The following is a 57671-nucleotide window of genomic DNA, read 5'->3' on the forward strand; positions in this document are numbered from 1 at the left end:
CTTTCAACCCCTGCGAAGCTGCATAAACCTTGACAGGCGAAGGTGTGAGCTTAAGGCCTCTTCCGGCCGGTTTGTCGGCCGCAGTAATTACCGCTACTACGTTCTTCCCCGCTTCAACAAGCGCTTTCAAACTGGCTACGGCGAAGTCAGGGGTGCCCATAAAAACAATCCTCGGAGAAGCTTCCATCTTATAAAATCAATATGAGACCAGGTGTTATTCTTCCCAAAATTAGAACATTCCGGCCAGAATCGGCAGGCTGAAGCCGGGAAACAGGCGGCAATAAGCTTGTTCTGGCGCACCTGAACGCGCAGCAAAACCGGCAGACACAGGTGATCGTTTGATTGTTAGCGTTTTGCGAAAGAATATATTTTCAAAACTGTCCAAACACTTGTTTGAATTGTTTAATCTTGCTATTTTTGAGTTTGTGCCGAAGAACAAATGAGAAACAGAGTTAAAATAGCATTTCCACAAAATATAAGTTAGACGCCCTACGAGAAGCTGGCTTACTTCTGTAGAACGGTTTGGATACCGTTCTTTTTTTTTCGCCCTGGGCGAAGTAAGCGAAAGGCGGAAACAGGACATTATAAAGACAGTTTTTAAAAATGGCAAAGGTATCGTATTACACAGAGGAGGGTCTTAACAAACTTAAGGCCGAGTTGAACGAGTTAAAGACCAAGGGACGTGCGGATATAGCCAGGCAGATAGCGGAAGCCCGTGATAAAGGTGATTTGAGCGAAAATGCGGAGTATGACGCTGCGAAAGATGCGCAGGGGCTCCATGAGCTTAAAATTGCCAAATTGGAAGAAACGCTTTCCAATGCCCGTATTCTGGATGAAAATTCGATTGATACCTCGATGGTAGCGGTATTGTCGAACGTGAAAATCAAAAACCGGAAAAACGGTATGGTTGTTACGTATACACTGGTATCGGAGGAGGAGGCCGATCTGAAGCAGAGTAAGATTTCGGTTGGCTCGCCTATCGGGAAAGGGCTGTTGGGAAAGAAAGTAGGCGAAGTGGCGCAGATCCAGATCCCGGCGGGGTTGGTGGAATTTGAAGTGCTGGATATTTCGAGATAATTATTCGCAAAGTGCGTTATATCGTCGGTTGTGATATTGGTACGACGAGCGTAAAGGCGGTGTCATTCAGCCTGGAGGGTGCTATTCTGGGTAGTGAAAGCATTGCTTACCCGATGTTGCACCCGGCTCCGGCTTACGCCGAGCAGGACCCGGATGAAATCTTCCGGCACACTGTGACGGTTTTGAAAAAACTGATCGCCGGACATGATAAAAGCCCGGTGGCGGTGGTTTTCAGCTCGGCAATGCACAGTCTGATGGCGTTGGATGAGCACGGGGTACCGGGCTCATCGCTGATTATCTGGGCAGACAACCGAAGCGGTGACCTGGCTGATCGCCTGCGAAACTCCGCAGGCGGAAAGGCGCAATATCTGCGTACCGGTATTCCTGTTCACGCAATGACGCCCGCGTGCAAGCTGTTGTGGGTCAATTTGCATAAGCCGGATGGGTTATATAGGGCTTCCAGGTACCTGGGGATAAAGGACTATGTAATTTTGAGGTTGACCGGCCGGCTGGTGACCGACTATTCCATGGCAGCCGCAATGGGTTTGCTTAACATCCGCACTCTGGAGTGGGATGAGGAAACGCTCACCGGCCTGGAAATAACCCCGGGGCAATTGCCTGAAATTGTTTCACCTTATTTTTCCGCCCCTGTGACAAGGGAATGGGAAATCCTGAAAGATATTCCGGTTATCGCGGGCGGGAGCGACGGCTGCCTGGCGAATCTTGGCAGCGGCGCCGGCGGACCGGGTACTTTGGCCCTCACCATAGGTACCAGCGGCGCAGTCCGAAAAACTTTTAAGGAAGTGCACCTCGACCTGCAAATGCGTACCTTCTGCTACCCGCTTGACCGCGATATCATGATCGTGGGCGGACCGACCAATAACGGCGGGGTGGTTTTCCAATGGTTGAAAGATACTTTTTTTGCGGATCTGACTTTTGAACAGATGCTCGAAGGAGCCGCGGCTATAGCGCCCGGTTCGGAGGGCCTTACCTTTTTCCCTTATTTGATGGGAGAGCGTGCCCCGTTATGGGATTCGGCGGTACGCGGCAATTTTCACGGCATTGATATCGGGCATACGCGTTTCCATTTTGCCCGCGCCGTGATGGAGGGAATACTCATGAACCTGTACACCATTGCCGGTGTGCTGCTTGAAAAGGAGGAAGCGCATATTCTGTATGCCAACGGCGGATTTGCCCAAAGCCGCGTGTTTGTCCAAATGCTGGCAGATATCTTCGGGATGGATGTGGCTTTGAACGCAACCAACGATGCGGGCTGCATTGGCGCGGCCCTTGTAGGGTTGAGGGCCCTGGGAGAAATACCCGACTTCTCCAATGTGGAGAATTTTGTGAAGGTAGCGGAAATAGTTAAGTTCAATGCAGACGTGCACGCAGCCTACCGGGAAGTGTTTGACCGGTTTGGTAAACTGCTGAAAACGATACCGTTGTAAGGGGTTTGTTCTCTTATGTTAAAAAGACTGCTTACTTTTTCATAAAAATTTGGGTGTTCTGTTGCGATCAATTGGTTGAAACATTACTTTTGCAATCCCTTTATGAATGAGGAGTGACGGCCAGGTGGTGGAATTGGTAGACACGCTACTTTGAGGGGGTAGTGCCCTTACGGGTGTAGGAGTTCGACTCTCCTTCTGGTCACTGATAAAAAGGCGTTTGCGAGGAGCAAACGCCTTTTTTGATGGATTATTTTTCTTGCCTTTCCCGCTTGTACAGGATGATAAAGGATCAATCCGTTAATTCAGCTATATACTTAATCTAAGTTGCTCCACAAGAATTATTCTTGATCTCAACCTCCTCCACAACTTTTGTATTTGATCCCGAAAAAGCCAATCCAGAACCGAATGAAAAGGAAAAAAGGCCGACATCTCGCGACATCGGCCTTTTGTGGAGGAAGCGGGACCATCTCCGCGTGTTTAACTCGCTGATTTCCAGTGTATTTTTTCAGTGTATATCCGAATTATTAGCCTTTTCTTTTTTCAGGTAGAGTGCTTAGTTTCTGTAATGTATTGATAATCAGATATTTTGCTATATGTCCTTTTTCATTAGGGTATATCCTGAACTTTGCCCCAAAACCATGTTCCGGAATCACCGGTGATTCTGCCTTTATGTGATTCTCCGGGGTGTCACCTTTCCAGGATCTTTCACAGTTGGAAATGTCTATGCTGGCCGTCGTTTCTGTGAGCAGCCGGCTGTTAATCAAGATCGATCTTTCACAGATGCAGCATAGACGGGAATATCTATGGGATATCGTACCGTGACTGCGCCGGGACGGGTTTCCCCTGGACAATCACGGTTGTTCATTTTGTGCGTTAGCTTTCAGGCCTGTAGGGTTTTCGTCAGGATCGTTAAACCGTATCCCTTCCGGTATTGGCGGAATTGTATATTTGATTTTCGCGGCTTCTTTTGCATTCCTGATTCTAAGCATTTCTATGACCTCTTCCAGCGGATAAGTTTTTTCATCCCTTCTCGAATGGATTAACGCGCTATCCATCAGGTCTTCAATATATTCATCATACGGCTCATAACGGAGCGTTAGGCGCTTGATCTGGCCTTTGCGCGTGCATTCGATTTCTGCGCATCCTTCAGGTAACGGCGGATCGGTTTGCGCTGCTCTCTCCAAAGCAAGACGGATCAGGTGCAATACCTGCTTGTCTTTTGAATTAGCATCGAGCGTTACGCTCTCAACGGATCGGGGACGGTATGCTATTTTGATATCCGTTGCCATGTCATAAATGTGATTGACTTGGTATTACTGCGCTGAGCTCTATCACGCTATTCTTTTTCCTTGTCGTCTTCGTCTACTTCTGAAATATAATCCAGTACCCCGTTAACCCAATTAATAACTTCAGCCGTATTCGTTTTGTGTCCCACTTGTCGAGCACTTCTTTTGTAGGCGTCCAAAAACCACTTTTCAGAGATAAAACCAGAACTCGCCATGAAGAGTGACCAAAATAAATATCGGTCTTCGTAGCTGAAAAGTACTTTTCCTAATTTCTTTAAAGTTTCGTCGTTTGGCGGTTCTGCTTCAGTTACATCATCTAAGAGGTTTTTTTTCATTGCTGAAAACTCGTCTCTAAATAGCATAGTAACCCAATTCGTAAAGTTTCTCAAAAGCCCGTTCTCGGTTTTTAACTCCCTGAGTTTTCGGTTGACTTCTTTTAACTCCTGATTCTTTCCGGTGCGACTTGCTTGGTTATTACTTTCGTCAATAACATCAAGTACAGAAACATCCAAAGCACGGCAAATTGCTTTTAGCTGGGCTATCGTGAGTAGCTCGCCCCTATTTTCAAGCCTTGCGTAATTGCTTCTTTCCATATCCAGTTTGGAGGCGAGTTCCGCTTGAGTTAACCCGCTTTCTTCCCGTATCTGTTTTAACTTTTCTGTTATCATTTGACATTGATTTTTAGAACCTTACAAAGGTATTCAAAAGTTTTTATGCGAAAAAGTATCAAATATTTGGAATATAATTCATTAAATATTTAGATTTGTATCAAAAATCAAGAACATTAAGCATAATATTTACGGTTATGGATACAGTACTAAGAAAGGCGTTGAATCGCGCAAGTGGCAAAACGGGACTTCCTGTTAAGCCCGACCGGGCTTTCTATAATAAAGTCGGGATCAATCAAAAGCGCTTTGGTCAGTTGCTACGTGGTGAAAAGCCAATATACGGCTTTGAGGCCGTCAACCTGTCGGAGTTCTTCGGTGTGCCTTTAGAGGAACTATGTAAAAACGAAAGCCCGGCCGCTGCTGGTAACAGTGCCGGGCAAAGTGTCAATGTTTAATATCTCACAATCAAACCATTACGACAATGGCAAAGTTAATCAATTCTGGTCAAAAGACCATGCAACCAAAGAGCCGGGCAAATGTCCGGTTCATTCTGCATCAACCCGGCGTTAGGTCAACACATGGCGTTTTATATGTCCGTGTGACTGTAGACGGTCTGCGCGCTCCTGAAAGGTCAACCGGTATACGCGTCCTTCCCGGTGAATGGGATAGCAAAAAGCAGGCAGTTAAAGGGAAGTCAACCGAGGCCGGTTTGATCAACAGCCGGATAGCACAATTGAGAACCCGCTTTTTAGAGGCGCAAGATCATCTCACGCTATCAAGGGAAACGATCACATCCCGAAAGCTGGCCGCCCTGGCTATGGGGGAAGGAGCGGCGGACAAATATACGTTTCAGGAAATATATGAGCGATTTGTAAGGGAAAAGGAACTCACGTCCGACAATAGCAAGCGTACGTTCCAGGTCTACGCCAAATACTTCACCAATATATCCCGGTACCTGGAAGAATCCGGGCAAAAAGGTTTACTGATAACCGACATTGACGACCGGGTTTTCCTGGGGTTAATCGAATACATGAAAGCCCGGTTCAAAGAGGATTACGCGGCCAAAATCTCCGGCTTTTTCCGGTCGGTATATACCTATGCTTTTAACAAAGGGCTGGTGAGCAAAAACCCGCTGGCGTCTATCCGGCTGGGGAAGTCCGGTCTATACGACCTTACGCACCTGTCACAGGATGAGGTCAAGCAGTTGGCCGCTTACGATTTCAGCACGTTGCCGCTTCCGGATGATACCATACGGGTATTGGATGAGGAACGGGACGCCCTGGTGTTTTCCTGCTTTACTGGCCTGCACCATTCCGACTACGTAGAAAAGCGGTACAGGATCACGGAGTATAACGGTAGCAAATGGATTGAGGGGCACCGGGTCAAGTCAAAGGGCGGTCGTCAAGACAAGCCCTACCAAATGAAGCTGCACCCCCTGGCCCTGGCGATCATAGACAAATACCAGGGCATAGACAAGCTACCCAAACGGAATAACTATAAGCGCAATTTGATCCTGAAGCAGATTGCGGCCTATGTTGGTATTAATAAGCACTTGACAACCAAAATAGGGCGAAAGACGCTTACCAACTACTGTATAAATGTTTTAGGGATTTCTCACGAAGCTACGGCGGAAATACTGGGGCATAGGTCTACCAATTTCATAAAGCATTACGGGAAGCTGGACAAAAGTCGGTTGGATAAGGACATACAGTTTGACCAGGAAGACCTATGACCATCACCCGGCTGACCTACATCAAATATTCCGGCATCTGGTCAATGCACGTAAAGGAGTATTCCGGGAAGCGTCACCAAATGTTTGTTGACGAAGAAACGGCAAAGGGGCTTTTAGAGGCCGATTTTATCCGTACTGATGGCATGCATTTCGAGGACTATCGGTTTGTTAAAAGTCGTTCGATAAGCGAATCAGAAAAGGCAGAATGTGAGAAAGTAAGGCTCATAATTAACCGTAGGAAGTTATGATAATCAGGATCACCAAAATAGAGCACGAATATCATAAAGGCGTTTGGCTTTGCTACTGGGATAGCGGCTTTATGAAAGGCCGTTATTCTATCACTGTTGCAGCGGCTTACTCGTTACTTCAGAATCCATATACCAGGGAACGGCACGCCGGAAAAGATGTATACATATTTCAACTACTAACCCCTAATCAAAATGAAAGTAAACATTACATCACACCCGATAATTGAAGTGATCGGGCATGTACATTCAATTTTGGACGATATGAAAGGAGGTGAGCGTAAAGAGGATAGCCCAATCATTGATTCAATCCGGGTAAAGCTGTTTGAAATAGCTTCATGGGTAAGGGTTTCGGAATTGGAGAAACACAATTTACGCGTCGAATTAGTGGATTTATTTCTCAATCATCTTGATCTGCCCGAATAAAGAAAAAGCCCGGCTATCATCCGGGCTTTTATCTGGTTCTTTGAGCATATTAAAACCTGTGTTCAATAGTCACAACTCAATCAAACACAAAGCCTTAAGACGATATAAAGATATGGAAATTAACGTGAAAAGACAATCATCCTCTAGAGAAAAAAACGCCGAAATTAAGCATATATCAGACTTCCTAAAAAGCCGTTACGATTTCAGGTATAACGAGGTTTTAGACCGGGACGAAATACGGGTAAAGGGCGAAAGTGTTTATATGCCTTTGACTGATCAGCGGTTAGCTGTTTTGGAACTGGAAGCGATAAACGCGGGGATGTTTCAAAAGCAGCGCATCATATCGCTGCTTGTAAAGAGCCGGACGCTAGCAGAAACATACAACCCTTTCAAGGCTTATTTTGATACCATACGCGGAAAATGGAAAGAGGGGGATACAGATCATATAGAAAATCTTTTGGGGTATATTACTTTCAAATGTTACCGGAACGATGCCGAGCGCCGGTTTGCTCACGAAATGTTTAAAAAGCACCTGGTTCGTTGTGTCGCCTGCGTGCTCCGGAAGATACCATTCAACAAACAATGCTTTGTATTCCAGGGCGGACAAAGCGCCGGTAAGAGCTACTTTTTCCGCTGGTTATGCCCGGATGAACTGGCAGGAGAGTACTACAAAGAAAACCCAGACTTATCACACAAAGATTCTACGATCGCGCTGTCTGAAAACTTCATGATGAATCTGGATGAATTGGACGGAATGCACAAGACCGAAGCGAGCCGGATCAAAACCCTGATCTCTCAAGACAATTTCAAAGTACGGCGTAACTATGGTATTCGGGATGAAAAAATGATCCGGTATGCCAGCTTCTTCGGTTCCATCAATGATATGGAGTTTCTGAATGACCTGACGGGGAATGTACGCTGGTTGGTGTTCGAGCTGCTGACGATCCAGCACGACAACGGAGGGGGAAAGGGGTATGCCGCCAGGATCGACAAAAATATGGTTTGGGCGCAGGCCCTGGCATTAGCAGAGAGCGATGATTACAAATGCCAGTTGACCAAAGAGGAGGAAATGCAGGTAAGCCAGAACAATGGCAAGTTTATCAAACTACCGGCTGAAGTCGAAATAATAGAACGGTACTTTCAGCCTTGCCAGCCTGGAACGGACGGCGAGGTTCTTTTGACCTCTACAACCGTACGTGATGCAATCAGGGATATAAGCAAGGGGGCAAACAACTTCAGTACGGATAGGATCGGTAAGGCTATGGCTTATCTGAATTTCGAGAAGCGCAGCCGGAAAGTTAATGGGAATAGTCCAAGATACTATTATTCAGCCGTTTCGGTCAAAGATGAAATTTTGCAGTTTTTGCCCGAAACTGGTTACTACCTTACTACCATTTGAAGAAAATGCGCTTTACGGCCTGCTATCCTATATTATTGGTAGTAACCTTTTCTCTTTTCAGGTTACTACCAGGTTACTACAGGTTACTACAAATAAGAGATTGAGCCGGTGTAGTAAGGTGATCCGCTAAAAGAAAAGGAAAAGGTTACTACCGGATTCTAAAAAATGATTTTGATAATCAGTTAGTTAGGTCGCCGGTAGTAAGGTAGTAAGGCTAGTAACCTACTTTTTAAAACTTTAGAAACTTTCGTTTTTAATTTTTGCCAAAAATCTAAATAAAATACAATGATGCTATCAAACGAAGACATACAGAAAGCAAAGGGGATCCCCGTAGCGGATTACCTCTTTAGCAAAGGCTTTGAACCCGCCAAAGAGGTCGGCGGCCAGCTGGTTTATTTCTCACCGCTACACGGTGAGAATACCCCGTCCTTTTTTGTTGATCCGGGAAAGAACGTCTTTAACGACTTCGGGGCCGGTGAGAAAGGCGACGTGATCCGGCTGGTTCGCCTGCTGGATAAATGTGACTTCGTGCATGCCGTCAAACTGCTAACCGGGCTGCAGCCGTCAAGCCGTTCCTTTTTCTTTAGCGGCCAATATCCCGACAATGCCGCCAAATCTGCCGGTGTAGAGGTTTTATCTGATTTTATGATCAGTTCCCCGGCGTTACTCAAATACGTTGAATACAGGGGTATTTCTGAAATACTGGCCGGGAAGTATTTGCGGGAAGTCCACTACCGGAATAAAGGCCGGGTATATTACGCCCTGGGGTTTAAGAATGATGCCGGGGGCTATGAACTGCGTAGCCAGGGGTTTAAAGGTAAAACCGGCAACGGGATCACCACCATAACAGGGAAGCCCGGCGCGGTCAACCTGTTTGAAGGCTTTTTTGATTTCCTTTCTGCCTGTATGTACTACGGGTATTACACCCCTATACATACCACTATAGTACTGAATAGCACGGTGAACCTAAACGCTGTGTTACCGATACTCAAAAAAGGCAACGTAGTACGCTGCTTTTTTGATAACGATGATACGGGTAGAAAAAGCCTATCAAAGCTAAATGAGGCCGGTTTTGACGTAGTGGATATGTCAAAAGAACTGTATCCAAGCAGTAACGATTTCAACGAATTTTTAATGAATAGCCGTAACAATCCGGTCACGTTTCATGCGTGTCCGGTAAGAGTGGTTTTTAACGTGATTTCAAGATGAAAGCAAAGTGTACAGTATGCGCCCAACCGTTTGAGCAAACGCGCGCCGATCAGCGGTTTTGTTCCCGGGCCTGCAAGCAAAAAAGCTACCGGGAAAAGAAGGCCGAACCAGTTGACCGGGGGGCGGTAAAGAAAATGATGTTTCGAATGTCAGAATATCGGGGTTTTATGGAAGAATACGGATGGGATCGTGAATCTTTTCCGTTTGTGCTATTTTGCTTTTACAGGAGATTAGTACCTGCTGGACTTGTTGGTAACGATCTATACGAAGCGGTAAATGATATCGTGCCTAATTTAGATAGTAGAAATATGAAAGAGAAACCATTTATTGATTTTAAGGCAAAATTTCTTTCCAATGACTTTGAAATATTGGCTTAAATATGCTTTCAATTTAATTGTTGGTGCATAGATGGGACGATTCGAGAATAAATCCCAGATTTAACTAAAGGAATTAATTTTTTTAATTCTATTCCTTTTTCTGTTAAATGATAATTGTTTGAATAATTACTATGTCTTAAGTACCCCATTTCTAATAATTTATTGAATATAGGTTTTCTGAATTTATCGATATTTAACTGATTATTATCGATATTTTTTTCTATCCGGTTTATAGAATTTGACTCATAGTCATTTAACTCTAATATCAGACTAATAAATTCTTTTTTTATTATATTTGAATTGTTTATTTCGAAATTTAAAATATACACTTCGTTAGCCAGTTCGGTATAGATATATGTGCCTGAATGTGTTTGGTATGCCAGGTCAAAATTTTCGTAGAAATAGTAAAGGCTTTCATCTGAAACTAATCCTTTAGAATTGAAGTCTGAATAAAATGTTTTATGATTTTCAGAATTTATTAAGTCACTATAAGTATCAATCGATTTGCTTGAAAATGAAATTTTGTTTAATGTTTCCTTGTTTTTGTCTATTTCATTTTGCAGTATATCTGTTTGTTTCTGTAGATCTTCTGCGAATTTTTGCCTTTCAGTTGTAAGCAATGATTCGAAAGAATTTTTTTCTGCCTCTAACGATTTTATAGTTTCCCTAAGTGACTCTATTGTTTTAGTACCTGATTTTGTATTTTCAATTTCAAATTCTTTTTTTGCGATTTCAATTCTATCGTCCAGATTTGAAACTTTATCGTTGTGTTTGATTCTTTTTCTCTCAAATTGAGGTTTTATTAATATTAACTCTATCCCAAGCGTTAGAAATGGGAGGAGAACTACTATTGTAGCAGTAATCAGTAAGGGCCATAAAATTGCGCCGTAAGAGCCGTAGTGAGTGTTAATAAAGTCTATTTTTCTTTCAATACTAGAGCTAGAAAAAAGAATATAAAGTATCGGCCGCCAGTTATATATAATAAACGCTAAGCTATATGTGCCAAGGACGGGGCTTTTTAATCTGTCGCGTGTCGCTTCGAGGATACTTTTTATTAAATCAATCATAAAGCAGATATGGAGGCTGTTTTAATAGTATTATTTTGGGGGTTTCTAAGAGTGATCGTAGTACTTCTAACGCTATATATACGCCACATCGTTTTTAAATCAAAGTGTATATCCGAATTTTTCTACCGAAAAGGCCAATAATTCGGCCGAGCTGCAAGAAAAAAGGCCGATATCTCGCGATAATCGGCCTTTCTGTGGAGGAAGCGGGATTCGAACCCGCGGTACACTTGCGCGTACGGCAGTTTAGCAAACTGCTGGTTTCAGCCACTCACCCATCCCTCCCGAACAGGTGCGCAAAGATAGGGCAACCACCTCGTCTTTTACAAACATTTCCATAAAAATCTTCGTATAATAGCCTCAATGCCTAACTTTGGGGCTGATAGACAAGCGGTTTGAAGAAGTAAATATGAACTGGATTAACTTGCCCGGTACGGCGGAGTATCTCCTGATTGCGGCATTTTTAGTGGCCTACGTGTTGTTCATCCTCCGTACTTTCCGCATAGCCAGGAAGTTCGGTACCAAACCGCGCTCGCTTTTTATCAAGTTTCTTTTCCGCGCCTTTATTCTCGGGCTGATGATTGTCTCTCTCGCCGGCCCTTATTTCGGCGAGGTCGAGCGGAAGCTGCTGGTTATGGGCCGGGACATTTACCTGGTGGTGGACGTTTCCAAGTCAATGGACGCTACAGACCTGGCGCCCAGCCGGCTGGAAAAGGTAAAATACGAGCTGGGTATCCTCACCGAACAACTGGCGAACAACCGCATCGGCCTGATCGCCTTTTCGAACCAGGCCTTTATCCAGTCACCCCTTACTTATGACAGCGAATCGCTGCGTTTCCTGATCCAGTCTTTCGATACGCAATTGCTGCCGGGCCAGGGGACCAACCCGTGCGCGGCCCTTCAGCTTGCCTACGAAAAGATGCAGCGCGCCGAAGACGCCAATAATTCGAAGATTATTGTGCTCGTTACCGACGGCGAGGGAGGCGCAGCTTGCTCCAACGAGCTTTTTATGCGCCTGAAGCGTGAAGACTTCCTGGTGTTCTATGTGGGTGTCGGTACTGCCAACGGAAGTACGATCCCTACTGTGCACGGACCGCTGAAAACGGAAAAGGGAGATATTGTGGTCAGCCGGTTGGACGAGCCCGCGCTTATCAAGATGGCGAATGAGACCGGGTCCGAATATTTCAGGATCGGTGACGATGTGATCGAAACCGAGCAGCTTATCCAGGCCATTAATACCACCCAGACCCACCGGGTTGATGCACGCAGCGTAGAAGTTGCAAACAATAAATACTATTACTTTTTGGGGATAGCCATACTTTTGTTGGCTTTGGACCTGCTTATTACGTTTCGTACTTTCCGAGTTTAGAGAGCAATATCGTACATTTGTACGTAAAGCAACGGCGTGTGCTCAACCATAGCCGCCGTGGTGCGATTTTCGTATGGCGTATGCGTATTTGTGGGTAGTGCTCTGGATTTGGGACCTGATGTCCCATCCGTCGGCGAAGCTGGTCTATCAGGCCAAGGTTGCCGCAGAGGAGTCTTTCGCCCGAGAGGACTACCAAAAAGCAGCCGCCCATTACCGGACGGTGGTAGACGCTTCTATGTTTTCTGACCCGGCCGGTAGACTGAACATGGCCCATGCCTATTTCCTGGCCGGCGAAGTTCGCGAAGCGCGCCGGAATTACCGGATTCTGGCCAGGGTGGAAAATCCGAAGATTGCAGCAGTAGCCAAATGGCAGCTGGGAAAAATCGCGCTGGCAGAGAAGGATACCGCCGAAGCCCTGAGCAGGCTGAAGGATGCAATCCTGCTGGACCGGGTCAACCGGACGATTATTGCGGACTTCGAAATACTCCGGTCGCGTTATTCGGGAAGTGCAATCGGGAGCGAGCCGGCAAAAACCGAGCAGCCCGATTCGCTTACCAGCCCGGTCGAGACCGCCAGTGCGCCGGACCAGGTAGACAATGCGGTTGTAGAAGTTTCGGACAAACGCGAGCAGCTTCTGCAAAACCTGGATAAAATTAATATGAGCGAGGAGCAGGCGAAGTCCATCCTCGATGCCATGAAAGTAAACGAAAGACAGTATATTTATCAACTTAGACGACTTGGTGCGCGGGCAGGAAATAAACCCGGAAAGAAGGTGGAGTGGTAATGGTACTTCCATCCTCGCCTTTACACCAAGATAAAAAGCTCATGGCTGCATTAAAAGAAACCAATTTTCAATTTCCCAATCAAACCGGTTTTTACCGGGGAAAAGTAAGAGACGTCTATTCTTTCGAAGATAAGCTCGTGATGGTCGCTTCCGACCGGATCTCCGCTTTCGACGTCGTTCTGCCACGGGCAATCCCGTTTAAAGGGCAGGTCCTGAACCAGATTGCAGCTCACTTCCTCGGGGCAACCAGGGACATCGTACCTAACTGGCTGGTTTCCGTGCCGGATCCCAATGCCAGCATCGGTCGGAGATGTGAAACTTTCCCGGTAGAAATGGTGGTGAGAGGGTACCTTTCCGGGCATGCATGGCGCGAATACAAAGCCGGCAGAAGGACAGTCTGCGGCGTATCCCTGCCCGAAGGACTGAAGGAAAGCGACAAGCTTCCGTCGCCCATTCTGACTCCCACTACGAAAGCGCACGAGGGCCACGATGAGGATATTTCCCGGGAGGAGATTATCGCCAGGGGCCTGGTTTCCGAATCCGATTACATTCAGCTCGAAAATTATGCTTTGGCCCTCTTTCACAAAGGGACTGAGATGGCGGCCGAACAAGGCCTGATTCTGGTAGATACCAAGTATGAATTCGGCAAGTCGGATGGCGTGATTTACCTGATTGACGAAATTCATACGCCGGATTCATCCCGCTATTTCCACCTTGATACCTACAAGGCCAACCAGGCGGCGGGCATTGCCCAACGCCAGTTGTCGAAAGAATTTGTTCGGGAGTGGTTGATTGCCAATGGTTTTCAAGGTAAGGAAGGCCAGGTCGTGCCGGAGATGGACGACGAACGCGTACAGCTTATTTCCGAACGTTATATAGAACTGTACGAAAAAGTAACCGGGAAAACCTTTGAAAAGGCGGATCAGGAAAACGTTGAAAAACGCATTTTTGAGAATGTTAAGAACGCATTATAAGGAGAAAAACAATTAGCCTTGGACATAAATTAATAGCTGATGAATCATACCCTGGAGAAAAAAGAGCAATATTCATTAATTGATTTGCAGGAAACTTTTTTGGGAAATGAGGTGCCGCCGGCCCTGGAGGAAGTGGCGCGGAAAGCGCTCAAAGCCAGCCATAACCTCATTCTTAATATACCACAGTGCCAGGATCTGGATAATTCCGGTGCGATGGTGCTGAGGAAGATTAACCGCCTTTGTGCCAACAGCCTGGGTATTTTTATTGTGGTCACTAAAAATGACGACCTGATCGACAAACTGGAAAATGCCAAGATCCAGGACCTGGAAATTTTTTATACCGTGGAAGAAGCAATCGATGCCGTATTCATGCACGATCTCGAGAATGAATTCGGTGCGGGTGAAGACGGGTATGACCCGGAAGATTACGATAACGGAGAGGATTGAGGGCCGGGCCGGCTGAGCATACTGAATTCTGAAGATTTGTCGTTAAGTGTCACGATATTAGGTTCCGGATCTGCGCTTCCGTTGCCCGGGTTCCATCCTTCGTCGCAACTGGTAGCTGCGGAGGCAGCAAATTACCTGTTGGATTGTGGGGAGGGGACTCAGTTCAGGTTGCGGAATTTGAAACTGGGTTTCTCCAGGATCAGGGCCATTTGTATTTCGCATCTCCACGGCGATCACTATTACGGTCTTTTCGGCCTGCTTGACTCAATGGCCATGACGGGCAGAACGGAACCGCTTCACCTGGTAGCGCCGGATGAACTGCAATCTATCCTCGTAGAGTTCGGACGGGCGACGCAATCGCCGCCGGCGTTTCCCATTTATTTTTCGGGTACCCGTGAAGCGCCTGCGATTGTATATTCCGACGAACTGGTCACGATTGAGGCTTTTCCTGTGGAACATCGTATCCATTGTACCGGTTTCCTAGTCCGGGAGCAGACGCGACAGCGTAATATGATCAAGGAAAAACTGTCAGGGAAACTGTCGTTTGATTCAATCCGGCAACTAAAAGACGGGAAGGACGTACTGGACCCCGACGGAAATGTGATTTTTTCGGTAGAGGAATATACGACTCAACCCGCGCCGCCCAAAAAATACGCGTATTGCGCGGATACCATTTACCAGCCTTCCTTATCAGCTTATCTAAGCGGTGTGGACCTGATGTACCACGAAGCGACATTTGCCAATGAAATGGCGGTTAAGGCGCATGAAAGGGGCCACTCAACCGCCTCGCAGGCAGCCTGGCTCGCCAGGGATGCCGCAGCCGGAAAGCTTTTGATCGGGCATGCCTCCTCCCGCTACGACGATGTCCGGCAACTGGTCGCAGAAGCCGCTGCCATTTTCCCAAACGTAGAATATGCGGAAGAGGGGAGGACGTTTGTGGTGTAATAGACGAGAGGAGTGAGGGATGAGGTGTGAGGGGAAATCGGCGAACCTATATCCCTGATTTTCTCATAGCTCAAGGCTCATAGCTCATAGCTAAAACCTAAAAACAGTGAAACAATCTATTCTAATCGTAAGCGGCACCAATCGCCCGGGGGCAATGACGAGGAAAATTGCGGCCTACTACCAGCAGGTTTTAGCGTCTTTGGGGCAGGAGAGCGAGGTGCTCGATCTGGCCAACCTGGAATCAGGTTTCCTGGATAAGGCGCTGTACCATAATTCCGGTAAGGACGAGGACTTCAATACCTTTGTGAAGCTCATCGCTGAGCACGATAAATTTGTTTTTGTATTACCGGAATACAACGGGTCTTACCCCGGCATTCTCAAAACTTTTATTGACGGGCTGCCTTATCCCAATGCGCTGACCAATAAAAAAGCAGCATTAGTGGGTATCTCCGCCAACATGCAGGGCGCAGGAATTGCGCTCAGCCACCTGAATGACGTATTTAGCTACCTGGGTATGCATACGATTGCCATGAGGGTGAAACTGGGGCAGATAAAAACGCATTTTCTGAACGGACGTTTTACCAATGACCTCTATACTGAACTTATAGAAATGCAGGCGCGGCAATTGATCGCGTTCTAAACAAAAAGCCGGATCGTTGCGCTAATGGCAGCAGATCCGGCTTTTTAAGGATACTCTTGCGATTACTTCACCACCCTGAATACACGGTTCCATCTGATTTTACCCAATGCGCTGCTCGGGTTAGGGTCAATACTCATCCACACGAACACAGCCTTCCCGACGATATGATCTTTGGGAACGAATCCCCAGTACCTGGAGTCAGCTGAATTATGCCGGTTATCGCCCATCATGAAATAATAGTCCTGTTTGAAAGTGTATTGGGTCAATGCTTTTCCATCCATCGTGATGGAGCTGTCTCCTGTTGTTTCCACTTTGTCGTTACCCTCATAGAAGCGGATCACTTCTCCGTAAAGGGCGATATTTTGTTTGTTCAGCTCAATGGTTTCACCTTTTTTAGGTAGTACAACCGGCCCGTAGTTGTCTTTGTTCCAGCCGGTTTCGCTATTCGGGTAGATGCCGTAGTCACGACTGCCCGCGGGCATGTGAAGCGCCTGCACCGATTTTACGAAGTCATACGTCTTCAGCTTTTCGGCTATTGCTTCAGTAGTGAACACCACATAGCCGCTCTGATCGTTACCCGGTATGGTATCGTTGAAGGTCTCAACATGGCGACGGGCCGGTTCAGTGACACCGTTTTCTTTGAAAATCTTCTCCTCGTTCACCGTGGTGGTAGTGGACACAAAATACTCGCTCTCCATTCGCGGCGGGTTTTCCTGGGGCTGGCCATTGATATACACCTGGCCGTTTTTGATTTCCAGCTTATCGCCGGCAATAGCCACACAACGCTTGATGTAATTGACACGCAGGTCGATCGGATGGCCATGCAGGTCAGGAAGGGAATTGCCGTATTTCGCCACTTGTCCAGGATGCTCTACCGGGAGGTTAAACACAACGGCATCGCCTCGTTTTACATCGGAGAAGCCGGGCAGGCGGAACTGTGGAAGCTGAATCCAGTCGAGGTACGACGGGATTTTGGTCATCCAGATGTGTTGGTGGGTAAGCGGTACCTGAAGCGGCGTAACCGGCGTACGGGTACCGTAATGCATCTTGCTCACAAAAAGATAGTCGCCTACCAGCAAACTATTTTCCATAGAAGGAGTTGGAATCACAAACGCTTCAAAGAACAGCCAGCGGATCAGCGTGGCAGCAACAACCGCAAATACGATTGAATCAACCCATTCCCGTACGGCAGACTTCGGTTTTTGATTTGTCTTTTTAGAGGAAGACGACATATTGTTTGGTTTATCGGCTTTAAATACCTGCTTTAAATTTTGCCCCAAACTTAAACGAAGAAGCGTTGTAATGCAAGTACTTTGGGCCGTGTGGTAAAATACGATGTTCAGCCTGGATTTTCTGCGGTTACTGGTCGTTCAGTTTCAGCAGATCGTCCATTCCGAAGATCCCGGTTTTCCCGGCGAGCCATTCCCCGGCCACAACTGCCCCCTGCGCAAAGCCCTGGCGGCTATGGGCGGTGTGTGAAATTTCGATGGTGTCGACTGCTGAGGAGTACCGGATCACATGTGTTCCGGGAACCTCGCCGGTTCTTTCGGAAAGAATAGGGATATAACCTTCTTTCTTTTCAGGAACGAGGGTCCAGCCCTTCATATAATCGATTTCTTCCAGCAGGCCTTCCGCGAGGGTAATAGCGGTGCCGCTGGGTGCGTCTTTTTTGTGGATATGGTGAATTTCGGTCATATCAACGCGATAGTCATGTCCGCGCATCAGTTTGGCCAGCTGTTGATTCAGCTTAAAAAACAAATTGACACCTATGCTGTAGTTGGAAGCATAGAAGAATGCGCCCTTTTGATTTTCGCAAAGTGCCTCGATTTCCTTTTTATGCTCAAGCCATCCGGTTGTGCCGCAAACAACGGGCCATCCTTTTTCGAGACACGTTTTGATATTGCCTACTGCCGAAGCGGGCGTGCTGAATTCAATCCCCACGTCAACACTGTCCTTTTGCAGGTTTTCAAGTTCGTGCTGGTTGTTGACATCGATCCGGCCCACAATTTCATGACCGCGTTCCAGGGCAATGCGTTCGATTTCCTTGCCCATTTTTCCGTAGCCTAACAAAAGTATTTTCACTGTAGATGCGTTTGATTGTTTCTGTTTAGATAATTTTTCGCTATTTCAAAAGAAGCACGAGCCGGATACCCGGCGCGGGGGTGGCAAGCTGCGGTTGTACGAACGACGGTTGCACCCGCATGGAGAGATCATCCGAAAGGTCGAATGTTTTCAGGTGTGCCGCTACGTTGGCTTCTATGGCAGCGAGCGAGTAGGTGGCCGCCAACGCAAAAAAAGACCAGTCGCGCCAACGTCGGTAGGTGTCTTTAAATCGCTTTACCTGGTTGATGTCCAGGTCTGCGTACCGGTTCTGGCTTTTGATGTACACCTGTACCGTTTTAACATCCGGATTGAGTTTACCGTAGGTATTCTTGTCGCTCGGATCCGACAGGAAATAGAACGATTTGTAGTGGTCCACCATCGTCCCGTAGCGGTCTATGTTCAGGAAAATAAAGTAAACAGATGCCCCGTAAGCCGCGTAGACGAAGGGCAGTTTCCAATAGTCGCGGTTATAGATCTGTCCGCCGCCCAGGCCGGGAGTGAGTAGCGACCAGCGCAAAGCCCGCTTCGGATTCGGGTAAAACTTGGGTTTACCGCTGCTTTTCCTGATCAGCGAATCGACCTGTACAGCCAGTGTTGTATCTGTCTTTACCGCTTCGAGACCATCGGCGGCTTTTCTGGCAATACTGTCGGCCGCCGGCACCTGACCGTACAAACGTAGTCCGCACAGCAGCATGCAAATCCACAACCATACCCCGCTACGAATCACTAATGTTCTATTTTCAGGTTTTCCAAAATACGATCCAGTTCGGCTTTCGAACCGAATGGAATTTTGATCTCGCCTTTCCGGTTTTCATCACTCTTGATGGAAACCTTTGAGCCTACAATGGAAGAAAGGCGAAACTGCAGTGCTTTTATTTCCTGCCGGAGCGCCGGTTTAGCTTTAGCCGTGCCATCTTCTGTTCTTGGAAGCAACGAGAGTTTGCGCACTTCCTCCTCCACTTTTCTGACTGACCAGCCTTCTTCAATGATTTTTCGGAAGAGCTTCAATTGCACGTCATGACCTTCAATGGTAATAAGCGCCCGGGCGTGGCCCATCGAGACTTTATTGTCGCGTACTGCGGCCTGGATGACCGGCGGCAGCCTGAGCAGGCGCATATAGTTGTTGACCGTTGTGCGGTTTTTGCCTACCCGGTCGCCCAATTCTTCCTGCTTGAGGTTGCACTCATGCATCAGCCGCTGATAGCTTAACGCAATTTCAATGGCGTTCAGGTTTTCACGCTGAATGTTTTCAATGAGGGCCATTTCCAGCATCTGCTGGTCGTTGGCGGTCCGTACATAGGCCGGGATCCGAACCAGGCCGATGCTTTTTGAAGCCTGGAAGCGACGTTCTCCCGAGATCAGCTGGTAAGTGTTGTGCTCGGTCCGGCGAACGGTAATGGGCTGAATAATACCTTGTGTCCGGATGGATTCCCCCAACTCGCGAAGCGCCTCTTCGTCAAAATGTGTTCGGGGCTGATAAGGGTTCACCTCAATCAAAGCCAGCTCAATCTCGCTGATGCCGCCTGGTGAGGAGGAAGAAGACGGGCGGGCTATAGCAGACGGCTGCGGGCGTTGCGGAACATGCTCATTTTCCTGGAGCAGCGCTCCCAAACCTCTTCCGAGGCCGGTCATTTTATTCTTCTTGTGATTTGGTTCCATATCCGGATGTCAGGTTATGCGCCCACCAGGCCATTTTTCTCCACTATTTCTTTTGCCAGTTTCAGGTAGCTGAGCGCCCCTTTGCTATCCGCATCCTGGGCCAGTACCGGTACGCCGAAGCTGGGTGATTCGCTGAGCCTGACGTTACGCGGAATGATGGTGTCGAATACCAGCTGCTGAAAGTGACTGGTCACTTCGTTTACTACCTGGTTAGACAGTCGTAACCGGAGATCATACATGGTCAGGAGTATACCTTCTATAGCGAGGTCGGTGTTAAGCCTGGACTGAATGATATTAATGGTATTCAGGAGTTTCCCCAACCCTTCGAGGGCAAAATATTCGCATTGAACCGGAATGATAACCGAGTTTGCCGCCGTAAGGCTGTTAATGGTAATCAGCCCGAGAGAGGGGGAACAGTCGATAATGATGAAATCGTAATAGTCTTTGACCTCTCCCAGCGATTCGCGCATTTTGTATTCGCGGTTTTCGAGGTTGATCATCTCAATTTCTGCCCCGACGAGGTTAATATGAGAAGCCAGCAGATCCAGGTTCGGTAGCTCGGTTTGCACAATCGCTTCCGCCGGACTGATGTTGTCGACCATACATTCGTAAATACTTAGTTCAATCTCTTTGGGGTTGAAGCCCAGTCCTGACGTTGAGTTAGCCTGAGGGTCGGCGTCAACCAGAAGGGTTTTGAACTCGAGCGCCGCCAAACTGGCTGCCAGGTTAATCGCCGTGGTGGTTTTACCTACTCCGCCTTTCTGGTTGGCTATTGCAATAATCTTGCCCATTGTTGATATCCGGTTTGAACGTCAAATTTCAATTATTCAACGCAATTCCCCAAGGATGTTCCACGAAAAGTTTCACGAAGGAATGTTAAATTTTGGTAATGAGGGGGGTGAGGGGAAATCGGATGGCGGAAATCGGAAATCAGAAATCGGAAATTGAATTGAGATTGGCGGGCCGAGTTTCGAGATCCGATTTCCGACTTCCCACTTCCTCCTTCATTCCACCCGCTTGAAATACTCGATCACGTGCATCTTGAGAAGCTGCTCTTGCCCTAGCAGATCAGTAAACGGTAATTTCCCGCTTTGCTCGTAGTGGGGCCACCCGTCTTCGTCGCGCCTGGTGAGGATATAATAGCCGGAAATGCTCATTACCTCGCAGACGCCGATATGCATCAGGTCCTGCTTCTGCTCTTTGGTGAAATTGAGTGCCCCTTTGCCAAGTTCCTGCACGCCAATCAGGAAGAGGACGCCATTGAGGTCGGCCGGTCGTTTCCCTACTATTTTTTCGATTTTCTGGAGGAGGCCCTCCCATTGGTCTTCGAGTGAAATATTATCTTCTGCAGTCATGATTTATTCGGTGATGTATGCCTCGTTTTTGGTAAATTGAGGCTGCAATACAGGCGGGACTATAAGGGCGGGCGAACGACCGCCGCCCGGACAGCCGGGCTGATTGCTTATTTGAATCTTACTATACTTTCCTGATGGGTACAAAGATAACTTCTTTTTGGGAGGATCTGGTCGACTTGTTCTTTCCCCGGGTATGCCCGGGCTGCGGTAAACCGATGGCAGGAAGCGAGCGCCATATTTGCACTACCTGCCTTCTGTCGCTTCCATGGCTGCATAACCATTCGCTGGTCGGGGCAGAAGCTGCCGGTAAGTTTGCGGCCTTTCATGAGGTGATGTCAGTACATCCTTTTTTTGAATATCACACCAAAGGTATTGTCCAGGCTTTACTGAAAGAAATAAAGTATAAAGGGGGTTCGGAGCTCTCCCGGTTTCTCGGTTCGCATTGCGGGGAGACCTGGCATGTTTCGGGTTGCCCCCCGAAAGTTGACCTGGTTGTGCCGGTCCCGCTTCATCGGCGGAAATTACGACAGAGAGGCTACAACCAAAGCGAGCTGTTTGCGGAGGGGCTGTCCGGGCCGCTGTCAACGCCGGTAGATGGTACCCTGCTTCGGAGGGAAGTCTATACGCTGTCGCAGACCAAAAAGAAAAAAGAGGAGCGGATAGCGGCCATGCAGCATGTGTTTTCGGTCCGGGCGGGCGTAAACCTGGCTGGAGTAGGGGTACTGCTCGTTGACGACGTCCTGACAACCGGTGCTACGCTGGAAGGATGCGTGGAGGTGCTGGTACAGGCAGGTTGCCGGGAGATCCATATCAGCACAATAGCCGCGGCTCCCTAGGAAACCGCGGCTATTGCCGTAAACTCTACCTATATTGATCAGCGGTTACGCCCGGTTGCGATCATTGCGCAACGGAAGCCTACCATCGCCGTTGAAGAATCTTCTTCCATATACCGGCGGGTTCCCGGTGACAACCAGTAGGCGACGTCGGCCCATGAGCCTCCTTTGTAAACCCTGAGGCGGTCAGAAACAAGTGAATTGTATCCTTTGGCGTCATATTTCGTGGAATCATCCAGGTATCCGTCCCGGCGGAAGGAGTTAAGATCGCTCACATCCGAAAAAGAAAGCGGACGGTAAACGTCATACACCCATTCGTTCACGTTGCCGGCCATGTCATAGAGGCCGTAGTCGTTGGCGGGATACGAACGGATTTCCTGTGTAATAATCGCGCCGTCGTTGGATTTGCCCGCGATACCGGCGTAATCACCAGGGCCGCGTTTGAAGTTAGCCAGCATCTGGCCTTGTTTCCGGCCCCGTGCGGTACGCAATGTAGAACCGTCCCAAGGGTAAATTCTCTGGTTAGATTGGTTTTCGTCAGCGTATTGCGTACCAATCATCCCTTTGGCTGCGTATTCCCATTCTGCTTCGGTCGGCAGGCGGTAGGGCGGCATTACGTAACCGCTTTCGATAGACGGGTGGTTGAAAGGATCTCCTGTTGATGCCACCTCGGCCCCGGCTTCGCCGCCTTCATCTTTTTTCTTTCTACGCAATGAGAAGCCTTTTTTCTTGCCTTCGGACCCGGCTTTGCTGTACCTGGCCAGGCTGACGGCATTGGTACGCCACAGGCAGTAGTCATTGGCCTGCGCCCAGGATACCCCTACAACAGGATACAACCGGAACCCGGGGTGCCGCAGATACATGGTCATGTATGAATCATTGAATGACAACGGATTCAGCCATACGGTGGTGTCAGGCAATGATTTGGTATAGAATTCTTCCGAAGAATCGCGGCGCGCATAATCCAGGAACTCAAGATAGTGCACATTGGCCACTTCTGTTTCGTCCATATAAAAAGACTGGATACTTACCGTCCGCTCGAGGTTGTCACGGGTAAACATCACATCTTCCTCCAGTGACCCCATGGTAAAACGGCCACCTTCAATAAACACCAGGTCAGGACCGGCGGGCAGCGCTTTGAATTTGGCCACCTTGAACCCGTTTTCCTTGTTGTAATCCAGCCCGGTTTTGGAACTGATCTTGCCGGGGTTCATACTCGTAGGCGTCTTTTTCTTACAGGAAGTAACCGCAACAGCTATGGACAAAGCCAGGAAAAGTTGCAATAATCCAATTTTACGCATGTAAATCATTATTGTTAGACCGATGATGAATAGACAACGGCTTGTTAAGCCTGCAAAGATAGTTAACCAAATTTAAAATTCTTCAAATTTCCTTATGCCCCTTCATTTCCAGCAGTATGTCAAATGCCGCGCGGAGCGAGCCGACTTCCTCACAGGTTAGAATGAGCTTTCCCTTAGCGTCTTTCAGGCTGCACCGCTTTGGGTGGCGCTGGATAAAGTCAAGCACGTTCCCAAAAGTTTCAGACTGGTAAAAAGCTGTGTCCGGAGAGGAAACGAAATAACCTTTTAAAGTATTGTTCTTCAAAATCAGTTTTTCCAGATGCAGCTCTTCGGCGATCCAGCGTACGCGGACTGTCTTCAGCAAATCTTCTACTTCCAGCGGAAGCGGGCCGAACCTGTCGACAATTTCAAGCTGGAAAGCCTGCAGTTCCTCTTCCGACTTAATGTTGTCCAGGCGTGTATATAACGACAATCGTTCGGAAATGTTTTTCACGTAGTCTTCCGGGATCAGGATGGCCATATCCGTATCGATCTGCGTATCCGGCGTAAGGTCGGGAAGCGGCGAGGCGGAGCCGGCGAAAAGCTCCTTGAACTCGTTTTCTTTCAGCTCCTTAACAGCTTCGTCCAGGATTTTATGATACATTTCATAGCCCAAATCGTTCACGAACCCGCTTTGTTCGGCCCCGAGTAGGTTCCCGGCGCCCCTGATGTCCAGGTCCCGCATCGCCACCTTGAAACCGTCGCCGAGGTCAGAAAATTCTTCCAGCACCTGCAGCCTTTTCCGGGACTCGCTCGTCAGGGTGGAAATAGAAGGCGTCAGCAGGTAGCAAAATGCTTTCCGGTTTGACCGTCCCACCCGCCCCCGCAGCTGGTGAAGGTCGCTCAGGCCGAAATGGTGCGCCGAATTGATAATAATGGTATTGGCATTCGGAATGTCGATGCCCGATTCCACGATGTTGGTGGAAAGCAGTACATCATATTCTCCCTCGATGAATTTTACCATTACTTTTTCGAGCCGGTCGCCGTCCATCTGCCCGTGGGCAATCCCGATTCGGGCTTCCGGGATCAGCCTCAGGATAATATTCCCGATCGACTCAATATCGTTCACGCGATTGTGGACAAAGAAGACCTGCCCGCCGCGTTGGAGCTCGTAGGAAATGGCATCCCGGATGAACTCTTCATCAAACACCCGTACTTCAGTGGTGACCGGCTGACGGTTCGGCGGCGGGGTGGTGATGACCGAAAGATCGCGCGCGCCCATCAGCGAGAAATGGAGTGTCCGGGGGATTGGCGTTGCGGTAAGGGTTAGTACGTCCACGTTGACCCGCATTTCTTTCAGGCGGTCTTTTGCTTTCACGCCGAATTTTTGCTCTTCATCCACAATCAGCAGGCCGAGATCCTTAAAAACTACATCCTTGTTCAGGATGCGGTGCGTGCCGATCAGGATGTCTACCTTGCCGGCCTCTGCCCGCTTGAGGGTTTCCTTGATCTCTTTGGTCGTTTTGAAGCGGTTAACGTATTCTACATTCGCCGGGAAATCGGCCAGCCGCTCGCTGAAAGTTTTGAAATGCTGCATGGCCAGGATCGTCGTCGGTACCAGCACCGCCACCTGCTTGCTGTCGTTTACGGCTTTAAATGCGGCCCTTATCGCGATCTCAGTTTTACCGAATCCCACGTCCCCGCAAACCAGGCGGTCCATCGGGTAGGCTTTTTCCATATCGGCTTTTACGTCGGAAGTCGCTTTGGCCTGGTCGGGGGTATCTTCGTAAATGAACGAGGTTTCCAGTTCGACCTGGAGGTAATTTTCCGGTGAGAAAGCAAATCCGTGCGCTTTCCTGCGCTTGGAATACAAAGCGATGAGTTCGTGCGCAATGTCCTTCAACTGCTTTTTTACCTTCGATTTTTTGTTTTCCCATTCCGGCGAGCCAAGCTTGCTCATCGTAGGGGGCGTACCTTCCTTGCCGGTGTATTTGGCGATTTTGTGAAGGTTGTGCACGTTGACATAAAGCAGGTCGTTGTCACGATAGACCAGCCGTACGGATTCCTGCACCTTGCCGTTTACATCCACTTTTTCCATCCCCGCAAAACGACCGATGCCATAGTCGACGTGGGTTACGAAATCGCCGGGCTGCAGGGTCCTGAGCTCCTTGAGCGTAATGGCTTTGGTTTTACTGAACCGGTCTTTCAGCCGGTAGCGGTGAAACCGCGAGAAGATCTGGTGATCGGTATAGCATACGATTTTCAACTGTTCATCTATAAAACCCTCCCGCAACGAGATTTTTAAACCTTTGAATTTGACAAAGGGGTTAATGTCTTCAAAAATCCGCTCAAGCCGGTCCAGTTGCCTGCCCTGTTCAGCCGCAATTATATTGACAAAGCCATTGGACTGGTTTTCGTCGAAGTTGTCGATCAGTCGCTGGAAGTCTTTGTTGAAGGAAGGCTGCGGTTTTGAAATGTACCGGGGAAGCACGGATTCGTCGTTCCCGCTTGGTTTGAAATAAAACCTTTTCCCGAATTCAACGCTTTTGAAAGCTTTGATGCGGTTCAGAAGCCCCCGTCTGGATTCGAACAGCTCGTCCGGGTCGGATACCACCTGTACGCCGCCGCCGGTTGTATCGGCCAGCGCTTTTACAGCCTTTTCCATTGCTTTTTCCGTAATCTCCAGCAATACCTCTACGTCCTTGAACCATAGAATGGTGTTTTCAGGCAGGAATTCGAAAAAGGATTCCCGCGATTCGTGGGTCAGCTTTTGCTGGATGTCGGGGATGATGTTGACCTGTCTGGCTTCCTGGATTGATAACTGGCTCTCCGGCGAAAAAGAACGGATGCTCTCTACCTCATCGCCGAAAAGCTCGATCCGGTAGGGGTGTTCGCTCGCGAAGGAATAGATGTCGATAATACCGCCCCGAACGGAAAACTGTCCGGGTTCAAATACAAAGTCGGTGATTTCGAAACCGTAAGAATTCAGGAATTCGGTCAGGAAAGATTGGTCCAGTCTTTCTCCAGTACGGATCGTAAATGTGTTGGCGACCAGAGAACGCCGGTTGATTACTTTCTCGGTAAGCGCTTCCGGGTAGGTGACGATCATCAGCGCTGCGTCCTGTGAAAGATTCAGTTTATTCAGAATCTCGGCGCGTGCGAGCACGTTGACATTGTCAACTTCGGCGTATTCGTAAGGGCGCTTGGAAGAAGGCGGGTAAAACAGGATGTCCTGCGACGGCAAAAGATTCTGGAGATCGTTTACAAAATAGGCCGCTTCCTCACGGTCGCTCATTACATAGAGTGAAGTCTTGGGAAGCGATTGGCGGACCGTGGCGGCCAGTACGGCGTCAAGGCTGCCGACCAGTCCTTTGATCTGGATGTGCTGATCGTCCTGTTTTGCGGACTCAAGCCGGTGAATTAAGGTTTGTACGAAGCCGTCGGAACTGTATAGCGACAGCAAATCTTCAACTTTCAAAATACCGATGTTTTTCGGGACCTCTCGGCCCGATGGGAAATAGACTATTCGGGTGTTCGGGAATCGCTGCACCGGGATGTACAGAAACAACAAAGCCCGGCAGGGGTTTCCTGTCGGTTTTTGAGCCGTTCTCCTGGCGCTTCTCCTTTCACTTTGCAAATTTAGAAAACTTAGCGTCTGCGCGGATGGACGGATACGGGTGAATTTTTAAAAGCCCGGCTTTGAAAGCTTAAAACTGGCGTAACCTCCGCCGACTGGTGCATGCGTATTTTTGCGACCTGATAGTCGGGTAAAGGGAAGCGGGGGTATTATTCATGCGGGCGCCTTCCCGGCCTCAGGAGCGGAAGGGATAGCGGATTTATTATTCAGTTCCTCTTGCAACCTGTTTAACATTATTATTTTGCTCATGCGCTTTTTTACACTTTCCTTGTCTTTTCTGACGCTTTTTTGCGGTAGTTTCCTGCATGCTCAGAAATTGAAATTTTCTGCAAACGGTACTTTCCGGATTGTCCAGTTTACCGACATACATTATGATGCGTCAAGTCCGACTTCCAAACTTTCCTTAAAAGTGATGGAAGAAACACTCGATGCCGAAAAGCCTGATCTGATCGTTTACACGGGAGACGTCGTGACCAGGTCCCCCAATAAAAAAGGCTGGGACGAGGTATTGCAGGTAGCGATCGCCAGGCGTATTCCTTACGTGGTGACCTTTGGAAACCATGACGACGAAGGCGACCTGAAAAGGGAAGCGCTTGCGGAATACGTTGCTACCAAGCCTTACCTGGTTAATAAAGAGGTGAAGATACCCGGCGTATCGGGTTATCTTAACGCCGCCCTTACGGTCGAAGGGACAAACGGGAAGCCCGGCGCTATTATTTACGCATTGGATTCCCGCGCTTATTCCAGCTATCCCTGGGGAAAGGGGTATGACTGGTTTGCGCATGACCAGGTGAGCTGGTTCAGAAATACGAGCGCTTCCTTTGCGGGCACACATAGGGAAGCGCTTCCTGCACTTGCGTTTTTCCATATCCCGCTTCCGGAATACAAACTTGCTTTTGACGATCTCGGCAACCGGAGAACTGGTGTGAGGTATGAAAAGGAGTGCCCGCCGGATGTCAATTCGGGGATGTTTTTGTCTATGCTGGAAGCGGGCGATGTGATGGGGATGTTTGTCGGGCACGACCATACCAACGATTACCTGGTTGAGTACTACGATATCGCCTTGGCTTATGGCGCTTGCACGAGAGGCGGGGAGAACTACAAAAGAGGCAAAAGCGGCGCCCGGGTGATAGAGCTTACCCAGGGAAAGCGCCAGTTTCATACCTATATAAGAGAGCTGGACGGCCAGAAAGTTTACGGGGTAGATTTCCCGTTCCCCAAGAAAAAGAAGTAGCAGGAGAAAGTTATCCGAACAGAGGGCAGGGAATATTCCTACCCTTTTTTTATAAATTGCGATAAGCCAATCACCTATCAAGCCGATGTTTAACCTGCCATTTCAGCATCCTGTCAGTCCCGAAACTGCTTACAGTAAGCCGGTAGCTTACTTTTCAATGGAATTTGCCCTTGACCAGGCGTTGAAAATTTACTCCGGGGGGCTGGGGTACCTGGCCGGCTCCCATATGCGCAGCGCCTTTCAGCTGCGGCAAAACCTGGTCGGAATCGGGGTACTCTGGAAGTATGGTTACTATGACCAGGAGCGGAATGAAGACAATACCATGCGCGCCACTTTCAGGGAAAAGATTTATCATTTCCTGGAAGATACCGGTATCAGGTTTCAGATCCCGCTTCTGGGCCGTGAAGTCTGGGTGCATGCCTATTACCTGGCGCCCGGGGTTTTCGGGACGGCGCCCATGTTTTTCCTGACGACCGATACGGAAGGCAATGATTACGCGGGGCGGTCGGTTTCTTATCACCTTTATGATGCCGATCCCACGGTTAAAGCAGCGCAGTGCACGCTATTGGGTGCGGGGGGCGGGCGGCTCCTGGAAGCGCTGGGCTGGGAGCCTGAGGTATACCACCTGAACGAGGCGCATGCACTACCCCTGGCGTTTTTTCTTTACGACAAAACCAGAAATGCCGGGAAACTCCGGGAAAAACTGGTGTTTACGACGCATACCCCGGAAGAAGCCGGGAACGAAAAGCATAATATCTTTTTTCTGAAGAATATCGGCTTCTTTGGGCGGGTCCCGCTGGAGGAGGTGAGGAAAATTACCGGGATAAACGACGATATTTTTAACCATACGCTGGGTGCGCTCCGGCTAAGCCGTAAGGCCAATGCCGTGTCGGCCCTTCACGGAGAGGTGGCGCGAAGAATGTGGGGCGGTTATCCGTCGATATGCGAAATCATATCGATTACCAATGCCCAGAACAAGCTGTACTGGGTAGACCGCGAGCTGGAAGCAAGCCGGGAGAAAGGTGACGGCGGGGAGGTCGCGGCGCGAAAGCGGGAGTTGAAGAAAAAGCTCTTCTCCGTTGTGGCGGACCAGACCGGCAGGCTGTTTTCGCCCGATGTGCTCACAATCGTCTGGGCACGCCGGTTTGCCGCGTACAAACGAGCGGATTTACTTTTGGGAGATACCGAGCGCTTTAAGCGACTTATGGGCAATACGGACCGCCCGGTTCAAATAATCTGGGCGGGAAAACCCTACCCGAAAGACGAGGGTGCGATACGGATTTTTAATCATCTGCAGCATCTTTCTTATCTGTATCCCGGCGTAGCGGTATTGACGGGGTATGAGCTTGGACTTTCGAAACTGCTGAAAGACGGCGCAGATGTATGGTTGAATACCCCGATCGTGGGTCGTGAAGCTTCCGGTACCAGTGGCATGACGGCTGCAATGAATGCAGCCATTAATTGTTCTACCAACGACGGATGGATGCCCGAATTTGCCCGGCCCGGGGAGAATTCATTTATTCTGCCGACGATCACGGATGGAAACCAGGACGAGCAGGACAGGAACAATCTCTTTCAGCTGCTGGAGAGCGAGGTAGTGCCCTTGTACTACGACAGCAAAGAGAAATGGCAGCAAATCATGCTGACAGGTATGAATGAGGTGGCGCCGGCCTTTGATTCGGACCGGATGGCGCGCCAATACTACGAAAAGCTTTACTGACTCGTTTACCGTGTTTTCAGGTCGCGGTAGCTGATCAGCCTGATCCCCGCTTCATTGATGAGCCTGATTACATCCGGATGCATCCAGGTATCCGCAACGCCTTGCCGGTCTTCGGCTACATTTTCATAACCGATATGGCGTATGGCCTTCATTTCGGGAGTATCAAAGGCCGGATGATCTACAAACAGATAGGTCTTGCCTGGTTCGAGTGTCTGGAGCATGGCCATGAAGCTGCGGGTCTTCTCCTGCGAGGTTTTTTTCGATCCGCGGTAGGTCACGGGTACAACCTGGTCGAGGCTTACTTCCAGTCCATATTTTTTTGCCAATCGTAGGGCCAGCTGCTTAATATCTTCATGCATCCCGGTACAGCCCATATGTGCCGAAAGGTGGCTTGCCCAGGGAAGATGTTTTCGGACCGCTTCTATTTGTGCGGTAAACTCTTTCTCTATTTCGTCCAATTTCCAGGGTTTGTCTTGGAGGTGCTGGTTGGGGTAGTCCTTGTTGGGCCAGATGAACGGATAAAAATAGCCGTTTTCATCCACGAGGCTTGGCGCCTGCGTTAAAGGCCGCCATTTAAGCTGTTCCCATTCGCTGGTCAGAGTCAGGTGAATACCTACATCTACCTTCGGGTGCGCTTTTAACATCGTTACAGCCTGGGCAAACCAGGGGGTGTTGGGCATAATCTCAACGGTAGTCTGAATACCTTTGGTAATGGCCAGCAGAGTCGCTTCGTTGGCAGACTGCGTAAAACCCATGTCATCGCCCCTTACGATCAACCGGGTAACGGGCGAGGGAGATTGGGCGGACAGGCCCAGGGCGCCGAAAAGTCCGGCGATGACAAGCAGATACTTCCGGGTAGAATTCATTTTTGTTGAAGTTTAGCTGGAAAGGGGAAATCGGAAATCGGAAATCAGAAATCAGACTTCAGGTGTCGGCGGGCCGATTTCCGACCTCCGATTTCCTACTTCCTAATCATGACACTCCATTAAAAGCAGGTCGCCTTTTTCCACTGTGATACGGACAATTCCATCTTTTGCTGCTTCGTTACTGCTGCCTGTCCGGTACCCGATGGTCAGTGACTCCCCCGCCAATTCGTATTTAAGGCCTTCGGTCCGGATGCCTTCCACGGTGCCTACCGGTATCAGGGAAAGCGGTGTGCCGGCGGGATACCATTTCTCAAAAGAGGCAGGCAACGGAAATATACGGGAATAATCATCAAAAATGACTGTCTTGATCTGATGTTTGTGCCGTACCAGATTGGTGATGTTGGTGATGGTATGGTCGGCCCTGCGCCCGGTTGCCCATACGATGTTAGCTGCAGGGTAGCCACGCTCTACCAGGAGATCGAGCGCTTTTTCCAGGTCCGTTTTGATCTGGTCGGGAGTATGCACGATTTCAAGCGGATAGATACGGTCTGCAATAGACTGGAAGTCGTGGTCTGTATCGAAATCTCCCATCCAGATATCGGGCTTGATGCCCTTTTCCATGACCCGGTAAATGGCGTTGTCGAGCACGACCACGTAAGGATTCCATTCCAAAAGCTGCCCCAACAGCTCATCACTACATTCCTGCCCGTTGGCGATAATCAGCGCGGGCTCCTGTTTTTCTCTGACAAAATGATGACTCGACATCTAAAAGTATTAGGACGTTAGCCGTTGAATTTCCCGTCGGGGATCGTTTCCAGGCCGTCGACCGGCCGGTTGTAAAGATACGCCCAGGAGGAGAAGGTGCGTTCATCCCCGGTTAAAACCTTGATAATTTTGCGTACGAACAGCCCCTCTTTCCAGTCCGGCATTACTTCTTCATATTCGTCCAGCAACTTCAGCGTCTGCCTGGGTGCATGCATACGGTAGAGTTCTCCCTGTACGCGGCTGTCGGACTCCGGGAGGTAAATGGCGGCCGGGTACCAGGAAATCCGGTAGAGCAGCCCCGGGAAAGTCCCTTCGTCCAGGAACGTGCTGGCATTCCTGAGTTTTTTTGCAAAGGGATTGTCGAAAGCTCTCTTAAGCGTTCCGTAAACAAACAGGAAAGGGGTTTCTTCGGAATAATCGGACATAGGCAGGCAAACTTGAAAGGTTCATGGTCGAAGACGGGGAAAAGTGCGAACGACACGGCGTAATCCCCAAAAAAATACAATTTTTCGGCTCAAAAAAAAGTTAAATATTTATATTGGTCACATCAATTCATTTCATCAACTACAGAATGTACGATAAAAATATCGGAACCAAACAGAAGGCGCTGAAAATTAACCTGGATCAGCGCATTTATGGTTCTTTTGCGGAGATTGGTGCGGGGCAGGAAACGGCAGCCCAGTTTTTTAAAGCGGGCGGCGCTTCCGGTACAATTGCAAAAACCATGTCGGCGTATGACATGACTTTCAGCGATGCAATTTACGGCCCGGAAGAGAGCGGCAGATATGTAGTGGAGTCCAGGCTGGTCAAGATGCTACACAAGGAGTATAGCCTGGTTGAAAAGAGGCTGTCGGAGAAGAGGGGGGCGGAAAGCCTTTTTTTTGCGTTTGCCAATACGGTAGTGGCGCTGAATTACCAGCGCACCAATGATCCTCATGGTTGGGTTGGCCTCCGGTTTCAGCTCACGCCCGGCGGAGCCTATAACGATGTCATTATCCACGTGCGAATGTTCAACCGTGACAATATCCAGCAGCAATGGGCGCTCGGCACTATCGGTGTGAACCTGATTTACGGTTGCTTTTACTACCACAATTCGCCTGAAACGCTGTTGCTGTCGCTGATGGACGATTTGAGCCCTGAGGACATCGAAATTGATATGATCCGCTTTTCCGGGCCAGACTTTTCTGCTGTAGACAACCGGCTCATGAGCCTGCACCTGGTTAAAAACGGGTTTACCAATGCCGCACTGTTCGGTCCCGACGGGAATGTGATGCAGCCTACCGAGGCCTTTTATAAGAAGCATATCCTGCTTATGCGCGGGAGGTTAAGGCCCATTACCAATGTTCATGTCGACATGATTTCGCACGGAATGGAACAGTTCCTGGCCGAGCCTGATGTGAATGCCGAGCGGGTGATGCTGGTGTCGGAGCTGACGCTGCACAACCTGAAGTCGGATAAGGACAATATCGACGAGAAAGATTTTCTCGATCGCGTAGATATTTTATGTTCACTGGGCCATAACGTTATGATTTCCAACTATCATGAGTACTACCGCCTGGTGTCGTACCTGTCGAGGCTTTCGAAGCTGAAATCCGGGCTTTTGGTAGGGATTCCCAGCCTGAAAAATATTTTTGACGAAACTCATTATACCTTTCTGCCCGGGGGGATCCTGGAATCTTTCGCGACGCTTTTCAGCAGGAACGTGAAACTCTTCGTTTACCCGACGCTGCGTGCGGACGGCAGCGTTCACAATTGCGAAAATTTTGAATTGCCAATTACACTGGCGCCTCTTTTCCACTATCTGAAGCTGAACGACAAGATCGAAGATATCCGCAATTTCAATATCGAATTTATGAAATATACCACCGACGAGGTATTGGGAATGGTGCAGAAAGGTGTGCCCGGTTGGGAGCGGCTGGTACCCGAAAGTGTCGCGGAAATGATTAAACAGAAATCTCTTTTCGGCTATCTTTTTGAGGAAATCGGAGATCAGAAATCGGAAATCAGCCCGCCGGTTTCCGATTTCTGATCTTCGATTTCCACCTCCCCATGAACAGATTCGGTACGTTTTCGGACTTTGAGGCATATGTGGCAGACCGGCTTGTGAAAGACCTTCCGGGACGGACAGCGCATGGTCGGATGGCGGCCCCCCACTACAAGGGGTGGCCCCAGCCCCAGGAAAAATCCAGATGGAGTGCGGTGCTGATCCTTTTCTACCCTCAATACGATGAAATTGTTTTCCCGGTGATACAACGACCTACCTATGACGGGGTACATTCGGGTCAGATTGCTTTTCCGGGAGGAAAGATGGATGAGACAGACCAGGATCTCCACCAGACAGCCCTCAGGGAGGCCTGGGAAGAGATTGGGGTCCCGAAGGAGGAGGTCAAAATCCTGGGGCAATTGAGCGAGATTTATATCCTGGTAAGCGACATGCGGGTGGTGCCCGTGGTCGGCACCGTGCCGGCCCGTCCCCGCTTTGTCCCGGACGCGCGTGAAGTGCAGGAAATTAGGGAGATAGGTCTCTCCGGAATCCGGGATCGGCAAATTATCCGCGAGGGAAAAATCCCGGTCAGGGGCGGTTTTGTGAAATCTCCGTACTACGATTATGACGGTCTCCAAATCTGGGGTGCAACGGCTATGATGATCAGCGAGCTGCTGGAAATTATTGAAGGGTAGCTATTTTTTTTATATTTTTACCGCAATAGCTATCAGTTTCCTCCGAGTATTTATGGACGATAACGGCCACCTGCAGCCCGAAGAAGATCAAGAATTACACAGTAAGACACCAATATCCGGTTTGTATGAAAACTGGTTCATGGACTACGCCTCCTACGTAATTCTGGAGCGGGCGGTACCCGCAGTAGAAGATGGTTTGAAGCCGGTTCAGCGCCGTATTTTACATGCGCTCAACGAAATGGACGACGGCCGCTTCAACAAGGTTGCCAACGTTATCGGGTCTACCATGCAGTACCATCCGCATGGTGATGCTTCTATTTACGACGCCATCGTCAACATCGGGCAAAAGGAACTCCTGTTTGATACCCAGGGGAACTGGGGGCATATCCATACCGGGGATTCTGCGGCGGCAGGACGTTATATCGAAGTGCGGCTTTCCAAGTTCGGAAAGGAGGTTGTGTTTAACGACGATACAACCGAGTGGCAGATGTCGTACGACGGAAGGAAACGGGAACCGGTAACACTGCCGGTCAAATTTCCGCTGCTCCTGGCGCTTGGCGTGGAAGGTATAGCCGTCGGGCTTTCTACCAAAGTATTGCCGCACAATTTTTGCGAGCTGCTCGAAGCCTCCATCGATATTCTTAAGGGAAAGGATTTTGAAATCTACCCGGATTTTCAAACGGGCGGCCTGATCGATGTGTCCAATTATAATGACGGGCAGCGCGGCGGAAAGGTGAGGGTAAGGGCCCGCATTGAGGAAGAGGACAAAAAAATGCTGGTCATCCGCGACATTCCTTTCGGCGTTACCACCACTTCCCTGTGCGATTCCATTGTGAAAGCGAATGATGCGGGAAAGATAAAAATCAAGAAAGTAGAAGACAATACCGCTGCGGAAGTCGAGATTCATGTCCACCTGGCGACTGGTGTTTCGCCGGATATTACCATGGATGCCCTGTATGCCTTCACGGACTGCGAGGTATCCATTTCGCCCAACGCCTGTGTGATTGTGGATGAAAAACCGCAATTCATCTCCGTTAAAGATGTGCTGCGCGAAAGCACGGACCAGACCGTACACCTGCTGAAACGGGAACAGGAAATCCGGAAGTTTGAATTATTGGAAAAGATCCTCTACGGATCGCTTGAAAAAATATTTATCGAAAACCGGATTTATCGTGACATTGAGGAAGCGGAAACGTTTGAGGCGGTAATCCAGATTATAGACAAGGGGCTGGAACCCTTTAAGCCCCAGTTCTACCGGGAGATAACAGAAGAGGATATTGTTGCGCTGACCGAGATAAGGATCAAGCGTATTTCCAAGTATGATGCTTTTCGGGCCGACGAGCTCATGCGCAAATGGGAGGCGGAGCTTGCTGAAACCGAGGATAATCTGGCCAATATCGTCCGTTTCGCCATTGACTATTTCCGCGAACTGCTTCGCAAATACGGCAAGGGGCGTGAGCGGCGTACCGAGATACGAATGTTTAACCAGATTGCAGCCAACGTAGTAGCGGCCAATAACCAGAAGCTCTATGTAAACCGGGCGGACGGCTTTATCGGATTCGGGCTGAAGAAGGACGAATATGTGATGGATTGCTCTGATATCGATGATATTATCGTTTTCAGAGCTGACGGAACCTGCCTGGTTACAAAGATCCAGGATAAGGTTTTTGTAGGGAAAGACATTATCCATTGCGAGGTGTTCGTCAAGAACAACGAGCGGAAAGTTTACAACCTCATATACGTGGACGGTAAAACCGGGGTGTCCTATGTGAAGCGTTTCCAGATTACTTCAGTTACGCGGGACCGGGAATACCCGTTGACCCAGGGAACCCCGAAGTCGAGAATTACGTACTTTTCGGCCAATGACAATGGGGAGGCGGAAACCATTACGGTAAATCTTCAGGCGCAGAGCAAGGCCAAAATCAAGCAGTTCGATTTTGATTTTTCCAAGATAGCGATCAAAAACAGGAGCGCTATGGGGAATATCATGACGAAATACCCGGTTCGGAAAATTACCTTCAAGAATGCGGGCGTGTCTACACTTGGCGGCGCCGATATCTGGTTTGACAGGGTTATCGGACGCCTGAACCGGGATGAACGGGGAACGCATTTGGGCAACTTCGGCCCGACCGATCTCATCCTGGTCATATACAAGGACGGTACCTACGAACTGACCAGCTTTGACCTTACCAACCATTACGAGCCCAATTTAATCGAGAGCCTTACCAAGTTTTCGCCTGATACGATTATTACGGCGGTTTACTACGACGGGAACCAGAAAGTTCATTATATCAAACGGTTCATGATTGAGACTTCGACCGTGGATAAGAAATTCCTGTTTATTTCGGATTCCAAAGGAAGCAAGCTGTTGCTGGCGTCCGTGGATCAGCGTCCGCGGTTGAAGCTCACCATTCAGCGTGCCGTCAAAGGAGATTTCGAAACGGAAGAGTTGCTGGCCGAAACGATGGTGGATGTCAGGGGCTGGCGCGCGATCGGGAACAAGATCAATGCCGTGAAAATTAAAGAAGCGGTTTGGCTGGAGCCGCTTGAAGTTCCGGATCCGGAACCTGAAGTGCAGCCGGACGAGCCTCTGGAAGAGGAAGCCGTAGTGACTGAAGAGACGCTCGCCGCAACCGTGGATACTACAGAACCGGCGGATCTGACGCCGCAGCGGGATGATGCTCAGCCGGAACAGGCGGCTCCCGAATCGCCGGAGGGCGAGAAACCGAGGATCTACCCGAAGAAGACACCACCTCCGTCAAATGAAAATCAACTTGGTTTGTTTGAGTAAGCTTTTTGGCGCATGATTTCGTGGTTTCGTGCTCGACGCTATTTGTTTACCGTAAAGACAGCATTAAAAGCACTGTCGTGGTGGTTTTGGCTGCTGATTGGTGCTTTGCTCCTGGTACTGGTATGCAATATTATTGTGATTGATGTCGCGCGGCCCTATACCTATTTTTCGATAGATTCGCTTCCCCCGCGAAATGCGGCCCTGGTTTTGGGTACCAGTAAAGGGTTGCTCGGTGGCGGCGACAACCTCTATTTCAAGTACCGGATGGAGGCGACGGCCAGGCTCTTCAAAACGGGAAAAGTGCGTTACCTCATCCTGAGCGGCAATAATGACTCGGAGTATTACAACGAGCCGCAGGACATGCAGAAGGCGCTTCTCAAGCTTGGAGTCCCCGCCGATGCGATGATCCTGGACTTCTCGGGAAAGCGCACTTTCGACTCCATTTTGCGGGCCAAATTCCTTTTTAAGGAAACCAGCCTGACCATTATCTCACAGAATTTTCACACGGCCCGCGCACTTTATATTGCCCACGAGGAAGGGCTTGACGCAATTGCTTTCGCAGCCCAGGATGTTCCCGAAAACTACTCTTATTATACGCTGGTCCGGGAGTACCTGGCCAGGCCCAAAGCCATACTGGATGTTCATTTCCTGAACCCCCGGCCCGATTTGACCAGGAATAGTGAGCTCCGGAAGAAAACGGCGGAAACCGAATGACAGGCGCTCCGCGGCGTACGGCAGCCGTGACCGTACCCGGTCGGTTTGTACGTTGCAGTACTTTTTTGCTACTTTGTACCGCTTATGACTACCGCACTAAAATTTAGACTATTTCTGTTTGTTGGCTTTGTCTTCATATTGACTGACGGGCGGGCTCAAACCACGGGTAAAATCAGGGGAAGGGTGACGGACGCAGCTACAGGCGAGGGAGTCCCTTTTGCTTCAGTAGCAATAACCGGTTCTGTTTCAGGAGGGAATACCGATTTTGACGGGTATTACGCATTTTCTTTCTCTTTCCCCGCCGACTCTGTTTTTGTAACCAGTGTGGGGTACAGGCGAAGCGCCCGGAAAATTGTACATAACCAAGTCGAGCAGGTGGTGGATTTCCAGATCGCGGCCGACGTCCACGCGTTGCGGGAAGTAGTGGTGAGGGCCGGCGAAAACCCGGCATGGGCGATCATCCGCAGGGTGGTGGACCGGCGAAAGGTAAATAATCCTGACCGGCAAACCGCTTCTCAGTACGAAAGCTATACCAAAACCCAGATTGACGTCAACAAGCTTACCGACAAGTTTCGTAACCGAAAGTCTGTCCGGCAGATCACGGATATCATTGACCAGTTTGAAGGGTTAAAAGGCGATGAAGGCGAGACGGTGGTGCCCGTATTTATTTCAGAGTCGGTTTCGGATGTTTTTCTGCGTACCGACCCGATGAAAAAGAAGGAAATTATCAGGAAGACCAAGGTTTCCGGCATCGGTATGGACGACAGCGGCCTGGTGTCGCAGGTGATCGGCTCGTCTTTCCAGCAGTATAACTTTTACAAAGACTGGCTGAGGATTGTTGAAAAGGACTTTGTTTCGCCCATCTCGGATTCCTGGAAATTGTACTACGAATATTTCCTGTCTGACAGTGTAAAAAACGGTGAAGTGTACGACTACAAAATCGAATTTGAACCGAAACGCAAACAGGACCTGGCCTTTTTGGGATCTATGTGGATAGACGGGGAGACCTATGCGCTTACCCGGATAGATGTTTCCATCCTCAAAGAAACCAATATCAACTATATCGATAATCTGCGGATTCAACAGGAATATGACCAGCCGGAGGAAGGATCAGCCTGGCTGCCATTTAAAACCCGGGTGGTGATCGATGTGGAGCAGATTAATAAAACTGCGCCCGGCCTCCTCCTCAAATTTTACACGACCAACAGCAATTTCCTCCTCGATCAGCCCAAACACCCGCGTTTCTACGATACCGCCATCGAACTAAGCGACGATTATATGGATTTTGAGCCCGACTTCTGGCAAAAGAAGCGGCCGGAAAACCTGTCGGACGCGGAGAAATTGTCGTTTCAGGCAATTGACTCCATTTCAAACGTGCCGATGATCAGGACCTACACCGAAATACTGAACGTTTTCGTGAACGGCTATAAGAATATCGACCGGCTAAATGTAGATTTTGGCCCCTACCTCTATGCTTATGCCTTCAATAACGTGGAGGGGCACCGGCTGCGCCTTGGCTTTAAGACGGATGAAGAGTTCAGTAAAAAGTGGATTTTCAGCGGCTATGGCGCCTATGGATTCAAGGACAGGCAATGGAAATACCGCTTAGGCGTGGATCATATTTTTTCCAGGAAACCCTGGACCACCGGTGGGATTCACTACCAATATGACATTGAGCGGCTGGGGCTTACCAGGGAAAACCTGGCCAACAGCAGTATTTTCGGGGCCTTTTCCAGGTACGGGAATTTTCGGAGAGCCTACATGCAGCGTGACGGCTACCTCTACCTGAAGCGGGAAATTGCCAAGGGGCTCACCCACCAGATTACCCTTAGAAACCGGACTTTCGACCCGCTTTTCCAATTTTTGTACCGGACCGACCTGTCAAAGGGAGATCAATCGCCATTGGGGAGCTTTTACCGGACTACGGAACTTGAATTTGAAACCAGGCTGGCACACCGCGAAACGTTCCTGCAAAATAACAACGAACGGATCAGCCTCGGGAACGACAACGCGCCGATTGTATCGATCCGGTATGCCATCGGGCTTAAGGGAATGCTGGGCGGCGATTTTTACTACCACAAGCTCAGGCTCAATGTGAAACAGAGCTTCAGGCTCGGCTTTATCGGGCGAACTACCTATGAAGCCAATTTTGGTTACATTCCGTCCCAACTTCCTTATCCAATGCTTTATACGCCGCTGGGTAATGAGTCCTGGTTTTATGTTGAGAATGCTTTTAACCTGATGAACTATTTCGAGTTTGTCAGCGACCGGTATGCCACACTGAGGCTGGAACATGATGACAACGGTTTTGTCCTGAACCGTATTCCGGCGATCAGGCGGCTCAAGCTGCGGCTCCTTGCCACAGGCAGGCTTTATTACGGCGACCTGAGCCCCAGTAACCGTAACATTACGCCAACGCATGATGCACTTGGAAATGAAATGGAGACTTTTAAAACGCTCGGACGACGGCCTTATATGGAAGTCGGCTACGGGCTCAATAATATTTTCAGGGTCGGACGAATTGATTTCGTCCACCGGTTGACCTACCGGAATGAGCCTTCCGTAAGTAAATTTGGCGTAAAAGTGTCGTTCTGGTTCAATATTTGACCCGGAATTTCATTTTATGTGCCGGGTGTCTTTTTCACTAAACCTGAGGTAAACGGTCTGATCGGGTTTGAGGTCATTGCGCAGGCGGTAAACCACCCACCACAAGCCGTTTTCCAGCTCGCAGCTATACTCCCAGTGGAGTCCGCGGAAATGGGTGTGACGGATCCTGCCGGTCATATGCGGACCGACCGGCTCTTGTCGCGACACGCGGACTTTTTCCGGTCGTATAAATTTCCGGCCGGTTTTATCCAGCCAGTTGACGTTTCCGGTAAGTTCGGCCACATAGGCGCTTACCGGCAAATCGTAGACTTCGATCGGCGTACCGCTCTGAACGATTTTTCCCTTTCGCAGGACGATCAGACTGTCGGCCCAATCCATGGCTTCGGTAGGCGCATGGGTGACAAAAATGCAGGATTGTCTTTCCCGGGCTTTTAACTGCTGGAAAAGGCGCGTGAGGCGCGAGCGGTTCAGCCCATCCAGGTGCGCAAAAGTTTCGTCAAGCAATAGCAGGTCCGGCAGCTCCGACAGGGCCATCGCTATCGCCGTCCTTTGTTTTTCGCCGCCGGAAAGTGTTTTGGCTTTCTGGTTCCTGACTTCTTCCAGACCTGCCAGTTCGATCAGTTCATTGGTCCGCTGTGCAACATAGGCGGGCCGCTCCAACCGGATAGGATAGGCGATATTCTCCCGGACGGTTTGCCCGGGGAATAAGTGAAATTCCTGGTGAACCAGCTTGATTTTAGGGTGTCCTTTGAGCAGTTGCGAGCCTACATGCGGTAATTCTTTCCCATGAAGAAAAGCCGCTCCTTTGTCGGCATCCAGGTGCCTGGCGGCAATTTGCAGAAGGGTGCTTTTGCCCGAACCGCTTTCTCCCAAAATCCCGATCCAATGCCCCTCCGGAACCCGGATTGTAATATTTTCGAGTGCGGGCAGCTGATCGTAGGTTTTGGAAACTTCTTTCAGCTCAAATATGGAAAGCGGTTGTGTTGTTTTTTTGTTTTCCCGCATGAATGGCAGTGCTTTGGAGTTTTGTGCTCAGAGGTACCGCTAATTTATCAGGAACAGGCGAGAATAGAAAGTTCAGGAAATTTCCGGCCGGAGACAACCGCCCTGTAAGGCCAATTATTGCAGAGATTAAGCGGGCCGGGCACGAAAAGAGAGTGGCATGACGTTGTTGATGCGGGGTGAGACGCCGGGTTTGAGAGATGAGCATAAGTCTTTTTACCTCAAATGTCACCCCTCAAACCTTATATATTAACACTCACCCCTTCTATGCACATGAAATAGCCACGAGCTTTGAGGTATTAGCTACTAGCGGCACACAAACGGCTGATGAATAAATAGCTCACCCCTCACAGCTCAGAGCTCAAACCTTTTTATACGGATGAAACAAGTAACTTTAAAAGTATGGGCGCTTGCGACAGGGATCGCAGTATTCCTGGCCGGTTGTAGCAAGGACGCCGATCCGCCGGTCCCGGAACCCGGGACACCGGACAGTCTCCGCTATGCCCTGCTGGTGGCTGATCCGGCGGCCGCTAACAAGACAGGTGGTATTGCGTTGCTGGGGGCTTTCCCTTCAGGCGACGTTGAGATTGGTGAAACGCTTTTCGAAGGGATGGGTATGGCCGCCTGGAAACCCTATAAAAATTGGATATTTAAGTCGTTTTCGACCCGGGATTATAGCAAGGGAGTTGAAAAGCTGGTATTGGGAGCGGATGGCAAAATTAAGGTGGAGGGCAGCATTAAGGTGGCGGACTCCACGCCCGGATCCGGGAACTTTGTGATTGCAGGTGACACCGTCGGTTTTTACTGGGATGCGGCCTCTCCGCTTAAAATAAAGAAGTTCAACCCCTCCGGAATGACGGCAAGCGGAGAGATAGATCTTGACGGCGCTGTGAAGGAATCGGGCGGCGATAGCAGCGGGATAAATTTCCGTGCCGTCGGTCAGAATTTCCTGGCAGTTAAAGAAGGGAAGTTGTTTGCCGATATCACCCTTGTAAAAGCAGGGGGAAATGAAGGCGGGACACAAGAAGATTTCTTCCCGGATTTACATATTGCCGTAGTGGACATTGCCACCGGTAAGTGGGAGAAAAATACGGTGGTGAAGCAGGCAGGAGCAACCGGCGACGGGAATAGCAGCCCTCTCGTCAGTGCGTCAGGAGACCTGTATGTAGTTTGCCGGGAAAGCGGGGGAACGGCCGTTTCGGGAAATTCGAAAATTTTCAGGATCAAGGCCAAAGAAACGGACGTCGACAGTACCTGGGCCTTGACCACCGGCGACGTAGTTAAAAGCAACAATATAAAATTTGCCGGCATTTTTTCCAAAAATAACCAGCTGATCGTATCGGTGAACAATACTCCGGTTACAAGCGCTGCGCAGGACGCAGCAGATATCTGGGAGTATTATGTGGTGAACACCACTTCAAAAGCTGTGACAAAAGTAACCGGCGCACCGGCTGCGACGCGGCCTGGCTCTGGTGCTATTGAAGTGGATAGTAAAATCTTGCTGCGTGTGGTTACGTCGGATAAATCTGTCAACGGCTTATATGAGCTGACCGGAACTGTGGCAAAGAAAGTCTTCCAGTTGAAAGGCAACCAGGCGGTTCAAGGTCTTTATAAGCTTGACTAGATCTCGCCTGTAGAAGCCGGTGTGACCTACCTTCTCCCGGCCAGCCGTTGGGACGGTTGCGCGCGCCGGCGGACGGGAGCAGCCTTCGGTCGGGTGGCTTCTCCGGCAACCCGGAATGAGCCCGTGCCGGAATAAAGTATGGAGTCTTCCAGGTATTCTACGTATGCCTCCCTGCGATGCGCCGGGATATGATCAATCCTGAACTCTTTACGATAGGTCACAACCCTGCCGTTGGTCTCATCGGTGACTTCTATAAAGACCGAAGAAGGTGGTATTACGACCGTGGTTCTCCCGGTTGACTTACATTTGCTCCCCGGCCTGCAGGACTTTTGTCCGAAAGTGGGGTTGATGGCCGCAATAAAAATGAACAGGAGTGTAACCGACTGACGCATGCTGGGCGAGAATACGATGGAAATAAAAAAAGCCTCTCCGGTAGTGAAAATCCTGAACTGATATTTTCTTTTTCCGGGAGAGACTTTGATATGCTAATAACGCTGGATCGGGAAATTATTTGAAACCTGGAAATATTTATTTTTCCCGCTATTCAAACTCTAGCTTCACTTTTGCGCTGCCGGAAAAGTTGGTGACGGTTATGCTTTTATTTTCAGGGTGGTAGGTCCCGCCTGTGACCCGCTGGCAAGCTGTGTGTCAGGAAAATTACCGTAAGCGCGGGCAAAATAGAGAGGTTACTATGGAACGGGAAAATGTTCAGGGAAATCTTGCGGTAATTTTTATAACGGTGAACTTTTCGGGTGAAGGGATGGTTTAAACTTTTACCTAAGGAACTCAACCTTTCTTCTGGTGCCACAAAATTTTGGGGGCGACCGGTTTTGACAGCGGGTTGAAGGTCTGTGTGTAAGCATGTCGAGAGTTGGGGGTACCTCTCGTAAATCAATGCCTTTCGAACAATAACTGGCGAATCTAATTACGCCATGGCTGCTTAATCCGGAGGATTAGCAATTTGCCATCATCCCGCCTCCCTACGTGCTGCCGGGGGGATCACGGGGTGTCGAAACGCAGCGCTGGTTGGACTAATGGTATTGACATCCAACGAGACTTAAATACCTAAGATTTGGCGCTGGTCCGCCCCGTACCTAACCAAATCCGACAATTAATCTGGGGATAAGCATGTAGAAGGCGCAGGGTTTCCCTGTTCTGGACGAGGGTTCGAATCCCTCCGTCTCCACGATAACGGTGCGAATCGAAAGGTTTGCACCGTTATTATTTTGTGGGTATCTAATATCACGGCCGGAGGGTGATCGCAGGGGGCGCTCCGACCAGAGGGTCATCCCGACCGCAGCGGAGGGATCTCCCGCTCCCTGGACCAAATCCATTTCAACGGGCTTTTTAGTAGCAACAGGAGATCCTTCGACTCCGCTGCGCTCCGCTTCAGGATGACCGTCCGGGTGGTAACCTCCGGCTACCATTGACTTCCATGGACAACATCTATTTGTCATCTCCGCTACAAAGTGTTTTCGCAAAAAAAACTGTTTTCTCAGGATGACCCTCCGCTGCACTTCAATCGAGATGACGGGCTTCGTGTTATCAGCTCATTTACTCCTTTACCACCTTCACATTCCGGATAAAATGCGTGTTCAGGAACTGTACGATATAAACTCCGGGTTGCAGGTGGTGCACTGAGAACTGCACCGCACTTTCCTTTCCGACCGGTTTTTCGGCAACTACCCGGCCGGTAAGGTCAATCAGGCGCAGGGTGGCGGTTCCGATAACTTTTTCAGTCAGCCGCACGGTAAGCACGTCGCTCACCGGGTTGGGGCCGATTGTGATTTCCCTGGTTTTTGAATCGTATTTTGCCGTGACAATTTTGCTGTAAAAACCGGTTCCGTCGCTGTTTTCCACTTTCAGCCGGTAGTAGTTGACACCCGGGAACGGCAACTCGTCCGAGACGCGGTAAACGTATCCCGGAGTGCCCATAGCCTGTACAACGCTGATGGTTGAAAATTTCCGGCCGTCAGCGCTCCGCTCCACGACAAAGCGATCTGCCGGAGTTTCTTCGGTTGTGCTCCATTCTACTTGGTTTACGGAGCCTTCATTGACCGCAACCAGGGACGTGAGCGCAACCGGCAACGGCGAGTCATTTTGATTGGTATGGGCGAAAAAGCCGGAAAAACCATCGGTTACGAAGGTGACCTGCCAGTAACCTGAAGGATGATGGATTATCGCGGAAGGCAGGATCAATTCCCCTTGGGTGCGGTCATATCCTTCCGGCCCGGGGCCTGTAGCTACGCTGTGGTAAGCCGTAATTCTCAGGTTTTCTCCATTGCTTCCGATAAGAGGAAATAGGGCGTTCCCGAGGGTCGTCACCTGCGAATTATATTGGGTGATTTCCGCATCCGTAAAATACAGTGTAACAGTCCCCCCCACCGGGTTGACCGTCTGAATGTCGTAGTAACGGCCAATGTAGGGTGCATTAGCAAAGAGTCCGGTGCTGCCGGCCACGGTAACGGATACCGATACGGTGCCAGGGTCGCCGTCCGACGAATTGAGAGTGGCGATGAGCCCGCAATTGCTGTCATAATAGTCCACCGTCACACCGGCCCCCTGTGCATTTGTTCCGAGTGCGCTGCCGGAAGCCGGCGCAGGTATTCCCGTATGCGCTATCACAACCGCGTCGGCCCAGACGTTGGATGGTCCGCAACCGCTCGTGAAAGAAAAACTATTGTAAACACCGGTGCTCAGCCCGGTCAGGTTTAACGTTCCTTCTGCGGCGGCAACAGTCGTCAGCGCGGGAATCCCGTTTTTCTTATAGGAAACCGATACAGCTCCGGCTGCAAAAGTGCCCGTGAGCTGTATGACCCCGTCAGCGCCGTTGCAGCTTGAATGTGCGGAGGCCGAAGCTCCCGTTATTGCCGGAGCTTGCCGCATAATGGTGACCGGGTCGACGGCGGCGCTTTTACAATCGCCGCTTGAAACAAAAATGTCGCTGTATATGGCCGGTGAAAGACCAGTCAGTATAATATTACCTGAGGCGTTCGCAGTCTGACTGGTGGAGGAGCTTCCGGAAATGCTGCTTATGTAGTCTACCTGGTACACTGCATGGGCCAGGAGTCCGCTGAGGGTGATGGTGCCGTTGTTTGATACGCAGCCGGTTGCATCCGTTTTTGAAACGGAACTGACGTGAATGGGAGATAGCAGACGGGTGGTGCCGAGGAGCTTGTGGCAACCGGCCGGGTTATCCGCTGCTGCGATCCATACGTCGTAACCGGCCGGGCTCGCCAGATCGGCAAAGGTTCCGGAAGCCTGCCAGGAGTCCGGGAGTGTGCCCGAGTCTCCTGCGCTGATACCATACACGAAATCCGGGCTGTTTAAGGTAATGGCCAGGTCGCTAATGCCCTGGCGTAGCGCGTCTCCTCCGGTGAATGCCGTGAACAGGTGTTTCCACTGGGATTTGTCGGCGGCAGCGTATTCGGCAGGCAACTGAACGCGATCAAAGATGGTTTGCTCGTTGACCGTTAAAGTCAGCCGGTTATCCTCGTCAATAACGACCAGGACAGGCGTATCCGTACGTAATTTCCAGGATTGGACATCGGCATTGTAAGCAATTGTACCTGCGCTGGCAGGACCCATCTGGTTGTTGCTTGTGTAACCGTAGGTAAGATAAATGCCCTGCGCATTGTTGTTGCTCGATCCATTGTTGGCAGCATCGAAGACCAGGCGGAGTTTCGAGCCGGCGCCATTGGAAATAGCGGAGGTATAATCGGCGTCGTCGCCAAAGCTCCAGGCCAGCCCGTCGGCTCCGCCGGTTCCGAATATATTGAGCGGTTGGTCGGCCGTCAATTTAAAAGCCAATCGAATGGTTGTCGGATTGAACGTCGTGGTTCCTGAAAGCTGTATACCACCCTTTTGGCTTGTCGTTGACGGCGTAATGACAGCACGTCCGTCCGTGATCGAGGTGGCTCCAAACAACGTAACGGTGGAGGGAAGCTGCGGGTCAGAAAAGGTGTTGGACCAGGCTTCCTCTTTGACGGCTGCACCCCGTGCATTGCCGATACGAATGGTGCCCGAGCTGAGCGCACAATCTTCCAGGGTGGAAACGTCGGCGTCAAAACTCCGGTATACCCGGGTTGCGCCTGGTTGTGACAGGGCCTCACAACCAGGTGTTTTGGCAATTACCCGGTATGTGAAAACGCCTTCTCCATTGGGGGTAACCGTAAAAGAGGCGCCGTTTTGCCAGGGAACCAGCACATTATCTGCGGCGTCCCGCAGTTCGTATTTAACATCCGGGTTTTCCAGGGGATTCGACAGGGTGATGCTGACGGGGGTGCCTGCCGTACAGCTTGATTCGGGGGTGCCGGAGATTTTGGGCCGATATAGTTCAAGTGGAGAAACCGTCACTTTTGCGGTGCTCCGGCAGTTGTTGCCGTCGGTTCCGGTTACAGTGTAGGTAGTAGGCACGGTGGGTGATGCCTGTATCGTGGCGCCCGTGGTCATATCGAGGCCCTGGGCAGGCGTCCACTCGAAAGTCGCAGCGCCGGATGCGTTCAGCGTGGCGCTGCCGCCACAGGTGGCGATATTCTCAAAATTGATACTTACATCCGGTATTGCGTATACCTTCACCAGCACCGGTGTGGTGGTGAAGGTGGATGCGTCACAGGAAACAATAGCTCTGAACCACGTGTCGGTGCTGATTGAAGCCGTATGGGCGTAGGTATTGGCTCCGTTAACGGGCTGCCAGTCCGTCGTTCCGTTCGGGGATGACTCCCATTGGTATTGTAGCCCGGCATAGGAGCGGAGCTTATTTTCCGGTGTTAATACGACGGTGCCGCCGCCGCACAGCGAGGAAGGCGAAGCAATCGTGTTGCTGGTTATTGACGCCCCGCTGCACGGGATTTGTACAAATTCGAACTGGACATTCGGAAAGGCAGTCTGGCGCCCGATGGCAGCAGGTGGCGACGCCGGGTCCGGATTGTTGGAGTCGCCGCGGTAATAGATGCTCCGGTTGTCTTGTGAACCTGTTGATCCCCATTCTACATTTGATACCGAGTAACCGGGCGTGTTTTCATCGACCGCTATGACAATATTGTTTAAGCCGTCCCATAAAAAATCGGATTGCAGGGCGATCTCCACCCAGGCGGGTCTGCTTTGGGGAAATTCGACTACCCCATTGAAAACTTGCGTCATGCCGGAGACAGGAACCCAATCGGTGTTGCCGGCAAAGTTCTCTTTGCTGACATTTCCCATCAGTACTCTGATGCTCGAACTGTTCGTTACGCTGGTGTTCCCGGTCAGCTGGAAACGTATCTTCCGGATGGAACCGGTGCCGCCGCCGGAGGCGACAATATCCGCGGCGGTGTAGATTTGCTGAGTGTAGCTATATCCGTAGTAGGCGTTGATCGGAACGTTGACATTGGTAGACGTGCCGGTCCCGACCTGTATCGTGTACGACTGTCCGGCCGCTTTCCCGCCGACAAAGAGGAGCAACACCAAAAGGAGCCTCTCAAGGCGAAACTGAACAGATCGTCTGCAACTTGTAATGAACATCATAGCGCTGAGAATTTAAGAGGAAGGACCCATTGAAAAGAAGGGCCTGGGGATTAATAACAGATAGAATCGTTGAGTCGGGAATTATTTACGCTGCAAATAAATGAATAATTCCCGTAAGCATATGCAGGGTGGCGGTTAGTTTTTGGAGCTGTTTCAGCTGCTGTCTTAAGGCTGCAGCCGGGTTTGAATCATTAATTCGTCCCTTTGCCACCTTAAGATTTTGGGTAAAATGGTTGCTGTTGCCCGCCTGGTAAGGTCGGTTTGATGAACGATAGCAGCTGCGGTATTGCCGGTTTCGCAAACAAAATTCTATTGGCAGGTAGTTGATCCGCGACAGGCCCGATCAATAGTAGTGTATAGTTGTTGGTGTAATTGATGGTTGTGCTTCCGGAGTTTTGTCGGTTAAGCATGTAGTCCGTTTTGTGGGAGAACGGAGGTTGCGAAGTTGGTCCTCTAAGATAATGACAATGGTAGCGATCGGTTGATAGGGGCGAGATGTTGGGTATCGAATTGATTTTTAGGTTGTTATAGGTGTTGGCATTTGTGTTGCATACCGGAGATTGCCGGCTTTTCCGGGTAAAATCCCATTATTAAAGTGCTGCTTATCGATGAAGCGCGCTGTAGAGTAGTCCTTTTGGATAACTGACAAGTAGTAGTTCTACCGCGAAAAACGAAGTCCCGTTCCCTGGTTATAGATGTATAGACTTATTCAGAAAAGGGAAAGTTCTAAAAAATGAAACTTATTTTTATAAACATTTTTCTACTAACAAAAAATATACAATATTTGTCACCATAAACTTTCCCGGCCTCATGCCCCCCATTTACGAGGCCCCGAAAAGCGAATTGCACTTTAGTTCACAACAAGGTTTAATCGTATGAGATCATCGTAAGCAAACGGACGTAACCGGGTATCCTTTAAGGCATATCCCTCCCGTAAACATCATTTTTTTATCTATAGCGATTTTTCATCCTTGCCCCCCTAGGATCAATCTATCGTTCACATAACTTTTGGTAATTAATACTTATGAAAACGTCTATTTCAAGCGTGTACGGTCCGTGTGCCGTATCCCTATCCTCCTTTTTTAAGCAAGGTTCCCTTTTTTTCAAGTCTGTGGGCTTTGTTGCCATTCTTACGCTCCTGTTAGCAGGTAAAACTTTCGGACAAGCTGTGCCCGATTGCAGGTGTACTTCAAATGATGTTACTTCGGTAACGGCGGCGCTTACAAAGGATGCCCAGGGCACCCCCCTGACCAGTACCGGTTGTAGCGGCACCACTGAAACCGCTTATCTTACTTTTACCTTCACTACCAATGCCAACCAGCGCCCGGGCGCTTACGGAGAGGTGATTTACACGCTGAACGGTGGCCCTCAAAAGGTAACCAGCCAGTGTTTTCCTTATGTATATTCCGGCTCAACGATTAAGCTGTCCCTGCCTGTGGAATACCATTGCGGCGATGATATCGAAATCGTTGGAATGATTTTCGCATGGGGGACTGGCAACGGTCAGTCTGCTGCCAATCAATTTTGCCAGGTCGCACATTCCATGTGCGACAATGTGAGACCGCACTGCTATCAGCCTAAAGAGACGCTTGCTGTGGGAACTTCGCTGATTCCCGGCTTCGATGTTACCAAATCATGTGAGGGAGTTGCCAATGGCGGAACACCGGCGGTTACTATCAACGGTAAAGCTACCGGCGGTACCGAGCCTTATACTTTTGATTGGGATCTTGACAACGACGGTACCTGGGATATTCTTGGCGAGCAAACCGTTATGCCATTGCTGGCAACAGGCACCCATTCTGTTTCGGTCCGGGTTACCGATGCATTGGGAGAAGTGGCTACGTATAACCAGTCCGTTTTAATTGAAAGCTGTATCAATTTGCCTGTCGCTTACGCTTACATCAAAGCTTCTCCGGCTTCGGAACAGGGAGTGGAGGTAGAATGGCAGACCACCTCGGAAGAGAATAGCAGCTATTTTGAAGTAGAACGGTCTGCGAATGGTCAGAATTTCAGGAAGGTAAGCGAGGCAATATCCGAGCCTTTCCGCACAGCCGGTAACGGCCTTAAGACCTACCGCTTTACCGACGTTCATGCACCCGCAGGCCTGAGCTACTACCGGCTCAGGCAGGTGGACCTTGACGGGACAAAAAATTATTCGAAGATACTGTCAGTGAGCATGAGTGAAGGCGGGAAGGGTAAACTTGTCAAAATTTCGCCGAACCCGGTGCAGGACAGAGTGAAAATAGAAATTCTCTCAGCTCCGAAGGGTGATTTCTCTGTTGAAGTGATTGATATGGCAGGCAGATCCCTCCGTTCGGTCAATGGCGTCAACAGGGCCAACGGTTTCCAGTACGAGTTCGACACCCACGCTTTGCCGACAGGGCTCTATCTCTTGTCAATCAGGGTTGAAGACCAGTATTACGTGCGCCGGATTGTAAAGTAGTGCCGTTTGGCAGGACGATTCTCCGGGCTTGCAACGGCCCGGAGAATTATTATACACCCTAAGGCTGAGGACATCATCTGCCGGTTAGCCCTCCAAGCCCTGCAGATGACAGGCTCATCCGTGAATTTATTAACCCCCACAGACACCAGGGACTTTTGGCGAACCGGCTTGTCGTCAGGCAAACCGGCCGGTAGAAAGCGAAGGATTCGTTTTCCCGACGTCATGTCGAAAACAGCTATGCGTATGAATGTTATGATTATTGCCAATTCTCCCCTGCAACGTTTTGGCCTCTCCAAGTTGATCACCGAAAGGTTTGAAGACGTTTTGGTAGAAAGTGCCGAAGAACTCTACGGAAGCGGGAAAGATGAAGTAGGGGCCGCCAGAGAGATTGTGATTCTCTGCCTCTATCCTTCCAGTCCGCTACGGGAAAACCTGGAGAAGCTTGAAGCTGTATCCGGCCGGTACCCTGCAGCCCGGATTCTCGTAATGGAAAATACTGCCGAGAAAGAGTCATTTGAAAACCTGCAGGCTTATCTTAACAGTGGCATAAGCGGCTTCCTGACCACTGCAAGTCCCCTTGATATGTTTGACGACTGTCTCAGGAAGCTCATGGCCGGACAGAAGTACCTGAGCCCTCACGCCCTGGAATGGCTTCTCGACACTGCTTTCCTGAATAAGGAGGTGCATAAACTGACGCTGACCAGCCGGGAAAGCTACGTTGCCAGGCAACTGGCCGAAGGGCTCACTGTAAGCCAGATAGCAAAGGAAACCAACCGGAAAGTTTCCACCATTAGTACGATCAAGCGAAATGTTTTCCGAAAGACCAACACGGACAATATTATTAAATTAAGAGAGCTGGTATTAAATGCGGGTATAAGAGGCGCTTAGCCTGCCCGCCAGATCCCCGTATTCCCTCCCGGCTCATAGCCGCCTGCCAAATCCGCTGGTACCAATTTCTTCGGTATCAGCGGATTTGTGTTTTAATATCCTCCATTCTTTCCCATTCCGATAGATAATATTTCGCAGGTAGGCGAAATATTATCTTAATTCGATGCTAAATAGAAAAATTCCTACATTTGCTTGAGGCGAAGCTTTGCTTATTTTTACAAGTAAAGCCATACGAAACAAACAAAATGACTAACTTATTAAAAGGATACAACTACCTGTTTATGAACGAACCTTCGATACCTCTTAATTGCACAATTGTTCCACCAAGTTAGAATAGCTGAATTATTGCCGTTTTTTATTAACTAATCTCAACGTTTAATAGTGAAAAAACTGGTTTTTTTTTGTGCCGCACTCCTCCAGTGTGCTGCACATTCCGGCTACACCCAGAAAAACCCGGCCTCCGAAATCAGTAGCTTTATTGCCCGTACCGGCGCACAGGTCACGGTTAACGGAGCTACCGGCACACCGGGTTTCATACGGATGGCAGCCGGTACGGATCTGCCGCTTGAAGGCGTCGGCGTGCGTGATAACTCGTTCGCCTTTTTGAAACGGAACCCCGGAATTTTTGGCATCCGTCAGGACAAGGACCAATTCGATGTGAAAACGGTCGCGCGCGACCAGTTCGGAATGGAGCATGTTATTCTCCAGCAATACTACCAGGGGGTACCGGTCTTCGATGGCATACTGAAGTTCCATTATGATCTCAGGTCGGCGCTGCGTGCGGTAAACGGCAATTTTATCCCCGAAATCGAACTCAGTACGACACCCCTGCTCTCCGAACGTGAGGCCGGCCGCAATGCGCTCTCACTTGTTGCCGGCCAGAAGAAGTTGTTGAGCGAATTTCTGGAAGTGGCTAATTGTAAGCTCTTTATCTTTCAGAAGGGGCTTGCGCAAGGGTACAAGGGCACGCAATACCTGGCGTATGAAGTAGAAGTTTCCAATCGCGCCGACATCCGTGAGTTTGTCTACGTTGATGCCCACTCGGGATCAGTAATCGAACAATTTACCGGTATGGCAGGCGCCCTGGACCGACGGCTTTATAACCAGACTTATTCTGAAACCAGTCCGAATGTTAACCTGATCTGGAAAGAAGGCGACCCGTTCCCGGGCGCTCTGAACAACTGGCAGCAATCTTCTGTTATTTCAGCCGGCCATACTTATAATTTGTTTAAAACTGCCTTCGGGTATGAGTCTTTCAACGGTGCAAATGCCCCGATGATCAGTACCCATAACAATCCCGGTATCAGTTGCCCGAATGCCAATTGGAACGGGATATCGGCCAACTATTGTGACAAAACGGCTTCTGACGATGTGGTGGCCCATGAATGGGCACATGCCTATACGGAGTATACGAGCGGATTGATCTATGCATGGCAGGCGGGAGCGCTTAGCGAATCATTTTCAGACGTTTGGGGAGAGACCGTGGATTTGCTGAATGGTTACATGGACGAAAATGAAAGCCCGCTTACTTTGCGGGGCAAAGGATGCGCCACCACTTCCCGATGGCTGATCGGCGAAAAAGCTACTGCGTTCAGCAGTGCTGTACGGGACATGTGGGATCCCAATTGCAAGGGAGATCCCGGCCGCGTTGGAGATGCGTATTACCGGTGCTTTGATCTTGACGGCGGCGGGGTGCATTCCAACTCCGGCGTACCCAACCACGCTTACGCGCTGTTTGTAGACGGCGGTGTTTATAACGGTTATACCATTGATGGGGTGGGCCTCACCAAAGCGGCTCATATCTGGTGGCGTGCCCAGAGCCATTATTTGTCAAAAACCAGTAATTTCAAAGCTTTTGCCGATGCGCTGCAGGCCGCCGGCAGTGACCTTGTGGGCATACCGCTGCCGGCCTTGGTGGTTACTTCCGATGTACCTTCGCCCTCGGGGGAGATCATTACGCTTCAGGATCTGAACGAACTTCGGAAGGTGATCGGGGCTGTTGAGCTTTACCAGGAAAACCATTGTGGATTTCCGCCTATGTTCGAGGCTGTGGCGCCGCTATGCGAGGGGGCGAAAAAAGATTTGGCTCTCTTTTATGAAGATTTTGAGAACGGATTCGCGGGCAGCGGGTGGACAGTATCCGGGCACCCCCTTAACGGCGCCTCTCTGACTCCCTGGCAGATTAAAGAAAATGTCTATGGACGCCCGGGGAAGGTGGCCTTTGCACCGGACGGGCCATATGGGAACTGCGCCTATCAAAATTCACCTGCCGGCAAGGTGGTCCTGGAAAGCCCACGGATTAACATTCCGGCCGGCACAACAGGGCCGTTTGTGCTCGCTTTCGATCACCTGGTTGCGCTTGATGAATCCTGGTCGGGTGGTAACCTTAAATACTCCCTGGATGACGGGGGAAGCTGGTTCCTGCTCCCGGAAACCGCCTTTATTGCCAATGCCTATAATCGACCCATACATATGGGGTACTACAATAACCCGCTGCAGGGGGAAAGAGCATTTTCCGCCGGGAACCAGGGAGACCTGAAAAGCGACTGGGGAACGAGTGTCGTGGACCTCTCGGTGCTTGGGCTGGCTGCTCCCGGAAGCATAAAGCTTCGCTGGGAGTTGGGTACGATCGCCTGCAGGGGAATAGAAGGCTGGTACATCGACAATGTCAGTGTCTATTCCTGTGCGGTCACGCCGGCCGTCCACTTCGCGGAAGCCGGTTCTTGTGTCGTGGAAAGCGAGGCCGACATGATGGGGGAGAATTGTATGGATTTTGTTGACAGGAAGATCACGGTCCGGATCGACAAGGCTCCTTCGCATCCCGTAACGGTTACGCTTGTGGCAGATCCTTCGTCAAAAGCGCAGCGGGGCGAAACCGGCGATTTTATCATCCTGGCTCCCGAAACGGTAATCCTGGATGCCGGCCATCTTTCCCGTGACTTTACGGTCCGGATTTTTAACGATGCATCCATCGAAGGTGATGAGACGGTTCGGTTTACTTACCTGTTGAATGCTAACGGCGGCAACGGATACGCCGGCAGCGAAAGGCAGGCGTATGAGCTCACTATTGTAGACGACGATCTTCCGCCGGGGAACACCACGACAAAGCTGCTAGACGCGCATTTCAACACCGGGCGACAGGAGTGGGTGGTAAAAAACTACGGCCCTACCAACCACACCTGGACGCGGACGCAATTTTCCGCAAACTGGCTGGACCCCGCCGGGCGTCCGCTCTTTTTTGTTAACAGTGATGTCGGCAACATCTTGCTGAACGAATCCCTCGAATCGCCGCCCTTTAATACAGTGGGGCGTAAGAATTTGAAAGTCAGCTTTGTCCATTATTTTCGGGTCTATGATATCGGCTATAACGAGCAGGGCTATGTGGAAGTCTGGGACGGGGCTGAGTGGCGGATCCTGAAAAATTACTGCCAGTCGGGCTGTGCTGAAGCCGGCTCCCGGGGCAGTTGGACCAGTCCCGAACAGGTGACCATTGATATTCCCGAAGCCTATGCCAATCCGCAGATGAAAATACGGTTCAGGTACGAGGGGAGGTATGACTACTATTGGGCCGTTGATAATATACGTGTCTCCAGTTCGCATTCTAGCCGGGTTCAAACGGCCGCCAACGCCAACCAGGGAGATACACAATATCTCGGTCCTTATGCAACGGTAGCTTTCTATGACGTATCGACCGGTAACCTTATGGCGAAAATCAAAAACCTGAGCAGTCATGACTACGGTTGCACCACCGTGGAAATCGACCGGGCCGGTGCTGATGAAACGACCTGGTTTGGTGAGCATAAAATCACCAATAAAACCTTCAAGGTGACGCCAACCGTCAACAACGCCAATGGGCTTTATGAAATTACGTTGTATTACGCAGGAACAGAACTGGTCAATTTCAATACTTCCCAGATACGATCAATGGGTAAAAATCCGGATCGCATTGAAAACGGCGATATAAACCTGAGTTCCTGGGTGGAGGCAAGCGCTGCCACCGTTCTCGACGCGGATTATGCTTTTAGTGCCATTTTCAATACCGGATTTTCGGGGTTCGGGTTATCAGATGCATTACCGGGCGGCTCGTTGCCTGTTAACCTGGTCAGTCTCAACGCCACCGGTACGGTGGAAGGAAATCTGATCAGCTGGAAGACGGCTTCGGAGTACAACAGTGATTTTTTTCAGGTGGAAAGGTCCGCAGACGCTACCCATTTTACGACTATTGCAAGAGTGGGCGGCAGCGGGTTTAGCGACCAGGTAAAAAATTATTCTTTCCTGGATGCCGTCCATTCTGCCGGGAGGATGTACTATCGGCTAAAGGCGGTCGACCTGGACGGAACCCATACCTATTCCCAAATCGTGACTGTCAAAGGTACGGCAGCCGGCATTCGGTTCGGACCCAACCCGGTGCAGCGCTCGATTAGTGTGACCCTACCGGGCAGCGATGCCCAACCGGTTCAGCTGGGCGTCTTCAGCCTTACCGGTCAGCTGGTCCTCAGGCAGGATAACCTCAGGGCCCGGAACGGAGTGGTGGAACAGGATCTGAGTAACCTTCAGGCCGGTGTTTACAAAATTGTTGTTCGGAAAGCCGGGATACAGCACGTTTTCTCGGTCGTGAAGTTATAGCCGGTACCCGGGGAGAGCGCCATGGCAGGCCGCTCCCCCGGGTTCGGAGGGATGTTTTTATCTATTGGTAAGCCAGGCGCGGCTTTACGGCTTTTGAGAACAGTTGATGAAGCGTCAGTATGTCTTGCGTATTGGTTTTTCGAAAAATACTTTTCTTGATCATACTGACTGTCGAAGGTTTTTTGCCGGTTTGGGCCGCGATATTGGTAATTCTCTGCCCCTCTGAGAGCATTCGTGCTATTTCCAGCTCGGTTTTGGTAAGTTTCGAGAGCAGTTTGTTCCAGTTTTGAAACGACTCTTTTTCCTGGTCAATCAGGCTATCGAACACTCCTTGCAACAGCTGTTTTGAAAGAAAAATCTGGCCGGAATAGACAGTCTGGATACAGGCAAAAATTGATTGGGCATTACTGTCGCTTGTGAGGTATCCCAATACCCCCCACCGGAAAATTTGTGATGAAATGGCGCGGATGGCCGGGTTAGCCTGCGTTTCGGCCACTATCAGCCGCGATGCCGGGTATCGTTGGGTAATTTGCTCCAGTTGAGCAATCAGTTCTTCCGGCTGTTGGTCCTGCGAAATACAAAGTATAACTACCTCGGGCGGGAATTTCGCCGAAGCGCCTGAATCCCGGATATCCGCAATTTTTTCTATTTCTGCATCTGCAATCTGCTGCCGGATGATTACACCGATCCCTATACCAAATACGTCGCTTTTAGAGATAACAACAACTTTCATATCCGCTTGTCTTTCTGTTAAATCCGGGCATTTACCATGCCTTTTGTGTGTTTTGAAAAACAGATCTCGCCACGGGGCTAAACCTGCCGGTCATTTTCCTCATCGGAGGGTGTTTTTTTCCTGATATCGCTTGGCTTTTGATCAAATGTTTTTCGGAATTCCTTGCTAAAGTATTTGCTGTCTTCAAACCCGACCATATTGGCGACCTCATTTACATTGTATACCCCGGATTCGAGTAGTTGCATGGCCCGTTTCATCCGGATTTTTTTTGTAAATTCATTCACGGTCATCCCGGTCAGCGCGCGGAGTTTCCGGTATAAAACCGATACGCTGATCCCGGTTTCAAAAGCCATTTCGTTTACTCCGAAGTCCGCTTCGGAAATATGCCTGAGCACAAGTTTCTTCAGGCTGAGAAGGAATGCTTCGTCGGGATCGTTTACTACCGGTTCATCCGGCTCGTAGGATATGGATTGACTGTTCTTTTCCTTTAGCCGTTCTCGTATGCTGATCAGGTTATTGACCTGTAACTCCAGGACCCGGAAGTCGAACGGCTTGATGAGGTAGGCATCTGCACCTG

General features: G+C 49.8%; 48 protein-coding genes, 2 tRNA genes and 1 other RNA gene (2 of these 51 running past the window's edge). 29 read left to right on the forward strand and 22 right to left on the reverse strand.

Annotated features, from left to right (window positions below):
* Both fmt and ABD852_RS22530 read right to left on the reverse strand, forming a co-directional pair.
* Nucleotides 1–187, reverse strand: partial view of a methionyl-tRNA formyltransferase gene (fmt, locus tag ABD852_RS22525; protein WP_345033010.1) — the 5' end (the start) only. The gene continues 749 nt to the left of window position 1, outside the view; only the first 187 of its 936 coding nucleotides appear in the window; it begins with the start codon at nt 185–187; the stop codon falls past the left edge of the window.
* A 42-nt stretch (nt 188–229) separates the two neighbouring features.
* Nucleotides 230–583, reverse strand: a complete 354-nt coding sequence (locus ABD852_RS22530; protein ID WP_345033012.1) for a hypothetical protein — start codon at nt 581–583, stop codon at nt 230–232.
* Between the two features lie 20 nt (nt 584–603).
* On the opposite strand from ABD852_RS22530, the gene greA reads away from it, so the two are divergent.
* The 3 genes from greA (at nt 604) to ABD852_RS22545 (ending at nt 2727) form a co-directional block, all read left to right on the forward strand.
* Nucleotides 604–1077 (forward strand): transcription elongation factor GreA, encoded by a 474-nt coding sequence (gene greA / locus ABD852_RS22535; protein WP_345033014.1) that lies wholly within the window; start codon nt 604–606, stop codon nt 1075–1077.
* Between the two features lie 11 nt (nt 1078–1088).
* On the forward strand, nt 1089–2525 hold the full coding sequence (locus tag ABD852_RS22540) for a gluconokinase (protein ID WP_345033015.1): 1437 nt from the start codon (nt 1089–1091) through the stop codon (nt 2523–2525).
* A gap of 118 nt (nt 2526–2643) precedes the next feature.
* A tRNA-Leu gene (locus ABD852_RS22545) sits at nt 2644–2727 on the forward strand.
* 649 nt (nt 2728–3376) lie between these two features.
* On the opposite strand, the gene ABD852_RS22550 is transcribed toward ABD852_RS22545, so the two are convergent.
* Nucleotides 3377–3814 carry a hypothetical protein gene (locus ABD852_RS22550; RefSeq protein WP_345033017.1) on the reverse strand — a complete coding sequence of 146 codons (438 nt, stop codon included), beginning with the start codon at nt 3812–3814 and terminating at the stop codon, nt 3377–3379.
* A gap of 47 nt (nt 3815–3861) precedes the next feature.
* Nucleotides 3862–4479, reverse strand: coding sequence for a helix-turn-helix domain-containing protein (locus ABD852_RS22555; RefSeq protein WP_345033019.1), 618 nt, complete (start codon nt 4477–4479; stop codon nt 3862–3864).
* Between the two features lie 137 nt (nt 4480–4616).
* Between ABD852_RS22555 and ABD852_RS22560 the strand changes: the two genes are divergently transcribed.
* The 7 genes from ABD852_RS22560 to ABD852_RS22590 all read left to right on the forward strand — a co-directional run bounded on the left by ABD852_RS22560 (nt 4617) and on the right by ABD852_RS22590 (nt 9807).
* Nucleotides 4617–4874: a hypothetical protein gene (locus tag ABD852_RS22560; RefSeq protein ID WP_345033021.1), complete on the forward strand. Its 258-nt coding sequence runs from the start codon at nt 4617–4619 to the stop codon at nt 4872–4874.
* A 26-nt stretch (nt 4875–4900) separates the two neighbouring features.
* Nucleotides 4901–6151 carry a site-specific integrase gene (locus tag ABD852_RS22565; RefSeq protein ID WP_345033022.1) on the forward strand — a complete coding sequence of 417 codons (1251 nt, stop codon included), beginning with the start codon at nt 4901–4903 and terminating at the stop codon, nt 6149–6151.
* Nucleotides 6148–6399 carry a hypothetical protein gene (locus ABD852_RS22570; RefSeq protein WP_345033024.1) on the forward strand — a complete coding sequence of 84 codons (252 nt, stop codon included), beginning with the start codon at nt 6148–6150 and terminating at the stop codon, nt 6397–6399. Before ABD852_RS22565 ends, ABD852_RS22570 begins: the two co-directional genes overlap by 4 nt.
* 192 nt (nt 6400–6591) lie before the next feature.
* On the forward strand, nt 6592–6822 hold the full coding sequence (locus ABD852_RS22575; RefSeq protein WP_345033026.1) for a hypothetical protein: 231 nt from the start codon (nt 6592–6594) through the stop codon (nt 6820–6822).
* Between the two features lie 112 nt (nt 6823–6934).
* Nucleotides 6935–8221, forward strand: a complete 1287-nt coding sequence (locus tag ABD852_RS22580; protein ID WP_345033027.1) for a VapE domain-containing protein — start codon at nt 6935–6937, stop codon at nt 8219–8221.
* A 285-nt stretch (nt 8222–8506) separates the two neighbouring features.
* Complete coding sequence (locus ABD852_RS22585; protein WP_345033029.1) at nt 8507–9430, forward strand: CHC2 zinc finger domain-containing protein; 924 nt, start codon at nt 8507–8509, stop codon at nt 9428–9430.
* Nucleotides 9427–9807 carry a hypothetical protein gene (locus tag ABD852_RS22590; protein WP_345033031.1) on the forward strand — a complete coding sequence of 127 codons (381 nt, stop codon included), beginning with the start codon at nt 9427–9429 and terminating at the stop codon, nt 9805–9807. Before ABD852_RS22585 ends, ABD852_RS22590 begins: the two co-directional genes overlap by 4 nt.
* Before the next feature lie 8 nt (nt 9808–9815).
* Here ABD852_RS22590 and ABD852_RS22595 read toward each other — a convergent pair whose 3' ends face one another.
* Entirely contained in the window at nt 9816–10874 is a 1059-nt protein-coding gene (locus ABD852_RS22595; RefSeq protein WP_345033033.1) for a hypothetical protein, read from the reverse strand.
* Nucleotides 10875–11069: 195 nt separating this feature from the next.
* A tRNA-Ser gene (locus tag ABD852_RS22600) sits at nt 11070–11156 on the reverse strand.
* Nucleotides 11157–11280: 124 nt separating this feature from the next.
* On the opposite strand from ABD852_RS22600, the gene ABD852_RS22605 reads away from it, so the two are divergent.
* From ABD852_RS22605 to ABD852_RS22630, 6 genes are all read left to right on the forward strand, one after another.
* Complete coding sequence (locus tag ABD852_RS22605; protein ID WP_345033035.1) at nt 11281–12240, forward strand: vWA domain-containing protein; 960 nt, start codon at nt 11281–11283, stop codon at nt 12238–12240.
* A gap of 73 nt (nt 12241–12313) precedes the next feature.
* On the forward strand, nt 12314–13024 hold the full coding sequence (locus ABD852_RS22610) for a tetratricopeptide repeat protein (protein ID WP_345033037.1): 711 nt from the start codon (nt 12314–12316) through the stop codon (nt 13022–13024).
* 41 nt (nt 13025–13065) lie between these two features.
* A complete protein-coding gene (locus tag ABD852_RS22615) occupies nt 13066–13998 on the forward strand; it encodes a phosphoribosylaminoimidazolesuccinocarboxamide synthase (protein ID WP_345033039.1) in 933 nt (310 codons plus the stop codon).
* 39 nt (nt 13999–14037) lie between these two features.
* Entirely contained in the window at nt 14038–14445 is a 408-nt protein-coding gene (locus tag ABD852_RS22620) for an STAS domain-containing protein (protein ID WP_345033041.1), read from the forward strand.
* A gap of 36 nt (nt 14446–14481) precedes the next feature.
* Entirely contained in the window at nt 14482–15390 is a 909-nt protein-coding gene (locus ABD852_RS22625) for a ribonuclease Z (RefSeq protein ID WP_345033043.1), read from the forward strand.
* A 106-nt stretch (nt 15391–15496) separates the two neighbouring features.
* On the forward strand, nt 15497–16030 hold the full coding sequence (locus ABD852_RS22630; RefSeq protein WP_345033045.1) for an NADPH-dependent FMN reductase: 534 nt from the start codon (nt 15497–15499) through the stop codon (nt 16028–16030).
* A 62-nt stretch (nt 16031–16092) separates the two neighbouring features.
* Here the strand turns inward: ABD852_RS22630 and lepB are convergent, their stop codons facing one another.
* From lepB to ABD852_RS22660, 6 genes are all read right to left on the reverse strand, one after another.
* Entirely contained in the window at nt 16093–17262 is a 1170-nt protein-coding gene (gene lepB / locus ABD852_RS22635) for a signal peptidase I (RefSeq protein ID WP_345033047.1), read from the reverse strand.
* A gap of 127 nt (nt 17263–17389) precedes the next feature.
* The gene (gene dapB / locus ABD852_RS22640) at nt 17390–18112 is read right to left on the reverse strand and encodes a 4-hydroxy-tetrahydrodipicolinate reductase (protein ID WP_345033049.1); all 723 of its coding nucleotides are present in this window, start codon (nt 18110–18112) and stop codon (nt 17390–17392) included.
* 40 nt (nt 18113–18152) lie between these two features.
* Nucleotides 18153–18860 (reverse strand): DUF5683 domain-containing protein, encoded by a 708-nt coding sequence (locus tag ABD852_RS22645; RefSeq protein WP_345033051.1) that lies wholly within the window; start codon nt 18858–18860, stop codon nt 18153–18155.
* The gene (locus tag ABD852_RS22650) at nt 18860–19792 is read right to left on the reverse strand and encodes a ParB/RepB/Spo0J family partition protein (protein ID WP_345033052.1); all 933 of its coding nucleotides are present in this window, start codon (nt 19790–19792) and stop codon (nt 18860–18862) included. Before ABD852_RS22650 ends, ABD852_RS22645 begins: the two co-directional genes overlap by 1 nt.
* Before the next feature lie 14 nt (nt 19793–19806).
* Nucleotides 19807–20583 (reverse strand): ParA family protein, encoded by a 777-nt coding sequence (locus ABD852_RS22655; RefSeq protein WP_345033053.1) that lies wholly within the window; start codon nt 20581–20583, stop codon nt 19807–19809.
* Nucleotides 20584–20796: 213 nt separating this feature from the next.
* The gene (locus tag ABD852_RS22660; protein WP_345033054.1) at nt 20797–21147 is read right to left on the reverse strand and encodes a hypothetical protein; all 351 of its coding nucleotides are present in this window, start codon (nt 21145–21147) and stop codon (nt 20797–20799) included.
* A gap of 134 nt (nt 21148–21281) precedes the next feature.
* On the opposite strand from ABD852_RS22660, the gene ABD852_RS22665 reads away from it, so the two are divergent.
* Nucleotides 21282–21983 carry a ComF family protein gene (locus ABD852_RS22665; protein WP_345033055.1) on the forward strand — a complete coding sequence of 234 codons (702 nt, stop codon included), beginning with the start codon at nt 21282–21284 and terminating at the stop codon, nt 21981–21983.
* Nucleotides 21984–22021: 38 nt separating this feature from the next.
* Here the strand turns inward: ABD852_RS22665 and ABD852_RS22670 are convergent, their stop codons facing one another.
* Nucleotides 22022–23281, reverse strand: a complete 1260-nt coding sequence (locus ABD852_RS22670) for an SUMF1/EgtB/PvdO family nonheme iron enzyme (RefSeq protein WP_345033056.1) — start codon at nt 23279–23281, stop codon at nt 22022–22024.
* Between the two features lie 82 nt (nt 23282–23363).
* The gene (mfd, locus tag ABD852_RS22675; RefSeq protein ID WP_345033057.1) at nt 23364–26738 is read right to left on the reverse strand and encodes a transcription-repair coupling factor; all 3375 of its coding nucleotides are present in this window, start codon (nt 26736–26738) and stop codon (nt 23364–23366) included.
* Nucleotides 26739–27144: 406 nt separating this feature from the next.
* Between mfd and ABD852_RS22680 the strand changes: the two genes are divergently transcribed.
* Both ABD852_RS22680 and glgP read left to right on the forward strand, forming a co-directional pair.
* Nucleotides 27145–28131, forward strand: coding sequence for a metallophosphoesterase family protein (locus tag ABD852_RS22680; protein WP_345033058.1), 987 nt, complete (start codon nt 27145–27147; stop codon nt 28129–28131).
* Nucleotides 28132–28216: 85 nt separating this feature from the next.
* A complete protein-coding gene (gene glgP, locus ABD852_RS22685; RefSeq protein WP_345033059.1) occupies nt 28217–29851 on the forward strand; it encodes an alpha-glucan family phosphorylase in 1635 nt (544 codons plus the stop codon).
* A 5-nt stretch (nt 29852–29856) separates the two neighbouring features.
* On the opposite strand, the gene ABD852_RS22690 is transcribed toward glgP, so the two are convergent.
* From ABD852_RS22690 to ABD852_RS22700, 3 genes are all read right to left on the reverse strand, one after another.
* Nucleotides 29857–30717: a ChbG/HpnK family deacetylase gene (locus ABD852_RS22690; RefSeq protein ID WP_345033060.1), complete on the reverse strand. Its 861-nt coding sequence runs from the start codon at nt 30715–30717 to the stop codon at nt 29857–29859.
* A 102-nt stretch (nt 30718–30819) separates the two neighbouring features.
* Nucleotides 30820–31482 carry a thiamine diphosphokinase gene (locus ABD852_RS22695; protein WP_345033062.1) on the reverse strand — a complete coding sequence of 221 codons (663 nt, stop codon included), beginning with the start codon at nt 31480–31482 and terminating at the stop codon, nt 30820–30822.
* Between the two features lie 17 nt (nt 31483–31499).
* Nucleotides 31500–31907 carry a gamma-glutamylcyclotransferase family protein gene (locus ABD852_RS22700; RefSeq protein ID WP_345033063.1) on the reverse strand — a complete coding sequence of 136 codons (408 nt, stop codon included), beginning with the start codon at nt 31905–31907 and terminating at the stop codon, nt 31500–31502.
* 146 nt (nt 31908–32053) lie between these two features.
* Between ABD852_RS22700 and ABD852_RS22705 the strand changes: the two genes are divergently transcribed.
* The 5 genes from ABD852_RS22705 (at nt 32054) to ABD852_RS22725 (ending at nt 40273) form a co-directional block, all read left to right on the forward strand.
* Nucleotides 32054–33511, forward strand: a complete 1458-nt coding sequence (locus tag ABD852_RS22705; RefSeq protein WP_345033064.1) for a TonB-dependent receptor — start codon at nt 32054–32056, stop codon at nt 33509–33511.
* Nucleotides 33512–33531: 20 nt separating this feature from the next.
* Nucleotides 33532–34161, forward strand: a complete 630-nt coding sequence (locus ABD852_RS22710; RefSeq protein WP_345033065.1) for an NUDIX hydrolase — start codon at nt 33532–33534, stop codon at nt 34159–34161.
* Nucleotides 34162–34213: 52 nt separating this feature from the next.
* Nucleotides 34214–36952: a DNA gyrase/topoisomerase IV subunit A gene (locus ABD852_RS22715; RefSeq protein ID WP_345033066.1), complete on the forward strand. Its 2739-nt coding sequence runs from the start codon at nt 34214–34216 to the stop codon at nt 36950–36952.
* 12 nt (nt 36953–36964) lie between these two features.
* Nucleotides 36965–37666: a SanA/YdcF family protein gene (locus tag ABD852_RS22720; protein WP_345033068.1), complete on the forward strand. Its 702-nt coding sequence runs from the start codon at nt 36965–36967 to the stop codon at nt 37664–37666.
* 183 nt (nt 37667–37849) lie between these two features.
* A complete protein-coding gene (locus tag ABD852_RS22725) occupies nt 37850–40273 on the forward strand; it encodes a DUF5686 family protein (protein ID WP_345033069.1) in 2424 nt (807 codons plus the stop codon).
* A gap of 9 nt (nt 40274–40282) precedes the next feature.
* Here ABD852_RS22725 and ABD852_RS22730 read toward each other — a convergent pair whose 3' ends face one another.
* Nucleotides 40283–41278: an ABC transporter ATP-binding protein gene (locus ABD852_RS22730; RefSeq protein ID WP_345033070.1), complete on the reverse strand. Its 996-nt coding sequence runs from the start codon at nt 41276–41278 to the stop codon at nt 40283–40285.
* A 376-nt stretch (nt 41279–41654) separates the two neighbouring features.
* Between ABD852_RS22730 and ABD852_RS22735 the strand changes: the two genes are divergently transcribed.
* The gene (locus tag ABD852_RS22735) at nt 41655–42899 is read left to right on the forward strand and encodes a hypothetical protein (protein WP_345033071.1); all 1245 of its coding nucleotides are present in this window, start codon (nt 41655–41657) and stop codon (nt 42897–42899) included.
* Nucleotides 42900–42925: 26 nt separating this feature from the next.
* On the opposite strand, the gene ABD852_RS22740 is transcribed toward ABD852_RS22735, so the two are convergent.
* Nucleotides 42926–43291, reverse strand: a complete 366-nt coding sequence (locus ABD852_RS22740; RefSeq protein ID WP_345033072.1) for a hypothetical protein — start codon at nt 43289–43291, stop codon at nt 42926–42928.
* Between the two features lie 424 nt (nt 43292–43715).
* Here ABD852_RS22740 and ssrA point away from each other — a divergent pair.
* Nucleotides 43716–44088: a transfer-messenger RNA gene (gene ssrA / locus ABD852_RS22745) on the forward strand.
* 365 nt (nt 44089–44453) lie between these two features.
* Here ssrA and ABD852_RS22750 read toward each other — a convergent pair.
* Nucleotides 44454–48404: a T9SS type A sorting domain-containing protein gene (locus ABD852_RS22750; protein ID WP_345033074.1), complete on the reverse strand. Its 3951-nt coding sequence runs from the start codon at nt 48402–48404 to the stop codon at nt 44454–44456.
* 1024 nt (nt 48405–49428) lie between these two features.
* Between ABD852_RS22750 and ABD852_RS22755 the strand changes: the two genes are divergently transcribed.
* The 3 genes from ABD852_RS22755 (at nt 49429) to ABD852_RS22765 (ending at nt 56361) form a co-directional block, all read left to right on the forward strand.
* Entirely contained in the window at nt 49429–50847 is a 1419-nt protein-coding gene (locus ABD852_RS22755) for a T9SS type A sorting domain-containing protein (RefSeq protein WP_345033076.1), read from the forward strand.
* Nucleotides 50848–51090: 243 nt separating this feature from the next.
* The gene (locus ABD852_RS22760) at nt 51091–51735 is read left to right on the forward strand and encodes a helix-turn-helix transcriptional regulator (protein WP_345033078.1); all 645 of its coding nucleotides are present in this window, start codon (nt 51091–51093) and stop codon (nt 51733–51735) included.
* A 381-nt stretch (nt 51736–52116) separates the two neighbouring features.
* Nucleotides 52117–56361, forward strand: a complete 4245-nt coding sequence (locus ABD852_RS22765; RefSeq protein WP_345033081.1) for a M4 family metallopeptidase — start codon at nt 52117–52119, stop codon at nt 56359–56361.
* A 61-nt stretch (nt 56362–56422) separates the two neighbouring features.
* Here ABD852_RS22765 and ABD852_RS22770 read toward each other — a convergent pair whose 3' ends face one another.
* Both ABD852_RS22770 and ABD852_RS22775 read right to left on the reverse strand, forming a co-directional pair.
* Nucleotides 56423–57094: a LuxR C-terminal-related transcriptional regulator gene (locus ABD852_RS22770; RefSeq protein WP_345033083.1), complete on the reverse strand. Its 672-nt coding sequence runs from the start codon at nt 57092–57094 to the stop codon at nt 56423–56425.
* A gap of 77 nt (nt 57095–57171) precedes the next feature.
* Nucleotides 57172–57671 carry the 3' end of a two-component regulator propeller domain-containing protein gene (locus ABD852_RS22775; RefSeq protein ID WP_345033085.1) on the reverse strand. Its footprint extends 3505 nt past the window's final position, so the window shows 500 of its 4005 coding nt (coding positions 3506–4005); its start codon lies beyond the right edge, outside the window; the stop codon is at nt 57172–57174.

The organism is Ravibacter arvi, assembly GCF_039540405.1.
GTDB lineage: Bacteria > Bacteroidota > Bacteroidia > Cytophagales > Spirosomataceae > Ravibacter > Ravibacter arvi.

Coding starts and splice junctions, on each gene's coding strand:
- ABD852_RS22530 (WP_345033012.1), bottom strand. CDS start 583: ATGTCCTGTTTCCGCCTTTCGCTTACTTCGCCCAGGGCGAAAAAAAAA.
- greA (WP_345033014.1), top strand. CDS start 604: ATGGCAAAGGTATCGTATTACACAGAGGAGGGTCTTAACAAACTTAAG.
- ABD852_RS22550 (WP_345033017.1), bottom strand. CDS start 3,814: ATGGCAACGGATATCAAAATAGCATACCGTCCCCGATCCGTTGAGAGC.
- ABD852_RS22555 (WP_345033019.1), bottom strand. CDS start 4,479: ATGATAACAGAAAAGTTAAAACAGATACGGGAAGAAAGCGGGTTAACT.
- ABD852_RS22560 (WP_345033021.1), top strand. CDS start 4,617: ATGGATACAGTACTAAGAAAGGCGTTGAATCGCGCAAGTGGCAAAACG.
- ABD852_RS22565 (WP_345033022.1), top strand. CDS start 4,901: ATGGCAAAGTTAATCAATTCTGGTCAAAAGACCATGCAACCAAAGAGC.
- ABD852_RS22570 (WP_345033024.1), top strand. CDS start 6,148: ATGACCATCACCCGGCTGACCTACATCAAATATTCCGGCATCTGGTCA.
- ABD852_RS22575 (WP_345033026.1), top strand. CDS start 6,592: ATGAAAGTAAACATTACATCACACCCGATAATTGAAGTGATCGGGCAT.
- ABD852_RS22580 (WP_345033027.1), top strand. CDS start 6,935: ATGGAAATTAACGTGAAAAGACAATCATCCTCTAGAGAAAAAAACGCC.
- ABD852_RS22585 (WP_345033029.1), top strand. CDS start 8,507: ATGATGCTATCAAACGAAGACATACAGAAAGCAAAGGGGATCCCCGTA.
- ABD852_RS22590 (WP_345033031.1), top strand. CDS start 9,427: ATGAAAGCAAAGTGTACAGTATGCGCCCAACCGTTTGAGCAAACGCGC.
- ABD852_RS22595 (WP_345033033.1), bottom strand. CDS start 10,874: ATGATTGATTTAATAAAAAGTATCCTCGAAGCGACACGCGACAGATTA.
- ABD852_RS22605 (WP_345033035.1), top strand. CDS start 11,281: ATGAACTGGATTAACTTGCCCGGTACGGCGGAGTATCTCCTGATTGCG.
- ABD852_RS22610 (WP_345033037.1), top strand. CDS start 12,314: ATGGCGTATGCGTATTTGTGGGTAGTGCTCTGGATTTGGGACCTGATG.
- ABD852_RS22615 (WP_345033039.1), top strand. CDS start 13,066: ATGGCTGCATTAAAAGAAACCAATTTTCAATTTCCCAATCAAACCGGT.
- ABD852_RS22620 (WP_345033041.1), top strand. CDS start 14,038: ATGAATCATACCCTGGAGAAAAAAGAGCAATATTCATTAATTGATTTG.
- lepB (WP_345033047.1), bottom strand. CDS start 17,262: ATGTCGTCTTCCTCTAAAAAGACAAATCAAAAACCGAAGTCTGCCGTA.
- ABD852_RS22650 (WP_345033052.1), bottom strand. CDS start 19,792: ATGGAACCAAATCACAAGAAGAATAAAATGACCGGCCTCGGAAGAGGT.
- ABD852_RS22655 (WP_345033053.1), bottom strand. CDS start 20,583: ATGGGCAAGATTATTGCAATAGCCAACCAGAAAGGCGGAGTAGGTAAA.
- ABD852_RS22660 (WP_345033054.1), bottom strand. CDS start 21,147: ATGACTGCAGAAGATAATATTTCACTCGAAGACCAATGGGAGGGCCTC.
- ABD852_RS22665 (WP_345033055.1), top strand. CDS start 21,282: ATGGGTACAAAGATAACTTCTTTTTGGGAGGATCTGGTCGACTTGTTC.
- ABD852_RS22670 (WP_345033056.1), bottom strand. CDS start 23,281: ATGCGTAAAATTGGATTATTGCAACTTTTCCTGGCTTTGTCCATAGCT.
- ABD852_RS22680 (WP_345033058.1), top strand. CDS start 27,145: ATGCGCTTTTTTACACTTTCCTTGTCTTTTCTGACGCTTTTTTGCGGT.
- glgP (WP_345033059.1), top strand. CDS start 28,217: ATGTTTAACCTGCCATTTCAGCATCCTGTCAGTCCCGAAACTGCTTAC.
- ABD852_RS22690 (WP_345033060.1), bottom strand. CDS start 30,717: ATGAATTCTACCCGGAAGTATCTGCTTGTCATCGCCGGACTTTTCGGC.
- ABD852_RS22695 (WP_345033062.1), bottom strand. CDS start 31,482: ATGTCGAGTCATCATTTTGTCAGAGAAAAACAGGAGCCCGCGCTGATT.
- ABD852_RS22700 (WP_345033063.1), bottom strand. CDS start 31,907: ATGTCCGATTATTCCGAAGAAACCCCTTTCCTGTTTGTTTACGGAACG.
- ABD852_RS22705 (WP_345033064.1), top strand. CDS start 32,054: ATGTACGATAAAAATATCGGAACCAAACAGAAGGCGCTGAAAATTAAC.
- ABD852_RS22710 (WP_345033065.1), top strand. CDS start 33,532: ATGAACAGATTCGGTACGTTTTCGGACTTTGAGGCATATGTGGCAGAC.
- ABD852_RS22715 (WP_345033066.1), top strand. CDS start 34,214: ATGGACGATAACGGCCACCTGCAGCCCGAAGAAGATCAAGAATTACAC.
- ABD852_RS22720 (WP_345033068.1), top strand. CDS start 36,965: ATGATTTCGTGGTTTCGTGCTCGACGCTATTTGTTTACCGTAAAGACA.
- ABD852_RS22730 (WP_345033070.1), bottom strand. CDS start 41,278: ATGCGGGAAAACAAAAAAACAACACAACCGCTTTCCATATTTGAGCTG.
- ABD852_RS22735 (WP_345033071.1), top strand. CDS start 41,655: ATGAAACAAGTAACTTTAAAAGTATGGGCGCTTGCGACAGGGATCGCA.
- ABD852_RS22740 (WP_345033072.1), bottom strand. CDS start 43,291: ATGCGTCAGTCGGTTACACTCCTGTTCATTTTTATTGCGGCCATCAAC.
- ABD852_RS22750 (WP_345033074.1), bottom strand. CDS start 48,404: ATGATGTTCATTACAAGTTGCAGACGATCTGTTCAGTTTCGCCTTGAG.
- ABD852_RS22755 (WP_345033076.1), top strand. CDS start 49,429: ATGAAAACGTCTATTTCAAGCGTGTACGGTCCGTGTGCCGTATCCCTA.
- ABD852_RS22760 (WP_345033078.1), top strand. CDS start 51,091: ATGAATGTTATGATTATTGCCAATTCTCCCCTGCAACGTTTTGGCCTC.
- ABD852_RS22770 (WP_345033083.1), bottom strand. CDS start 57,094: ATGAAAGTTGTTGTTATCTCTAAAAGCGACGTATTTGGTATAGGGATC.